This is a genomic window from uncultured Sphingomonas sp. (assembly GCF_964237155.1).
GTDB lineage: Bacteria > Pseudomonadota > Alphaproteobacteria > Sphingomonadales > Sphingomonadaceae > Sphingomonas.
The window spans coordinates 1-44,731 of sequence record NZ_CAXSHH010000017.1 but is presented as its reverse complement, the minus strand read 5'-3'; the positions used below and the strand labels follow the sequence as shown (position 1 = coordinate 44,731).

Sequence of the window (44,731 nt, the reverse complement as noted above, 5' to 3'; positions counted from 1 at the left end):
TCCGTCCGCCCGCCCGCGCCCGTCCCGGGCCGGCCCGCGCGCTGCACCCCGACCTGCCAGTCGCGCGCGGGGTCGTGATGCGCGACCGTCACCACGCGCGCGGCCGTGTCGGCGGGCGCCAGCGTCCGCCGCCGCCGCGCGACCCGGCCCTCGGCGGCCACGCCCGCATCGTCCAGCTCGACCACCCGCGCCGGCCGGTCGCGAAGCTCCACCCTGGACCCCCTGGTCGCGACGTCGGCCCCGCCCGCGCGCGCCAGCACCTCCAGCACAGCGCGCACGCTCCCGCCCGTCGCCGCGAACCCGTCCAGCATCGGCGCGACATCGGCGTCGACCTCGCCCGCCAGCGACCGCGCGATCGCGCCGATCCCGACCGGCCCGGCATCCGCCGTCACCTCGAAGGTCAGCGACGGGATCCGGTTGCCGAAATCCGCCAACTCCAATCCCTCGAACACCGCATAGGCGTGCCCCCGCGCCGCCGGAGTCCCCGCCCGCGCCGCGCAGCAGCTTGCCGTCCGCCCAGATGCGTCCCACCCCCAGGATCGGCCTGGCCGACAGCAGCACCGCGAAGTTCGCGCTATAACCATGGTCGGTCGTCGCCGGCCGGCCCTTGCCCCCGCCCGTGCGCCCGCGCCGCTCGACCAGGTCGGTCGCCCAGAACACCGTCCCCGCCACCCGCATGGTCCCGAACAACAGCGGTATCCGCGTCCCGTAGGAGGACGTCTGCACCGCCAGCTCGGCCAGCCGCGGACCCTCGCGCCGCTTGGGGCCGAGCAGCCGCCGGTCGACCGCCCCGCCCAGGATCCCGCCCAGCGCCGCGCCGACCGGCCCGCCCACCAGCCCGCCGACCGTCGTCAACACCAACGTCGCCATCGCTCAGCCCCTCCACGCCCCCCTCGGCACCCCGCATCACCGCGACGAACGCGTTCCCATGCAGCAGCATCTGCGCCGCCACCCCCTCCAGGAACGGCCGCCCCCCGATCCGCGCGCCGACCAGCGCCGCCAGCTCGGGCGCGGAAGCCTCGATCGGCGCGGACGCCACCCCCTCCGCCACCAGCCTGACCGCCCGCTGCGCCACCGCGTTCAGGCAATACCCGTCGCGCACCTGCGCCTCGTAAGTGCGCGGCCACTCCCCCAGGGCCACCCCGTTCCCACGCGCCAACACCGGACGCGACTCATCGCGCCCGGCCTTCCGACCGAACTATTTCATCCCTGTTCCCCCAAAACTGTGTCGGACGCCCCATCGCAGTCCGTGACGGGCGAAGCGCCGATCGCGCCCGCCCTTGAATCCCGATCCTAGTCTTCTTCGCGCCCGCGTTCGGCGACCGCGTCGACTACGCGCCCGCTCACGAAGATGCCCACGACCCCGATCAACGTGCCGATCGCCACCTTGCCCGCCATGTCCGTATTGCCGGTAAAGGCGAGATACGCGGCGAACAGCAGGATCATGAACGCGGCCGCCAGCGCGAACTGCTGTCCGCGCGATTTCAGGCGGTGGTCCCGCTCGATCACCGTCATCTCAACCGCATGAAGATGATCCTGCTCCTTTTCCGCCATGCGGACGATCCGCTCGGCGAAACTGGCATCCACTTGCTTGTATTCGGCCAGATCGCGCGCTCGTGGCAAAGGCCCCGAATGATGCGTGGTTATTTCCGTGATCGTCTCGGCGACGATCGCGCCCACCTGCGACATGTTCTCGGCGGCCACCAGCGGCGTCAGCCGCTCCAGCGCCATATCGGTAGTCCGGTCGTTGTCGGTCTGGGTCGTGCCTACCTGCCTGGTTTCGATCTCACCGGCGGTGCCCGATCCGCTCCTGGATCGGTTCCGGTCGGGCGGCGTCGGCTCAGGCAGTATCGATCTCGCGCACGCCTTGTGTGGTCGCGCCGCGGAGGTAGCGTCCGACCGTCGTCCACGCGTCGGCTACCCCGTCCTGGGTGGATCCACGAGCCGGCTTGCGCCGCATGCGCTGATCGAAAGTGATGGTCGCCGCGCCCGAGAGCATCAGCCCGAACGCCGATCGGCGACGAACCCGTCCGTTCAGCTTGGCCATCGCACGTTCCTCCTCTTCCGATCTGTCCGTCGCATCGACATACAACCAACCCGTGTGTTCCAGCAAGACCCAGCAAGTCTCACCACCGCACCCTAACGCCCATCCATTGCCCCTGTTTCACATGCGCCCGGTAAAGGCCGGGTGAACCGACGCTCCCCTCACAACACCCGCACCCCCACCACCGGCACCGGCTTGCCCAGCAGCTCCGTCAGCGCCCACACGCACGCGTCCGCCCGGTCGGGCGAGCGCCCCGGCCCTTCGTACCCGCCGCCGATGCGAAGCCCGCACAATTCGTCCTCCAACGCCGGGAACCGCCCCGCATGGAACGCGCGCCCGGCTTCGTAGAACGTCATCACCGGCTCCGCGCGCGCCACCTTGCCCTTGCTCGCATGGACCGTCTTGACCGGCAGCGCCTTGTCCGCCGCGCGCAACACGCTCGTCACCATATCGCCGCCCTGGTTCCGCTCGGCGACCACCCGGTCCGCGCCCCAGCGTTCGGCGCAGGCGACCACCGCCGCCGCCCAGCCCTCGGGCGTCAGCCCGCCCACGCTGGCGTCCTCCAGCACGTACCCGAACCCGTCATGCCCCAGCCCCGCGCACACGATCCCGCACAGGTCGCCCTCGGCGGTCGCGGGCGGGTCGACGCCCACCACGACCCGCGCCAGCTCGGGATGCGCGTCCACCCGGGCCCGCTCGATCAGGTCGCGCGACCACAGCGCGCCCTCGATCTCCTCTATCAGCTCGCCGTCGAGCTCCTGGCGACCCTTGGCCGTGCCACCGTAACTCTCCTCCATGGCCTCGACGAACATGGGTGGCAGGTGGATGTTATCCCGGGTCCGCCCCGTCGTCTCGACCACCCCCTTGGTCGTCATGATCTTGCGCATCAGGTTATTGGGCCGGGGCGTCGTCGTCACCACGACCCGGGGCTCGTCGCCCAACCTCAAACCCATCATCAGATTGTCCCACGCCGCCTCGCCATACCGCCATTTGGCGATCTCGTCGCACCAGGCGGCATGGTGCTGCGCCCCGCGCAGGCCGTCCGGCGTCTCGGCCGAAAAGACCTGCGCCTGCGCGCCCGACCCGAACACCAACAGGCCCTGCCCCCGCTTCCAGCATACCTCCCCGCCGTGCCGCCGGCACGCCAGCAGCCCGCTCTCGCCCTCCACCATCACCCGCCTGACCTCCCCCGCCGTTGCGCCGACCAGCGCGATGCGGGCATCGGGGGTAGTGCGCGCGATCTCGCTGATCCACTCGGCCCCCGCGCGCGTCTTGCCAAACCCGCGCCCCGCGCGGATCAGCCAGATGCGCCAGGGGCCCGGCGCGCGCTGGCCCGGCAGAGCCCAGGTCCTCCAATCCGCCTCCAGCACGCGCAGGTTCGCTTCGCCCGTCCGCCGCAGGGTGGGCAGCCAGTGGACCGCCGGATGTTCCGCCAGCCGCTCCATCAGCGCCAACGCGGTGAGCGACCTGACCGCCTGGCCCCTGCCGCAAACCCGCGCGGTCAAGCCCGCTTCCCCAACCGCTTCTCCAGCAGGACAAGCTGGCGCAGCAGCGCGGCCTCGACGTCGGCCATCGGTATGTGACGGGCGCGGCTGACCCGGCCGAACCCGCCGGGGTTCCCCGACCGCGCCTTGGCGTCGCGCCGCCCCAGCAGCGACAACGCCAGCGCCCGGTCGATCGCCGGAGGGGTTTCGCTCCCCGCCTCTCCGCTCCCCGCTTTCTCGCCCAGCGCGGCGGCCAGCAGTTCGGCCTCCAGCCGCGCATAGCCCGTCGCCATCGCCGCCTCCCACGCCGCCGCGAACGCCTCGTCGCGCTGGCGGCACCGATAAAATGCGTCCACGCACGCCCCCGCGACCCTGGCCGACCGCGTCGCGTTGCAGGTCGCGCCCAGCTCGTCCAGGAACAGCTTGCGCCGCTCCGCCGTCAACCGCCGCGGCCCGCCATCCGCACGCCGCTGCAGCGCCCGATTCACCCCGCCCGCGATGCCGCCCATCATCCATCCCCCACGCGCGAAAGGCCGGCGACCCGACCGGGGTGCCACCCCGCCCGCATCACCGGCCTTCCATGTTTCCGATCGTCGGACCCACCGACCGGACCCCCTAGCCCGAATCGGTAATTCTCGACGTTCCTGTTTTGTACCCAAACAGCGTGACGCTGTCAAGCGGGAATAACCGTCCAGGTTATTCCCGCTCGGCCGGCAGTGGCGCGCCCGCCCGCGCCCACTGGCCGACGGCGCGGCTTCGCCGCGACGCCCCTTCTTCAACCAGCGCGACCGGTGAAAGCGCCCCCCGACCCACGGCAAGGAAAAAAGCGGGACCCCGGGTCAAGCCCGGGGTGACGACGGGGGTAAGGGCTGTTCCATCGCCCGTCACCCCGGGCTCGACCCGGGGTCCCGCTTCTTCTCCGCGCGCAAACGAGCGTACCTCACCCGAACCCGGACCCTCGCCGTGATGCCCGGCGCGATCCGCCGAAAGCCGGCCTGGATCGCCGGTCCGCGATCACGCCGACAACTTGGATCATACAGTTTTTTCGGAACTTTGGACTTTGACGGCCGGTTTGCGACCCATCGAAGAAACAGGAGGACCACTCATGACAAGGGTGATTGCCGCATGCGCGGCCACGGCCTTGACGTTCATCGGACCAGCCGCGACGGCCCAACAGGTCTATAACGATACCGGCGTGACCACCGAAACCCAGGATCGGTCGGCACGGGGCGACGACGACGGTTTTCCCTGGGATCTTCTCGGCTTGCTCGGCCTTGCGGGATTGCTCGGTCTCAGGCGTCGGGACGATCATGTCGTCACCGACGACGCCCGTCGCTGACGTCCCGTCATGACCCCGCCCGACAAACCCAAGGATGATTCCATGCCCACCAAATCCCTCACCGCCGTCGCCGGCGCCGCCCTGCTCATCGCCCTGACCCCCGCCACGGCTTCGGCTCAGGCCACCGGCGACACCGCGACCACGACCACCTATCAGGACACCGAACGGGACGACGACCGCTTCCCGTGGGGTCTTCTCGGACTGCTCGGACTGGCGGGCCTTATCCCGCGCAAGCGCCAGGTGCATGTCGATGTCGATAAGCGGACCAACCGCTGATCCGGGTGCGGGCTGACGCGGGACGGCTGCTTCGGGTCGCCATCGGACGCGGCGGCGCCGGCCGCCGTCGCTGATCCCGCCCCGAAATGGAAACCCGGCGTGAAAACACCGACACCCCGGGATCGCGCCCGGGGTCCGGACCTATCGCGACTCCGCCGTACCGTTCAGCGCCGCCCGCGCCTTCGGTCCCACCGGCCCGGCATGCGTCTCGCGCTTCAGCGCGGCCATGTCGTCGATCCGCACGAACCCGCCCCCGACCTCCACGCACCCCACGTTCCGCAGCATATGCAGCACCCGGTTCAAATGCACCGCCGTCACCCCCGTCACCGCCGCCAGCTGGGTCTGCGTCAGTGGCAGCGGGAAACGCCTGGCGTCCGGCGACAACAGTCCCGCCCGCACCAACCGGTGGAACGTCTGGAGCAGGAACGTGGCCAGCCGCTCCCCGCTCGACAGCCGCCCCACCGCGAACAGCGCCTCGCGCAGGAACCCGGTCTCCGCCGCGAGCAGCCGGAGCAGCGAGGCCGCCACCGCCGGGTCGCGCGCCACCGCGTCACGCACGACGTCCGCGGGCAGCTTCCGGATCACGCCGCCGCTCAGCGTGAACAGGTCGTCATCGACCCGCTCGTTCACCAGCCCGTCCGCGCCGACGATGTCGCCCCCGATATGGACGGCCGTGAACGCCGCGTCGCCCGCCTCGGTCGACCGCGACCGCCCGACCCAGCCCTTCACCAGCAGATGGACATACGCCGACGGTTCTCCCGCGAGGTGGAGCCGCTCGCCGCGAAGCACCGTCCGCGCCTCGCCCCCGTCCAGGAATAGCTGGCGCAGCGGGTCATGCCGCTCCAATCCGTTCCCGTCCTCGTTCCCGACCATGAAACCGTTCCCCCCGCGTAACAGATGATCGGTCGGTCGGTGGAACACAACAACTTGTTTTACCCCGCCGGGCATTCTCCTTCGGCGATCCGCTCCCTAGAACCGCCGGCTGACCGTCAAGCCGTAGGTGCGTGGATCGCCTGGCTGGCCGACGATCAGCCCCGTGCTCCCCGCCTGCGTCGCCAGCACGTCGAAATACTCCTCGTCGAACGCGTTGCGCAGCCAGCCGAACACGTTCCATCCCCCGCTATTCCCGGATGCGTCCGCCTCGCGGAACCCCACCCGGAAATTCGCGATCGAATAGCCGCCGATCTCGGTATAGGCCGATCGCGACGGGTTGCTCGAGAAGCGCGAGCGATAACTCCCGTCGAACCCGGCATAGGCGAACCCCGCCGCCCCGAACGGCCTGACCGGCAGGTTGTACTCCGCCCCGTACGAGAACGCCCATTTCGATATGCCGGGCAGCACCTGTCCCGATATGTCGCAGAATGGCGGGCTCGCCCCGCCGGGCTGTCCGGCCGCGCCGGGCGTCCCCACCACCGCGCCATTCGCGTCGACGCCCAGCGCCGGGCCGCCCGACAATTCGGGCGGGCACGGCGCGTTGGGAAACCGGCGGTACTTCGCGTCGGTGAACGCCCCGTTGGCATATAGCGACAGCCGGTCGGTCGGCCGCAACGCCGTATCCGCCTCCAGCCCCTGCGTGCGCACCTTGCCCGCGTTCGCCAGGTAGCCGCGGATCACGTTCACCTGCTGGTTGTTGACCGTCGCCTGATAGTTGGCGATCTCCGTCCGGAACGCCGCCAGGTTCACCGTCACGCGCCGGTCCAGGAACTGCGTCTTCAGCCCCAGCTCGAAATGGTCGACCTTCTCCGGCCGGACGGTCGCGGTCGCGAGGATCGGGTCGTTGGCGGCGTCGAGCGGCAGCCCCGACAGGTTGATCCCCCCCGACTTGTAGCTCCGGGCATAGGTCGCATACGCGTTCACGTCGTCGGTGGCGGCGTAGGCGACCGTGAAGTCGCCCGACAGGTTCCATTGGTCGAACTTCGGCCGGTAGCTTTGCGGCGCCAGGACGCCGCACCGGTCGCGCGTGACCGTGCTCGCCCCTTGCGCGGCTTGGCTGCAATTCAGCAAGCCGCCCGCGCCCGTGGTCACGACCGACACGTACGACCCGTCCTTCTTGTCGTAATTCAGCCGGAGCCCCGGCGACACCGACAGCCGGTCCGTGACGCGCCAGGTCAGCTTCCCGAACAGCGCCGCGCTGGTGTTGGTGAACCCGATCGTGTTGGTCGAGGTCAGGCCGTCCAGGACCGCCGGATCGCAGGCGTTGGCGGTGCTCGTGGGCGTGCAGCCCGCCGCCGGCGGACCTAGCAGGTAACGGCTCGCCGCGGGCCCCTGGACCTGCACCCCTTGCGTGTCGATCTGCTGATCGAAATAGAACAGCCCGGCGACGTAATCGAGCGCCCCGGCGCCGTTGGAGGCGAGGCGAAGCTCCTGCGTGAACTGCTCTTGCTGCGACGGGTTGTTGACCTTGGGCGTGATCGGCAACCCGATGAAATCGCGGTCGTTCGACGGCAGCCAATCCCAATATCGCCAGGCGGTCACCGACGTCAGCGTCGCGGGGCCGACATCCCAATTCGCCACCAGCGATACGCCCCCCAATTCCTGCTTGGCGCGCAGCGGCGAGTCGATGTCGGTCACCCGGTCGAACGGGTCGGTCGACGGTACCGCGTACCCCTGCGCCGCCGCGAGCGCGGCATATTGCCGGTTCAACGGCCGCTGCGTCGCCCCCGTCCGCACGTAATACTGCACGCAGCATTCCGGATCCTGCCGGTTGTAATCGGCATAGAGGGTAAGATCGACGCCTTCCCTCGGCCGCCACAGCAACTGCCCCCGGACGCTCCGGTTATCCTGTGCGTTCTGGTGTTTGTCGGTCCGCGCATTGTAGATCGTGCCGCGTCGCGAGGTGATCGACGTCGACAGCCTGACCGCGAGCTTGTCGTCGACGATCGGCCCCGACACCGACGCCTTTCCCTGAAAGAAGTCGAGATCGCCCCCCGTCAGCTCGACGCGCCCTTCCGGCTCGAAGCTCGGCGGGCGCGAGGTCACGTTGATCGCCCCCGCCGTGGTGTTCTTCCCGTACAAAGTCCCCTGCGGCCCGCGCAGCACCTCGATCCGCTGCGTGTCGGTGAAATCGAACGTCGCCGCCGCGATCCGCGCATTATAAACCTGATCGACATAGATGCCGACGCCCTGTTCGATCCCGTCGTTGGTCAGCCCGAACGGCGCGCCCAGCCCGCGGATGTTCGCCGCCGAATTGCGCGGATTGGTCGAATAGAACTGCAGGGACGGCTGGATCTGCGTCAACCGCGACACGTTGTAGGAGCCCGTGGCGATCAGCGCGGACTCGCCGATCACCGACACCGCGATCGGCACCTTTTGCACCGACTCCGTCCGCCGCCGCGCGGTGACGACGACATCACCCGCCGTCACCGCCGCGACCGGCCCGAGCGTCTCCACCTCCGCCTTCGCATCCTGGCGCGGATCGGCCGGAGGCGGCACGTTGGGCACGGCCGTCGCCTGGGCGATCAATAACGCGGTGAAAAACGGCATGGGCACCTCCGGACGCGTCGCAATCTCCACTGATTTGCTAGGCGATCAACCCATGCAAACTAGATGCGTCCCAAGCACAACTTGCGCGGCCGCTCACCGCGCCATCGCCCACCTGAGCACGCCGCCGACCCCGAGCGCCCCGGCCCGGACCGCGGGTGCGCCGGGAAACGGTACGCGCAGCCCGTGCATCCGCCGCGCCCAGCCCGGCAGCAGGTCCACGCCCGCCCTCAGCATCAGCGCGTTGGCGGGCGCGGTCGCCAGGCTGGGGGATGGCTGCGCGAGCATCAGTCGCGACACCTCGCGCGTTCGCTCGTCGGCCCTGAGTTCGGGGCGCACCCGCCTGAAATACGCCTGGAGCTCCCCGCGCGTCTCCGGCACGTCGCCCGCGCCCAGCATCCGCGCGAGCCGCGCCTGCTCGGCCAGATACGCGTCCTGCCGCTCGGGCGGGAACCACGGGTCGCGGTAGCGCAGGTGCGCGCGCAGGAACGCGTCCACCTCCGCCACGTGCACCCAGGTGAGCAGCGCGGGATCGTCCGCGCTATAGGGCGTACCGTCGGGCAGCGCGCCGCGCACGGACCCATGCACCCGCCTGACCCGCGCGACCGCCGCCTCGACCTGGGGTGTCGAGCCATAGGTCGCGACCCCGACGAACTGCGCCGTCCGCCGCAGCCGCCCGACCATGTTCCGGCGGAATCCGGAATGGTCCCAGATTCCGGCCAGGGCGCGGGGATGGAGCATCTGCACGAGCAGCGCGCTCACGCCGCCGATCAACATGCTCGAGAAATCGCCATGCACCACCCAGCTCGCCGATCCCGGCCCGAACAGCCCGACATCGCCGTCGGCCCGCGCGAGGTCGACTTCGCCCGACCCCAGCAACGCCTCCACGCGCCGCGCGATCCCCTGCTTCACCGACACCATATCCATCCGATGTAAGCGCTTGGCCAGAAAGCGGCTTCATGGGCCGCCCGGACTATTCGTGCCCGCCATGGCCGGCGTTCTGATTATTGTCCTTGCTGCGGGTGTTGTCCGAATTATCCTGTTTCTTGTTCCCGCCGACGCCGTTCTTGGCGAAATCGCCCTTCTTCTTGTGGTCGCCCATAAACCCCTTCCACAAATCAGAAGGTCTTGAACGCCCATACGCCGCCGCCGGGTCCAGCCGCGCCGCGTCCCAGGCCGCGATCTCCGCCTCGAACCGGGCCGTGACGACCAGCCCGACCACGCGCCCGACCGCCAGGTCGACCTCCGCCTCGCCCGTCCATTCGAACGTTGCGTTTCCCGACAGCGTTACCAACCCGTCCGCCTCCGCCCGCGCGCGCACCGGCCCGCCCGGGCTGCTGACCGTGATCGCCGTTCCGAACGCCGCCCGCCCCGTCAGCCCCGCCGCGACCGCCGTCGACGCCATCGCGCTACCGCACGCGTCGGTCAGCCCGGCCCCTCGCTCATGCGTTCGCACGAACAACCCCCCCTCGCGCGTCTCCACGAATGAGACATTGGCCCGGTTCGGCAACCAGTCCGGCGCCGCCTCGCAGAGCAGCCCCATCCTTACCAGCGCGACGTCGTTGACCGCCTCGACGAACGCGATCAGGTGCGGATTTGGCATTGCTACAGCCGTGAAGCGCAGGCTCGGTGACAATGGCCCCACGACCGCATCGACCACTCGATCGATTCCTATGGACATCGGCCACGCGAGCACATCGAGCCTCGCCGGCCCCGCCCTTTCCTCGACGGTGTAGACGCCGGGCGCAAGTTCGTGATCCACCGCCACCTCGGCTTCGCTCGTCGCCAGCCTGACGAAAGCCCGCCTAAGGTCGAACGCCTCGAACCCCGCCCGTGCGACGCAGCGCAGACCGTTCAGGCACGTTTCCGCCTCTGTCCCGTCCGGGTTGAACATACGCATCCCGAATGCGTGGGCGCCCCCCCCGTCCGTCAGCAGCAATAGCCCGTCGCTCCCGACCGGCCCCGACCGGTCAGAAAGCGCACGCGCCGCGCCCGCCCAAACCTCGTCCGCGAGCACCGACCCCCGCGCATCGACGAGCGCGAAGTCGTTCCCCGCCCCGTGGCATTTGGTAAAGGCGATCCTCACGCCTCCATCATGCCCCTGACGATCGCCCGGTCGCGCTCCACCAGATCGGCGAGCGACGGCCGCGCCAGTATGGCCTCGACATACGAGGCGGTCCGCGGATAGAGTGTCCCGTCGATCGCCGCCCCTACCCAGGACGCATTGGCCAGCGGCGCCGCGACCGCTAGGTCCGCCAGCGTAAACCGGTCCTCGACCAGGTACCCGCTGTTGGGGATGACACTCTCGAGATAGGCCAGGATCGGCGGCAGCTCGTCGCGCTCGGCGGCATCGGCGATCCCTGCGTCGAACCCGCCTTTCAGGACCTTCGGACCCACGAAGCGGTTGAAGAACAGCTTGCCGCCTGCCGCCATAACGATCGTGTCGCCGAACTCCTCGTACCAGATCGTCCTGGCGCGCGCGATCGGCTCCAGCGGGATCAGGTTCGGCTCGGGATGCTTGGCGTCGATATAATGCACGATCGCGGTCGAGTCGGAGATGGTGAAGTCGCGTCCGCCATCCGCTCCCGGATCACGCAGCGCGGGCATCTTGCGGAACGGCGACGCCTCCTCGAAATCGGGCCCGCCGCGGCCCATACCCGCCGCACGAACCTCGATCTCGACATTTTTTTCGCGTGCGAATGCTACGCATTTGCGCACGAACGGCGAAATCGTCGAACCATAGATGATCATCGGCGCATGCTCCCGTATCTCAACCGCGCCGCTATTCCCCGCCCGACGCCCGGCGGCAAGCATCCGCGCCTCGCGCCGGAAAGAACTAGGCGAAGTTCGCGCCCAACGGCTCTCCGTCCTCCTCGATGCGCTCGGTTTCCGAAGCGGGCTCGTGCTCGGCGGGCGCATCGTCCGGCACAGTCTCGGTCGGGTCGGGGTCATGGGTGTTCATGGCAAGTCTCCGCCCGGATAACGCACGTCTTACGCGTCCGCCGCATTGTCCGGCACCGCCCCGAAAGATAAAGCGTCCGTTGATGCGGACCGCCCTCGACCACGCGTACCGGCATCGCCCGGGCTGGCGAGGGCGGTTCCCCGCCCTCCTGCTCGCGCTGGCGGCCGCCGCCTTCATCTTGCTCGCGCTCATGCGGCTCGGCTTGATGCCCTCGCCGATGCGCGCGCCCAAATCCGACCTGAATACCTTCGACGTGTCGGCCCCGACCCCGACGACAGGCGCGGTGAAGAACCTCACCGCCACTTCCGAACGCGCCACTACTGGCCGGCCGCCGCCCACCCCGCGTCCCCCGCCGCCGATCCCTAGCCCGCCCGACACCCCCGCGCCGCTCTTCCCCGACATTCTGACCCTGCGCGGTGACCAGTTCGCCCGCAGCGACATCGGTCGGCTTTCCACCGAAGGCCGCAGTAGCGCGGACGAAGCGGGCGAGTCCGCGGCCGGTACGGACACCGCGTCCGCCTATGGTCCGGGCGAGGGCCCGGGCGGCGAGCGGTTATTTAATGCGGAATGGCAGGTCCGGCCCTCGAACGCGCAGCTGACCGGCTACCTCCCTGCCATCGGCGCGCCGCCCGGAAGCTGGGCCACCATCGCCTGCCGCACGACCGAACGCTTCCAGGTGGAGAACTGCCGCGCCCTGTCCGAATCCCCCGTCGGCTCCGGTCTGGCGCGCGCGATGCGCCGGGCCGCCTGGCAATTCCGCGTCCGTCCGCCCCGCATCGGTGGCCGTCCCCTGATCGGCGCCTGGGTCCGCATCCGCATCACCTTCGACCGGTCGGAGTAGAAGAAGCTGGCGTGTGATCAACTTGCGGCGTTTGTTCGTCGCTGATCGGTAGCCGGACACTTGTTCTTTGTATTCGGGCCGGCGTCGGACGCTTCCGAGAGCCGCCTTCAGTTCACGTTCCGCAACAACGTCCGCGCTAGGCCGACATCGGATACCCAAGCCGAATAATCAGCGCGGGCCAAGGTTGTGGGTCTGATGATCGACGTGAGCAGAAGGTGCTAGGCGAGCGTTTGAACTGGTTCGCTTACGGGACTCGGCCAGTTTAGGAAGTCTGGCCGGACATCGGCCGCTCGCCGATAATCAATAATACCGATCTCGGCGCAGAGGGGCAGGAATTTCGGAGCAGAGCGCAGCCGCGTCAGCCCCCTCAGGAACAGCATCATGGTCTTGCGGTGCCTCTGGTCGTTGATCGATGGCTGGTCGAGCGTCCGCTCCAGCTTGACCGTGAGCGGTCCGCGGCGGAGGAGATAATCCTCGGTTACCTTGTATGCGATCCATCGCGCGCCATGCTAACATCATTGTCCCGTCCGCCGCCGTAAGTGCACGTCCGCAGGGGTGGGAGGCCCGAATAGCCGGAAAGCGCCTGTCATCTCCCTTGGTCGGAGTCGTCCGGAGCCGCGTCCCGCAACCCTCCCCTCATTTCATTCCGTAATGGTCCGCCACCCGGTCCAGCGCCAGCAGCAACACCAGGCGTCCGGCGCGCGCGGGCCAACCCAGCGCCTTTTCGGCGGCGGGCAGTCCCTCGCCGGCGCAGGCCACGCGCCATGCTACGTCCTTCAAGCCCGGTCCGGCTGCCGCCATCGCGGCGTCGAAGCGGCGCTTGGCCGCGATCCGCGCCGCCGTCGGATCCGCTCCGTCGCTCCCCCCATCCACGCGCTCGCTCCAACGCATCGTCACGCTCGGGGCAACACCCGCCCGCTCGTAATCGACGCGCAGGCGCTCGCCCGCCGCCAGCTGCCGTGGGCTTGCCAGCCCGCGCGACGCTAGCCAGCCGAGCGGCGACTCGCCCAGGTTCACCATGACGCGCCGCCGCTCGACCGTCCTTTCCGCCAGTTCCCGCTTCATCCGCCGTCCTCCATCCGAGTCGCAGGCCGGCTTGCCACGGCATCGATCTTGTAGGACAGCGAAGAAACCACCTTGGTTAGGAGCATCGTCACGATCACCACCATCCGCGAAGTCCGCCGCGCCAAGGGCCTCACGCTCGAACAAGTCGCCGCCGCCTGCTTGCCCCCCACCACGCCCCAGACGATCGGCCGGCTCGAGTGCGGCACCCGCACCGTGTCGCTCCCCTGGCTCCGTCGCATCGCATCGGCGCTGGATGTCGCACCCGCCGATCTGGTTCGCTTGCCCGCCCGCGCCGACCTGCCCGTCGCCGCGCTCCTGGACGGCGACGGCGCGCGCGCGCCGCGTCGCGCCCGGCTGGTCGTCCCGCCGACGCCCGCGCCCGGTCTCGTCGCGGTGATCGCGACCACGGGCGTCGGCGCTCATTTTGCCGGTGACGAGATCTGGTGCGAGATGCTGAGCCCCGCCCGCTTCGCCGCCGCGCTCAGCCGCGACGTCCTCGTCCCCCGCCCCGTCGGCCGCTTCCTGTTCGGCCGCCTCATCGCCCGCGAGGACGGCCCCGACGGCTCGACGCGGCTCCTGGTCCTGCCACCCGGCCACGGCGCTCGTCAGCAGGTCGTGATCGACCCGCCCTGGATCGCCTGCGCCGTCCGGCTGGTGAGAACCCTAAGCTGACCGGGGAACTCGTTACGCTTGCCGATGTTTTGCTTATCATGCGTCAATATCTCCCGCTCGCCCTGCTACTTTCCACTCCCGCTTTCGCCCAGTCGGACGCGCTGCAATCGGGCCGCGTCGCGCCGATCACCGCGCAGGAACGCCAGCAGGGCGCGACCACCAACGCGTCGCTCACCGCCGAGTACGGTGGCGCGCTCACCGGCCGTCAGGCGACCTATGTCGAACAGGTCGGCCGCCGCGTCGCCACCCGCTCGGGCCTCAGCGCCAGCCCGACCGCGTTCAACGTCACCCTGCTCGACAGCCCGCTCGACAATGCTTTCGCCATCCCCGGCGGCTATGTCTATGTCACCCGCAACCTCGTCACGCTGATGAACGACGAGGCCGAGCTCGCCGCCATCCTGGGCCACGAGGTCGCGCACGTCGCCGCGCGCCACAGCCAGCGCCGCCAGAGCACCGCTCAGCGCAACTCGGTCCTGGGCGCGCTCGGCCAGGCGATCGTCGGCGCGGTGACAGGCAACTCGACGGTCGGCGGGCTGCTCGGGCGCGGGATCGGCGCGGGTGCGCAGCTCGCGACGCTCGGCTTTTCGCGCGGGCAGGAGACGGAGTCGGACAATCTCGGCGTTCGTTATCTCGCGAGCGCGGGCTACGACCCGCTCGCGCTGTCGACCATGCTGGAATCGCTCGCCGACCAGACCGCGCTCCAGGGTGAGCTCACCGGCCGGGCGCAGTCGGCGACGCCGCGCTGGGCGAGCACCCATCCCGATCCCGGCTCGCGCGTCCGCAACGCCGAGGCGCAAGCGGCTCGGGTCGCGCCCGCCGGAGCCACTCCCGCCGCTGCCCGCAACCGCGACGTGTTCCTGTCCGCGATCGACGGCATGATGTACGGTGAGAACCCCCGCCAGGGCGTCGTCGAGGGCCGCCGGTTCCTACACCCCGACCTCGGCCTAGCCTTCGAGGTGCCGCAGGGCTTTACCCTCTCCAACACCACCCGCTCGGTCCGGATCGCGGGCCAGGGCGCACAAGCCGAGTTTTCGGCCGCGCCGTTCTCGGGCGACCTGAACGCGTATGTGGCGAGCGTCGTCCGCACGCTCGGCGCGAACGCCTCGGCCCCCGCCGAACGGATGACCGTGAATGGCATCCCCGTCGCCTATACCCAATTCCGCGCGGCGAGCGGCCAAACCCAGGTCGGCATCGTCGTCTTTGCCTACCAGCTCTCGGCCACCCAGGCCGTCCATTTCACCGCGATCGGCCAGTCCGCCGCCCTGGAGCCCGCTTTCGGATCCCTCCGCCGCCTCCCGCGCGCCGAGTCCGCTGCGATCAGGCCCCGCTTCGTCCGTGTGACGACCGTCCGCGCGGGCGATACGCCTGATACCTTGAGCCGCCGAATGGCCTATCCCGACGCGCAGCTAGACCGTTTCCTCGTCCTCAACCGCCTTGCCCCGAACGAGCCGCTACGTCCCGGCGAGAAGGTCAAGCTCGTCACCTACTAAGGAATGGTGGGCGCTGACGGGCTCGAACCGCCGACATCTTCCGTGTAAAGGAAACGCTCTACCAACTGAGCTAAGCGCCCGCGTCATCACCTTGCCCAAGCGGGCGTCTGCACGCAACTACCCGATCGACAACCCAGCGCGTTTGAGGCTCACCAGATAGCGCCGCATCCCGATCCGCGCGACCTCAGTCAGCGCCATGAACGCGCGCCTGCGATCCGTGGCGTCCGGTCGGCGGTCGAGTAGTCCGTCCTCGGTCAACCGTGCGATCCAGCGCAGCGCGGTGGTGGGCGCGACCGCCGATGCGATGCACAGGCTGGACACTGACACCGGCATGTCCTCCGCCTCGGCGGCATACAAGTCGAGCAGCATGTCCCATGCGGGATCGGAGAACAGCCCCGGCGCGAAGAAACCACCCCGCATCCGCCGCGCCCTTATCGCGCGCCGGATCGCCGCCGCATTCAGATCATCGTCGTCGCCTTCCCCGTGCGACGGCGGCTCCGCCTCGAAGGCGGGTCCGTCTTCCGCCTCGTCGCCTTCGCGAACCCCGGCGGGCGGCTCGGGCTCCGAAGTCGCGCGCGAGAGCGCCGCGGCGCGCTCGGCGAGCCCCGGCTGGCAGAGAAGCTCGACCCGCGGCCCCCACAGGTTCGCCGCGACCACGTCGATCGACAGCGCGTCGAACGCGGCCACCACCGCGCATCGGAACGCCTCCGCCGCCCCGGCGATCGCGGGCAGCGCCTGCGCGAGCGTCGCCTCGTCCGCGCCTTCGGCTTCGACCACCAGCACCGGACGCCGCTCGCCGGGATCGTCGGCGTCCAGGTCCAGGGCGTCACCCCACCGCAGCCGCGCCACCACGCGGCCGCCGGCGGCGGTCACGGCCGCCTCGCCGCGCGACAGGTCGCCCCCGATCAGCGCGGCGTCGAAGCGGGCGGGGTCGGGGTCGCGCGGATCGGTCATCCCCGACACCTCTCCGCTCCCCCACGCCCGTTCCACCTGAACCCGCTCCGCTTCGGATCAATCCCGCTCCGGCCTCACCACCTAGCCCCCGGTCAGCCCAGCGCCTTCACGATCTCCTCGACCATCTTCTTGGCGTCGGCCAGCAGCATCATCGTGTTGTCGCGGTAGAACAATTCGTTATCGACGCCCGCATAGCCCACGCCACCCATCGACCGCTTGATGAACAGCACCGTCCGCGCGCGCTCGACGTCCAGCACGGGCATGCCGTAGATCGGCGAGCTCTTGTCGGTCTTGGCCGCCGGATTGGTCACGTCATTCGCCCCGATCACGAACGCGATATCGGTCTGCGCGAACTCCGAGTTGATGTCCTCCAGCTCGAACACCTCGTCATACGGCACGTTGGCCTCGGCGAGCAGCACGTTCATGTGCCCCGGCATCCGCCCCGCGACCGGATGGATCGCGTATTTCACGCGCACGCCCTCCGCCTTCAACCGGTCGCCCATCTCGCGCAGCGCATGCTGCGCCTGCGCCACCGCCATCCCGTATCCGGGCACGATCACCACCTGCTCGGCTTGGCTCATCAGGAACGCCGCGTCCTCGGCGCTCCCGCGCTTCCACGGCCGGTCGACGGCTCCGCCTGACGCGCCCGCATCCGCCACCGTCCCGAAACCGCCCGCGATGACCGACACGAAGCTCCGGTTCATCGCCCGGCACATGATATAGGACAGGATCGCCCCCGACGCCCCGACCAGCGCGCCCGTGATGATCATCGCGGTGTTGCCCAGCGTGAATCCCATCGCCGCCGCGGCCCAGCCCGAATAGCTGTTCAGCATCGACACCACGACCGGCATGTCCGCCCCGCCGATCGGCACGATCAGCAGGAACCCGATCACGAACGAGAGCGCGACGATCATCCAGAAGTCGATCGGCGACTGCGACGCAAAAAAGCCGAATAGGAAGAACGCGATCGCCAGCAGCAGGGCCAGGTTGATCCAATGCCGACCGGGCAGCAGGATCGGCTTGCCGCCCATGTTGCCGTTCAGTTTAAGGAACGCGATCACCGACCCCGAAAAGGTCAGCGCGCCGATCGCGACGCCCAGCCCCAGCTCGACCCGACTCACCCGCTCGATCACCGTGAGCGCGCCCGCACCCGGCGCGATCCCGCGCACCAGGTCCGCGATCCCGAACGCCACCGGGTTCAGGTAGGCGGCCGCCCCGACCAGCACCGCCGCCAGCCCGACCAGCGAATGGAATGCCGCCACCAGCTGCGGCATCGCCGTCATCGCGATCCGCCGGGCGGTGACCAGCCCGATCGCGGCACCGATACCAATCGCGACGAGGATCTCGGGCAACGACGCGACCTCGTGCGTCACGAGCGTCGTTACGACCGCGATCGCCATCCCGATCATCCCCAGCCGGTTCCCCCGCTGGCTCGATGTGGGCGACGACAATCCCCGAAGCGACAGGATGAAGCACACCCCCGCGACCAGATAGGCCAGCGCTACCCAGGCGTTCCCCGCGACTTCGTGCATCTACCGTCCCCCCGCCGGACCGCTCACTTCGCGACCGGCCGTTCCTTCTTCTTGTACATCGCCAGCATCCGCGCCGTGACGGCGAACCCCCCGAAGATGTTGACGCTCGCCAGCACCACAGCCAGCAGCCCCAATCCCTTCGCGACCAGCGACCCCTGCGCCGCTGACGCGACCAGCGCGCCCACGATGATCACCGACGAGATCGCGTTCGTCACCGCCATCAACGGCGTATGCAGCGCAGGCGTCACCGCCCACACCACGAAATATCCGACGAAACACGCCAGCACGAAGATCGACAGGATCGCGATGAACGTCATATGTTCAACCCTGAGTTGGTCAGGCGCGCATTCACCACGGCCCCGCCCTTGGTCAGCCGGATCGCATCGCCGATCTCGGCATCCAGCACCGGCCGTCCCGCATCCTTGTCCCAGAACGCGCTCAGAAAATTGAGCAGGTTGCGCGCGTACAGCGCGCTCGCATCCGCCGCTAACCGGCTCGGCACGTTGCGGTGCCCAACCACACGCACGCCGTGCCGCTCCACCACCTCGCCCGCGACCGATCCCTCGACGTTCCCGCCCTGCTCCACCGCCAGGTCGACCACGACCGAACCGCTCCGCATCGTCGCCAACTGCGCGTCCGACACCAGCCTGGGCGCGGCACGTCCGGGGATCAGCGCGGTGGTAATCACGATGTCCTGCTTGGCGATATGCCCCGACACCAGCGCCGCCTGCGCCGCCTGGTACTCGGGGCTGGTCTCGCCGGCATATCCGCCCGCGCCCTCCCGCTCGATCCCGGCCACCCCCTCGACGAACACCGGCTTCGCGCCCAGGCTCATGATCTGCTCGCGCGTGACCGATCGCACGTCCGTCGCCGACACCTGGGCGCCCAGCCTGCGCGCCGTCGCGATCGCCTGGAGCCCGGCCACGCCAACCCCCATCACGAACACCCGCGCCGCCGACACCGTCCCCGCCGCCGTCATCATCATCGGGAACGCGCGGCCATACTCCGCCGCCGCGTCGAGCACCGCCTTGTACCCCGACAGGTTTGACTGCGAGCTCAGCACGTCCATCGATTGCGCCCGCGTGATACGCGGCATCAGCTCCATCGCCAGCGCCTCGAGCCCGGCGGACGCATAGCCGTCGACCCGTGCCCGCCCGCCGTCGCCGAACGGGTTCATCGTCGCCACCACCCAAGCCCCCGGGGCGACGCCCGCCAGCCCAGCCGAATCCGGCCCCTGGACGCCCAGGACCACCTCCGCCCCGGCCAGCACCGTCGGCCGATCGCCGATCTCGGCCCCGGCCGCGGCATAGCCGGCATCGTCGAACGACGCGGCCATTCCCGCCTCCGCCTCTACCGCCACCGTCGCTCCCAACGCCAGGAGCTTGCGCACGGTCTCCGGCGTCGCGGCGACGCGGCGCTCGCCGTCCGCACGCTCGGTAAGGACGGCGATCCTCATGCGGCTACGAGATCAGCCAAACCACGAGTGCCGCGATGATCACCACCGCGATCGTGCCGTATTTAAACATGGTCATCATGCGCGAATAGGTGTGCTCGTGGCTCTTCAGGTCGTTGTCTTGCGCCATGCGTCCGGTTCCAGAAAAAATCGATCACGTCACCCTAGGGAGTACCCGCCCCAGTCTCAACCCCGTGCCTCCCGGCTTAAGCCGCCCTTTACCGCCCCATGCGTAAGACCTCGCCCGACCAATAGGGTGAGAAGAATGACGCGCAACGGCCAGCGCCTGCTGCTCCTGATCGACGACGAGCCCGCCCAGCGTCGCCTGGTCGCCGCCCTCGCCGCGCGCGCCGGGTGGCGCGCCATTTTCGCGGCCGAGGGTGAACAGGCGATCGCCGCTCTCGGCACCCAAGACGGGATGCAGCTCGACGCGGTCCTGCTCGACCATTGGGCCGCCGAGGACGACGAGGCCGTCGCGGAGGGCGCGATGACCGCTCCCGGTCTCATCGCGGAACTCCGCGCGCGCCGCCCGTCGCTCCCCATCCTAATGCTCACCGCCAACGGCTCGGTCGCCGCCGCCGTGTCGGCAATGCGCGCCGGGGCCACGGATTTCCTGGTCAAACCGCTCGCCCCCGACCGCCTGCTCGCCGCGCTCGAGGCAGCCGTCGCGGGCACCGCCGCGGGCGAACTGCGCCCCCTGACCGAGAAAATTCCCGCCCTCCTGGCGTTCGACGAGATCGTCGGCTCCGCCCCCCAGTTCCGCGCCGCGCTCGCCATCGCCGCCAAGGCCGCGCGCGCCCGCATTCCCGTTCTGGTCGAAGGCGAAAGCGGCGTCGGCAAGGAAGTCGTGGCCGAGGCGATCCACGCCGCCTCCCCCCGCGCCAAGAAGCCCATGGTCGCCGTCAATTGCGGCGCGCTCCCCCCCAACCTTGTTGAGTCGGAGTTGTTTGGGCATGAGAGGGGGGCGTTTACCGGCGCTTTCGAGCGGAAGGTCGGGCGGTTCGCGGACGCGGACGGGGGCACGCTGTTCCTGGACGAGATCGGCGAGATGCCGCCCGACGCGCAGCTGAAGCTGCTCCGCGTGCTGCAGTCGGGCGAGGTCCACCCCGTGGGCGCGCGCCACCCGCGCGCCGTCGACGTCCGCGTGATCGCCGCCACCGACAAGAAGCTGGCCGACGAGGTCGAGGCCGGCCGCTTCCGCGAGGACCTTTATTACCGCCTGAACGTCGTCCAGGTGGCGATCCCGCCGCTTCGCGACCGCACCGGCGACATCCCGGCGCTGACCCGCCACCTGCTCGCGCGGATCGCGCAGCAGCCGGGGCTGCGACCGCTGGGCATCACCGACGACGCGCTCCAGCTGCTCGCGGCCTATGGCTGGCCCGGCAACGTCCGCCAGCTCCAGAACGTGCTCTTCCGCGCCGCCGTCCTGTGCGAGGGCGACGCGCTCACCCGCGCCGATTTCCCCCAGATCGCCGCCGCGTCCGGCCGCGGACCGGCCGGCGTCGGCGCAGCGGCCCCCGCCGGCCCCGTCGCGCCCCCCGGCGGCGGCGGCGTTACCCTGTTCCGCCCGGACGGCAACATGCGCCAGCTCGACGAGATCGAGGCCGACGTCATCCGCCTGGCCATCGGCCATTACCGGGGCCGCATGACCGAGGTGGCGCGCAGGCTGGGGATCGGGCGGTCGACCCTGTACCGCAAGCTCGGCGAGCTGGGGATCGACAACGCGGCCTAGCGGCGTGGGCGGGGGTGGGAAGGCCGACCTACCCCCTCGCCGGCAGGGGGGTATCGAGCACCTCGCGGACCTTGGCCGCCAGCTCCTCGATCGTGAACGGCTTGCCGATCAGCTCGACGCCGGGGTCGAGCACGCCGTTATGCACCACGGCGTTCCGGGTATAGCCCGTCGTGAACAGCACCCTGAGGTCCGGCCTGCGCCGCCGCGCCTCGTCGGCCAGCTTGGCGCCGTTCACGTCGGGCATCACCACGTCGGTGAACATCAACGCGATCTCGGGATGCGCGTCCAGCAACCTGAGCGCCGCCGCCGCCCCGTCGGCCTCGATCACCCGGTAGCCGAGCTCGCCCAGCGCATCGACGCTGAACCGCCACACCGCCGGCTCGTCCTCGACGACCAGCACCAGCTCCTCGCGCTCGCCGAGCGGCAGGTCGGGCGCGGCCTCCGCCGCCGCCGCGTCGTGTTCCGCCCCGACCAACCGCGGCAGGTACACCTTCACCGTCGTCCCCTGGCCGGGTTCCGAATAAATCTTCAGGTGCCCGCCCGACTGCTTCACGAAACCATAGGCCTGGCTGAGCCCCAGCCCCGTTCCCTTGCCGACGGCCTTGGTCGTGAAGAACGGGTCGAACGCCTTGGCGATCACGTCCTCGGGCATCCCCGATCCGGTGTCGGTCACCGCGACCAGCACATACTGGCCCGCCGGCACGCCCGGATGCGCCGCCGCATACCGGTCGTCGAGATGCGCGTTCTGCGTCTCGATCGTCAGCCGTCCGCCGTCCGGCATCGCGTCGCGCGCGTTCACCGCCAGGTTCAGGAGCACGTTCTCGAGCTGGTTCGGGTCGGCGTACGTGCGCCAGCCGCCGCCCGTCACCACGGTCTCGAAGCGGATGTCGCCGCCGATCGACCCCCGGATCAGATCGGACATCCCCGTCACCAGCCGCCCCATATCGACCGCCTCGGGCCGGAGCGGCTGCTGCCGCGAAAAGGCCAGGAGCCGCTGCGTCAGGAGCGCCGCGCGCCGCGCGCCGTCGGTCGCCGCGTCGACATAGCGCCGGGCGCGCGCGTCGTCGGACCCCAGCCGCCGCCCGAGCAGGTCGAGCGATCCGATCACAACCGCGAGCATGTTGTTGAAATCGTGCGCGATGCCCCCCGTCAGCTGCCCCACCGCCTCCATCTTCTGCGCCTGGCGCAGCGCGTCCTGCGCCTGCGCGAGCGCCTCCGCCTGCTCGCGCTCGTGGGTGGTATGGCGTCCGCTGGCATAGACGCTGCCGCGCTCGAACGCCCCCGTCCAGGCGAACCAGCGATAGCCGCCGTCCCTGTGACGCAGCCGGTATTCGTACGGCGTGGTCAGCGGCGCGTCGAAGATGCCCGCGAACGCCGCCAACGTCGCCTCGAGATCGTCCGGATGCGTGAACTCGGCGAAGGGCCTGCCGACGAGTTCGTCCGGTTCCCACCCCAGCAACACGCTCCAGGCCCCGTTGACGGCCGCCAACGCGCCGTCCTTGCCGGCGACGGCCAGGAGATCCTGCGACAGCCGCCACGCCCCGTCGCGCTCCGCGGTGCGTTCGGATACGCGCTCCTCCAGCTGCGCGTTCAGCGCGCGCAGGGATCCTTCCGCCTTCTTGCGCGCCGTGATGTCGTTGAACAAAACCGCGACGCGCCGTTCGGCCTCAGGCCCCGTCCGGAACGCATGGACGTCGAACCAGCGCCCGAGCGGCACCGCCTCCTCCTCGAAACGGGCCGGCTCGCCCGTCAGTGCGACCCGGCCGTACAGGTCGAACCAATGCCGCTCCAGACCGGGCGCGGCCTCCGTCGCCCATCGGCCCACGGCGTCGCGGATCCCGGTCTGCCGCTCGAACGCCGGGTTGACCTCGGCGAAGCGATAGTCGACCGCGCGCCCGTCCACGTCGAACCGCAACTCGATGATGCAGAAACCCGCCTCGATCGCCTCGAACAGCGTGCGGTAGCGCGCCTCGCTTTCGCGCATCGCCGCTTCCGCCCGCGACCGCTCGGTGTCGTCGCGCAGCGTCAGCACCGCGCCCACCTGCGTTCCCGCCGCGTCCAGCACGGGCCGCGCGCCGCCGATCGCCAGCACCTCGCCACCGCAGGGTCGCCGGATGCGCCACCGCTCGTCGTAAACCACCTCGCCGTCCCGCACCGCGCGCGCGAGCGGCAACCGCTCGGGCGGGTATGGATCGCCGTCCGGCGTCAGCAGGTGATAGGTCTCGCTATAGGCGTCCGGCACGACGTCGAGCCGCGCCACGCCGTGCAGCCGCTCGGCCGCCGCATTAACGAAGGTGATCCGCCCCGACCGGTCGGTGACGATCACCCCCTCGGCCAGCTGCCCCAGGATCGCGGCCCGCTCGGCAGCCAGGTCCTCCGCGCGCGCGGTGGACAGGCGCAGCGCCTCCTCCGCCTCGCGCCGCTCATCAATGTCGATGAGCGATCCGACATAGCCCAGGTAAGCGCCGTCGCCGTCGAAGCGCGCCGCCGCGGCGTCGATCGCCCAGCGATACGCGCCGTCGGCCCGCCGGATGCGGAACTCGACCCGGTAGTCGCGCCGCGCCGCATTGGCGGAGACGAACGCCTCTTCCGCCACGGGACGGTCATCGGGGTGGACCGCGTCGAGCCAGCCATACGCCTCGCCCGCGCCCTCGGTTTGGCCCGTGAACGCGTACCAGCGCCGGTTCAGGTAGGTGCAACGGCCGCTGGGATCGGTGACCCAGATCATCACGGGCGCGCCGTCGGCCATGGTGCGGAAGCGCAGCTCGCTCTCGCGCACCGCCACCTGTTCGCGCCCGCGCTCGTCGGCCAGCGCGACCGCGGCGGTTTCCGCATCCCGCGACTCGCCCAACCGCTCGAGGGCACGACGCAGTTCGGCCTCCAGTTCCCGCCGCGCGCCGACATCCTCCGCCCGGTGGTATGCGCCGACGACCGCGCCCGCCGCATCGCGGATCGGCGTGTAGCGGATCGCCCAATGCGGCACGCCCAATGCGGCCCGGCCGAACTCCTCCACGGCCGTGAACGTCTCCCCGGCCAGCGCCCGCGCCATCAGCGCGCGCATGACGGGGCGCTGTTCGGGGACGAACAGGTCGGGGAACACGTCGCCCAGCTTACTGTCGAAGCCGTTGACGCGCCGGAACTCGTCATTGTGCGCCCGGTTGAACGCGACGAGGCGATATGCGGTGTCGAACGCGCAGATCGGCGCGGGGTCCGACTGGATCATGGCTTCCCAGACGGCGGTGGGTTCGGACTGCATCGGCACCTCGAAATCAACGTGGGTTCACATGCCGCATCAGACGGTGAAAATACAATGGCGCGGCGCGGCCCGACGCGCGGCGCGTTAGGACCCGCGTAAGCCCGGCCGGCGTAGCGCAGCCTACGACCGACCCCGGCCTTCGCCAGGGCAGGCTCGCGGCTCTGCCGCGCCGCGCACGGGTGAGAGGCACACCGCCACGCCGCGAAGCCGCCATGCCCCGCTTCACCGACCGCGCGGCCCCCACCGACGTCAAACCACGCTTGCATTGTTGGATTTGTTCCTGTTTCGTTCATATATCGACGCAAGCCGCGACGATGCCGGGAAAGGATCATCGATGGGGGATGTGGTACGGGGCGCGGCCAATCGCGGGCTGCAGAAGCGCGCGACGGGCGAATATCGATTGACCAAGACCAAGCGGCAGACGTTCCTCGACGAACTGGCGGGCAGCGCCAACGTCGATCGCGCGTGCCGGGCGGCGGGGGCAGCGCATTCGAGCTTCTATCGCCTGCGCAGCCGCGACGCCGAGTTCGCCCGCTCCTGGGAGGAGGCGATGGCGACGGGCTATGCGCTGCTCGAGGCGGGGTTGATGGCGGCGGCGTTCGGGTCGGGCGGGGGCGGAGCGGGGGAGGGGGGCGACCCGCTGATCGGCGATCCCACGTGCGCGACCAGGGAGCCGCTCGACCGCGATCTCGCGCTGGCGCTGCTGAAGCGGCGCGACACGGCGGCAAACAGACCGCCGGGCGAACGGCGGCCGGGCGGAACGAGGACCAAGCACGTGCCGATGGCGGACGTCGAGGCCGCGCTTCTCCGGCAGCTCAAGCTGCTGGAGAAGCGGTTGGGCGGTAAGCGTTGCGAGGCGTGCGGGCGCAGCGCGGCCTGACGCGCGCCGCATCAGGACTCGCGCAAGCCCGGCCGGCGTAGCGCCAGCGTACGACCGACGGCGCGGCTTCGCTGCGGCGTGGCCTCGGGGTGGGGATTGCCGGTTCGTCCGCGCCCGATCGGCGGGCGGACGCGGGAGTGAAACCCGCGTCGTCGGTCGTACGCTTCGCTACGCCGGTCGGTCTTGCGCGTGCCTTCGGCACCGGCGCGCTGGCTTCGCCTGCGCGCCTCGCTTCAGGCCGGGCTTGGGCGTCTCGCTTCGAGCTACGCTCGGCGCGTGCGCTCTGGCGCCTACCAAAGAACCCCCCTCTCCGCCTGAAGCGGCTCCGGCGCCTCGTCGCCGATCGCTTCCAGCAGGTCGATCTCGATCGTGCGGCACATGGCCGACATCGGCACGTCGTGGACCGTGTTCGCGAACGGGTCGACCAGGTCGTCGCCGATCTGGAGCACCGCCAGGAACATTAGCCCCGCGATCGTCGATCCCACCGGCGTCGCGACCCCGAGCGTCTCGACCAGCCCGAACGGCAGCAGGATGCAGAACAACCGCGTGAACAGCTGCGGGAAGAAGCGGTACTGGTTGGGCAACGGCGTGTTCTTCAGCCGCTCCATGCCGCCTTGCGCGTTGGCGATGTCGACCAGCACGCCCTCCATCGATGCCTGCTGGACCGTGTCGATCCATCCCTTCCGGCGCGCGTCGTCGATCCGCCTGGACGTGCCGTCGAGCAAGCCGTTGGGCACGTTCGACCGCTTCAGCGCCGGCTCCGCCTCGCCCCTGGACAAGAAGCGAAGCAACTCGCCCGCGCGGAAATCGGGGTGCCGGCGCAGCTGACAGCGGAGCGCGTTTACATAGGCGATCTGGCGGAGCACGATCGACCGCTTCAGGTCGCGCGCCTCCGGATCGGGCAGGAAGTTGCGCGTCTGCCGCGCCAGGCTGCGCGACGAATTGATCATCGCCCCCCACAGCGTCCGCCCCTCCCACCAGCGCTGGTACGCCGAGCTGTCGCGGAATCCCAGGAACAGCGCGAGCGCGGTGCCGAACAGCGTCAGCGGCAGCTCGGGCCCCTTGAACGGCGAAATCATGTAGAAGGCCGTGACCGCGCAGTCCCACAGGAACAGCGCGGTCAACGGTCTCCAGACGTCCGCCACGATCTTGGTCAGGCGCGGCCTGGCATCGATTATCACGGTCGCCCCCTCACATCCCCGCCCGACGAGCGCGCGGGCGGTCGGATGCGCCTAGCCCACCAGCGCGCGGTCGCGTAAGCCCCGCCAGACCCGGACCGCCTGCACCGTCTCCGCCACGTCATGGACGCGGAGCAGCTGCACCCCCGCCTGCGCGCCCAGCAGCGCCAGCGCGACCGATCCGCCCAGCCGCGCCTCGACCGGCGCCTCGTTCGACAGCGCGCCGATCAGCCGCTTGCGGCTCGCCCCCAGCATCACCGGACGGCCGAGCCCCTGGAACATGGCCAGCCCGTTCAGCAGCGCGAGGTTGTCGGCCAGCGACTTGCCAAAGCCGATCCCCGGATCGACGACGATGCGGGCGCGGTCGACCCCGCCCGCGACGACCGCCGCGATCCGCGCCTCCAGCCAGTCGAACACCTCGGTCAGCACGTCGCGGTACCCGCCGCCGCCGTGCGGACCTTTGGCAGGATCGGGCGAGTGCATCAGCACCACCGGGCACCCCGCGCGCGCGACCACCTCCAGCGCTCGGGGTTCCCACAGGAGCGCGGACACGTCGTTGACGATCGCCGCGCCCGCGCCGAGCGCCGCCTCCATCACCGCCGCTTTCCGGGTATCGACCGACACCAGCGTTCCCGCCGCCGCCAATCGCTCGATCGCGGGCACGACGCGGCGCGCCTCGTCCTCCTCCCACACAGTCGCCGCGCCGGGCCGTGTCGACTCGCCCCCGACATCGACCAGGGCCGCCCCCGCCGCCGCCATCGCCACCCCCGCGGATGCCGCGCCCGCCGGATCGCTCCCGTGCGCGCCGTCGTCGGAGAAGCTGTCGGGGGTGACGTTCAGGATGCCCGCCACCTGCGGTTGGTCGAACCGCAGCGTCCGGTCACCCAGCGTCAGCGCGGGCCGCGCGGCCGTGACGGCTCGGTGCAGCGCCGCCGCGCGGTCGTCCTGCGCGCCCAGCGTCCGCTCGAACTCGGCGACCGGGATCGTGCGGGTCGCGCCGTCCCGCGTCACCTCATACGCGGCGAACCACTGCATCCCGCCCGCCAGCCGCGCGACCTCGCCGTCGCGCCCGACCGGCGTATCGACGAATTGGACGGGGCGAAGATACAGGCCCGCGCGCGTCAAGGCTGGGTCGCGAGCAGATAGGTTTGGCGCAGTTCGTCGATCGGCTTCAGGCCGCCCTCGGCCTCGTAATGCCAGAACGTCCAGCCATTGCAGGCGGGCGCGCCCTGGAGCGTGCTGCCGAGCTTGTGGATCGAACCCACGACCCCGCAGCCGCTGAGCAACGATCCGTCCGCGCGCACGCTCGCCGACCAGCGGCGCTTGGCGTCGTGGATGACCGATCCGGGCCGGAGCATCCCCGTCTCCACCAGCTTGCCGAACGCCACCTTGGGCGCGGCGCGGGGCGACCGCATCGTCGCCAGCGCCGATTCGTCGAGCGGGAGCGCCGCGTCGATCCGCGCCACCGCCGCCGCGCAGTAATCCGCCTCGCGCTCGATCCCGATCCAGCGCCGCCCGAGCCGCTTGGCCACCGCCCCCGTCGTCCCCGTCCCGAAGAACGGGTCGAGCACGACGTCGCCGGGCTCCGTGCAGGCCAGCAGCACGCGGTACAGCAGCGCCTCGGGCTTTTGCGTGGGGTGGACCTTCACCCCATCCCGCTTCAACCGCTCGGCGCCGCCGCAGATCGGGAAATCCCAGTCCGACCGCATCTGCAGCTCGTCGTTCAGCGTCTTCATCGACCGGTAGTTGAAAGTGTATCTCGCCCCCGCGCCCTTGGACGCCCAGATCAGCGTCTCGTGCGCGTTGGTGAAGCGCGTGCCCCGGAAATTGGGCATCGGGTTGGCTTTCCGCCACACGATGTCGTTCAGGATCCAGAAGCCCAGATCCTGGATCGCCGCGCCGACGCGGAAGATGTTGTGGTACGACCCGATCGTCCAGATCGTACCGGTGTCCTTCAGCACCCGGTGCGCCTGCGCCAGCCACGCGCGCGTGAACGCGTCATAGGCCTGAAGGCTGTCGAACTTGTCCCAATCGTCGCTCACCGCATCGACATGGGACCCGTCGGGCCGGAACAGCTCGCCCCCCAGCTGGAGGTTATAGGGCGGGTCGGCGAAGACCATATCGACCGACCTGTCGGGTAGCGCGCGCATCGCCGCGATGCAGTCGCCCATCATGATCCGGTCGAGCGGAAGAGTGGACTCCTCCTCCGGCGCGCGAACCCGCGCGATCACGTCGATCGCCCCCATACCACCCCCGCCAGAACTCGAGGCCGATCATCCCAGCCGACCCGGGATTCCGTCAAGCGGACAATGGTCGACCGACAAGCCGACGATCCCATCGACCGAGCGGACCATGGTGCGGTCGCACCCAGATGTTGGGGCAGACGCGCCCGCGGGACTCAACAGCTTGCGGTGTGGCGGTGAAGCCTCAGCGGGCCAGATATGCGCGCGCGACCGGCGCGAAGCTGCGGCGGTGGAGCGGCGTCGGCCCGTGCTCGACCAGCGCGGCGAGGTGCCGGGGCGCCGGATACCCCTTGTTCGACGCCCAGTCATAGTGCGGATGCGCTTGCGCCGCTGCGACCATGATCCGGTCCCGCGCGACCTTGGCGACGATCGACGCGGCGGCGATCGACAGGCTCCTGGCGTCGCCCCCGATCACCGCCGTCGCGGGATAATCGAGCGCGGGCAGGAACTTGCCGTCGACCAGCACATGCCCTGGCCGGACCGTCAGCGCCGCCACCGCGCGCGCCATCGCGACCAGCGTCGCGCCATGGATGTTCAGCCGGTCGATCTCGTCCGCCTCGACGATCGCCAGCCCGACGGCGGCCGTCGCGGTGATTCGCGCCGCCGCCCGCTCGCGCACGGCTGGCGACAGCTTTTTCGAATCATCGATCCCCGCCGGATCGAATCCGGCGGGAAGGATCACCGCCGCCGCGACCACGGGTCCGGCCAGCGGTCCGCGCCCGACCTCGTCCACGCCCGCCACCGGGCCGGGAAAGCCGCGGTCGAATCCGGCGAGCGTCCCGCTCACCCTTCCAGCCGCTCGTAAGGGTTGTGGCCCAGATTATGCCCGACCGGTCCGTGCCCCTCACCAAGCCCCGGCGCGGACAGGATCGCGAGGCGCACGAACCGCACCGCCTGTTCGAACGCGGTCGCAACCGGCATCCCGGCCGCCAGCCCACAGGCCAGCGCGCTCGCCAGCGTGCAGCCGGTGCCGTGCGTGTCCTCGACGTCGAGGCGCTTTCCCTCCAGCCGCGCGACCTCCTCCCCGTTCGGTGCCAGCAACCGGTCGACCACATACCGTCCCCGCGCATGCCCGCCCTTGGCGAGCAGGTGGCACCCATGCGCCAGCACCGCCGCCTCGCCGCCCAATGCCTCCAGCTCGGGCAGGTTCGGCGTCGTCACCGACGCCGACCGCATCAGCCGCTCGAAAGCCGCGATCGTATCCGCGCCCGCCAGCACCGACCCGCTCGTCGCGACCATCACGGGATCGAACACGACCGGCACGTCCAGCCGCTCCAACTCGTCCGCAACCGCATGCGCGGTCTCCGCCGACCCGATCATGCCGATCTTGACCGAGTCCGCGCCGATGTCGTCCAGCACGCTGCGCATCTGCCGCACCACGAACTCGGTGGGCACGGCATGGACGCCCTGCACGCCCAGCGTATTCTGCGCGGTGAGCGCGGTGATTGCGGTCGTCGCGTACCCGCCCAGCATGGTGATCGTCTTGATGTCGGCCTGGATTCCCGCGCCCCCGCCGGAGTCCGATCCGGCGATGACGAGAATGCGGGGGACAGGGACGCGCGGGATCACGCCGCCGCCCGCACCGCGTCGCAGATGCGCGTCACCACCCGCTCGACCTGGCCGGGGTCCTCTCCCTCGGCCATGACACGGATCACCGGTTCGGTGCCCGAGGGCCGGATCACCAGCCGCCCCGTCGTCGCCAGCTCCGCCTCCGCCTCGGCGATGCAGGCCCGCACCGCCGCGTGCTCCAGCGGCTTGCCGCCCGCGAAACGCACGTTCCGAAGCAGCTGCGGCAACGGGTCGAACCGGTGGAGCACCTCGCTCGCGGGCGCGCCCGCGCGGCGCAGGGCGGCCAGTACCTGCAGCGCCGCGACCAGCCCGTCGCCCGTCGTCGCGTAATCCGACAGGATAATGTGCCCCGACTGCTCGCCGCCGACATTGTATCCCCGCGTGCGCATCGCCTCCAGCACGTGCCGGTCGCCGACCTTGGTCCTGACCAGCCCAAGTCCCTGCGCCGCCAGATGCCGCTCCAGCCCAAGGTTGGACATGACGGTCGCGACCAGTCCGCCCCCCACCAGGCGTCCCGCGCGCGCCCAGGCGGCGGCAATCGTCGCCATCAGCTGGTCGCCATCGACGATCTTCCCCTGCTCGTCGACCACGATCAGCCGGTCGGCGTCGCCGTCCAGCGCGATGCCGATCGCCGCGCCGCTCGCCACCACCGTCTCCGACAGCAGTCGCGGCGCGGTCGATCCCACGCGGTCGTTGATGTTCTTGCCGTTCGGCTCGACGCCGATCGAGACCACGTCCGCGCCGAGTTCCCACAGCGCCGACGGCGCGACCTTGTACGCCGCCCCGTTCGCGCAATCGATCACCACCTTCATCCCGTCGAGCCGCTGAGCCTCGGGAAAGGTCGATTTGGCGAAGTGGATGTAGCGCCCCTGCGCGTCGTCGATCCGGCGTGCGCGCCCGATCTCGGCCGCCGAAACCAGCGGAACGTTCCCGTCGATCAACGCCTCGATCGCCGCCTCCGCTTCGTCGGACAGCTTGTATCCATCGGGCCCGAACAGCTTCAAACCGTTGTCCTGGTAGGGGTTGTGGCTGGCCGAGATCATCACGCCCAGGTCCGCGCGCATCGAATGCGTCAGCATCGCGACCGCCGGGGTCGGCATCGGCCCCAGCATCACCACGTCCATGCCGACCGAGGTGAACCCCGCCACCAGCGCCGATTCGAGCATGTAACCCGACAAACGCGTGTCCTTGCCGATGACGACGCGGTGCTTGTGGTCGCCGCGCAGGAAATACGCACCCGCCGCCATGCCGACGCGCATCGCCATCTCGGCGGTCATCGGCCGGGTGTTGGTCAGCCCGCGAATGCCGTCGGTGCCGAAATATCTTCTTGCCATTCCCGCCCCGAACGCCTCGCTATGGTCGGACACGACCCGAACCGGCGTCCCTAGCGGCGCGCGCAGCAAAGAGCGAGCATGTCCCGAGCCTCCCGCATCCTCCTCTCCCTCGTCGCCGGGCTGCTCGCGGGCGTCGCGGTCGCCGCGCTTTCCCCGCTTGCCGCCAGGCGCGCGGCGCTGGTCGCGGAGCCGATCGGCAATGCCTGGCTGTCCGCGCTGCAGATGACGGTGATCCCGCTGGTCACCGCGCTCCTCGTCACGGGCGTCGCGCAGACCGCCGAGGCGGCGAGCGCGGGCCGCGTCGCCGCCCGCGCGATCGCGCTGTTCATCACGAGCGTGTTCGTCACCGGGGCGATCGCCGCGCTCGTCACACCGCTCCTGCTCAGGCTGGTCCCCGTGCCCGCCGAGGCGGCCGCCTCGCTCCGCGCGGCGCTGACCGGCGCGGTCCCGGTCGCCCCGCCGCCGCCGATCGCCGAGTTCTTCGCCACGATCGTTCCCACCAACGTCGTCGCGGCGGCGGCGAACAACGCGCTCCTGTCGCTGATCGTGTTCTTCCTCGCCTTCGCCTTCGCGGTCACGCGGCTGGAGCCTGCCGGGCGCGAGCGGATCGTGGGGCTGTTCGCCGCCATCCGCGACGCGATGCTCGTGCTGGTCGGCTGGATCCTGGTGCTGGCGCCGATCGGCGTGTTCGCGCTGGCGTTCGTGGTTGGCGCGCGGGCGGGCGGGGCGGCGTTCGGGGCGCTGCTCCATTATATCGCGATCGTGGCGAGCATCGGCGTCGTCGTGATCGCGCTGTCCTACCTCCTCGCGCTCGTCGGGGGCCGCATGTCGCCGCTCCGCTTCGCCCGCGCGATCCTGCCCGCCCAGGCGGTCGCCGCCAGCACCCAATCCTCGCTCGCGACGCTCCCCGCGATGATCGACGCCGCCGCCGCGCTCCGCGTGCCCACCGCCGTTTCGGGCGTGACCCTCCCCATCGGCGTCGCCATGTTCCGCGCGACGCAGCCCGCGATGAACGTCGCGGTCGCGCTCTACATCGCCGCCTGGTTCGGCGTGCCCGTCGAGCCCGGGAACCTCCTCGCCGCCGTCGCGGTCGGCGCGCTGGTGTCGCTTGGCAGCGTCAGCCTGCCCGCGCAGATCACCTATTTCGCCTCCATCGCGCCCGTCGCGGTCGCGCTCGGCGTCCCCATCGCGCCGCTCGGGCTGCTGATCGCGGTGGAGACGATCCCCGACATCTTTCGAACCCTGGGCAACGTCAGCATGAACCTCGCGGCCACCGCGACCGTTGCAGCCCGAACACCGGTCGAGGAATCCAACCCATGAAGTACCGCACGCTCGGCAATGTCCTGGAAGTCTCGGCGGTCGGCATCGGCTGCATGCCGATGATCCGGAACGGCAACATCACCTACGGCACCGCGACCGAGGACGAATCAACCCGCACCATCCACGAGGCGCTCGATCTCGGCGTCACCTTCCTCGACACCGCGCAGATCTACGGCCCTTTCCAGAATGAGGAGCTCGTCGGCCAGGCGATCCGCGGCCGCCGCGACGGCGTGGTCATCGCCACGAAGTTCGGCTTCAAATTCGAGGGCGATGAGATCGTCGGCGTGGACGGCAGCCCGGCGAACGCCCGCGCCTCCGTCGAGGGGTCGCTCCAGCGGCTCGGCGTCGAGACGATCGACCTGTTCTACCAGCACCGCGTCGACCCGAACGTCCCCATCGAGGAGACGGTCGGCGCGATGGGCGAGCTGGTGGCGGAGGGCAAGGTCGGTTTCCTGGGCCTCTCCGAAGCCGGCCCCGACACGCTCCGCCGCGCCGCCGCGACGCACCCCATCACCGCGCTCCAGAGCGAGTATTCGCTATGGGAACGCGACGTCGAGGACGAAATCCTGACTGTCTGCCGCGAGCACGACATCGGCTTCGTCCCCTACAGCCCGCTCGGCCGCGGCTTCCTGGCGGGCGGCATCCGCTCGCTGGACGACCTCGCCCCCGACGACTGGCGGCGCAACGACCCGCGCTACTCGCCCGAGAACATGCCCGCCAACCTCGCCATCGTCGACGTGGTGAAGGTGGTCGCCGACCGCCACGGCGTGAGCAACGCCCAGGTCGCGCTCGCCTGGCTCCTCGCGCAGGGCGACGACATCGTCCCCATCCCGGGCGTCAAGCGCCGCGAGACGATGCGCGACAGCGCGGGCGCGGCGGAGGTGACGCTAACTGCGGCGGACCTGGCCGAGCTGGACGCGGCCGCCCCGCGCGGAGGGACAGCCGGGCCGCGCTATGCGGAGCGGGGGATGCGGATGGTGCGCTTGTAACCTTGCCGATGGGTCATCGGGTTGCCCGATGCGCTCCGAACCGGAGCTGAAACATAGGGGCCGCCCCATACCGCTGTCCTAAATGGTCGATTTCTGATCCGAGCTTGCCGACGATACGTCCCGGCCCCGGAGAACACGTCTCTCGACCGGACCCGGCGCGCCGAATGTCAAACGGGCTTCGTCTCGGCCGCCGTATGCAGCCCCGCCGCTTTCGGTTCGGCCAGTTGCGCTTCGCCCGCCATCGCGTGATCGGGGTCGGCGCCGATCGTGTCCAGATGCATCAGCCGTACGACGAACGGCGCGATCAGCAGCACCACCGCCCCGACCCCGATCGCGAGCCAGCCGATCGTGGAATAGACCTCCATGACCCGCTCGGGCCCGACACCCTCGCCGCCGGTCGCCTGCGCGATCTGGCCGGCGATGAAATTGCCCGCCGCCGTGGCCAGGAACCAAGTGCCCATCATGAGCCCGACCAAGCTGGTCACCGACAGCCGCGTCATGTTCGACAGGCCGACCGGCGAGAAGCAGAGTTCGGCCATCGTGTGGAGCAGGTAGATCAGGAGGATGAAGATCACCGGCGTCAGGCTACCCGCGTTGGCGCCCGCGCCCGCGACGAGCACGAGGAACCCCGCGCCGATCAGAAGCAGTCCGATCCCGAACTTGAACGGCGCGCTCGGCTCCAGCCCGCGCTTGCCCAGCACCGTCCAAAGGGCCGCGAACATCGGCGCCAGGATGATGATGAACAGCGAGTTGACCGATTGGAAGACCGAGGCCGGAACCGTCCAGCCCAGCAGCGAACGGTCCACCGAACGGTCGGTATAGACGTTCAGCGACGATCCCGCCTGCTCGAACAGCGCCCAGAAAAGCGGACACAGCGCGATCAGGAACAGCGCCGCTAGGATGCGGTCGCGATCGACCTTCGGCAACGTGAACACCGCCCGATAGAGGATGAAGGAGAAGGTCACGACCGCGCACGCGACCAGCGCGACCCCGACCGCGTCTTGGTACCGGATCAGCCACCACGCCACGAGTACCGCGGCGAGCGCGCCCAGATAGATTATCCACTCGCGCGATACGCCCGCGAACACGGGCGCCGTGAGCAGCGCGGGCGAGGTGGGCTCGCCCGCGCCCAGCAGTTCGCGTCGGAAACCCACGAACACCGCCAGCCCAGCCAGCATCCCGATCCCGGCCGCGCCGAAACCGTACGACCAGCCGACCGTCTCGCCCAGCACGCCGCAGATGATGGGCCCGCCCCAACCGCCCAAATTGATGCCCATGTAGAAAATGGAGAAGGCCGGGTCCCGCCTGGCGTTGTCGCGCGGGTACAGGTGCCCCACCAACACGGAGATGTTGGCTTTCAGGAAGCCCGTGCCGACGATGATGGATGCGAGCCCGAGATAGAACCCGTCGAGATATCGGCCCTGCTGTCCGGCCGGACCCTCGACCAGCGCGATCAGCAGATGGCCAATCGCGATGAAGACGCCGCCCACGAGCACCGCCTTGCGAGCGCCGAGATACCGGTCGGCGAGATAGCCGCCGATCACCGGCGTAATGTACACCATCGACGTGTACGCGCCGTACACCGCATAGGCGGGCGCGTCGCCGAACAGGAAATGCTTGGTCAGGTAGAAGATCAGGATGGCGCGCATCCCGTAATAGGAGAACCGCTCCCACAACTCGGCGAAGAACAGCACGAACAGGCCGCGCGGGTGGCCCAGGAAGGTCTTGCCGCCCCCCGAAATAGTCGACGCACTCGCCATGTCGGCCTGTCACTCCCCTTCGCCGCGTTCCGCGCGGCCGCTCCGCCCGTCAGCCTAGCGGCAAAGCGCCGACTGTAAATATCGGGGTTCCGCGCTATGTCGCGCGCCATGCTCCCCACCACGCTCAACGATCGCGCCTCCTACCTGTCCGGCCTCGCTACCCGCCGCTCGGGCAAGCCGCGCGATCTCGTCGCGCCGGGCCCATCGGCGGGCGAGCTCCGCGCGATGCTGGCGGTCGCCGCGCGCACGCCCGATCACGGCAAGCTCGCCCCCTGGCGCTTCGTCACGATCGCCCCCGACCGCCGCGACGCGCTGGCCGAACTCCTCACGCAGGCGCGCCGCGCCGATCCCGCGCCGGTCAAGCCCGGCGATCTCGAGGGCCTCGACCAGTTCGCGCATTTTGCACCCACGCTCGTCGTCGTCCTCTCCGCCCCCAGCACCGAACGCCCCATCCCGCTCTGGGAGCAGGAGATGTCGGCGGGCGCGGCGGTCATGAACCTGCTCCACGCGGCGCACGCGCACGGCTACGCCGCGGGCTGGCTCACCGGTTGGGCGACCACCAGCGCCGCCGTCCGCGACGCCTTCGGACGCGACGGCGAACGCGTGGTCGGCTTCGTGTTCATCGGCACCCCCGTGCGTCCGCTAAAGGAGCGGCCACGGCCGGACCTCGACCGGGTCGTCTCCGAATGGTGACGGCGGGTCTCGACGGCGCCGGCGCGGTGCTGTATTAACTCAGCATGGCAGCACTGACCGAAGACGGCCCCGTCTATCTCCGCCTGCGCGGCCACATCGCGGCCGGCATCCTGCGCGGACGCTTCAAGACCGGCGACCAGCTTCCCTCGGTGCGCTCGCTCGCCGCCGAGCACGGCGCGAACCCGTTGACCGTCGCCAAGGCGTATCAGAGCTTCCAGGATGACGGCTATGTCGAGGTCCGCCGCGGCGTCGGCATGTTCGTCCTGCCCGGCGCCGCCGACCGCCTCCGCCTGGCGGAGCGCGAGAGCTTCGTGACCGGCCAATGGCCCCGTATCCGCGACCATATCGAACTGCTCGGGTTGGACGTGGACGACCTGCTCGAGCGCGCCTAGAACAGCCCGAGTTCGGCGACCTGCTCCACCGACAGGTCGATCCCGAACATCATGCCCAGCCGCATCCGGTACACGCGCGGATCGGTGATCGAACCCGCGGTCCCAGTGCCGGCGGCCCAGCGGCGATAGTCGGGGCCGGTCAGCGTCGCGAAACCATGGGGCAGGACGATGCTGACGATCGGGCGGCGGCGCATCGGGCTGGCCGGCGCGGTCGCGGCCCAGTGGCTGCCCATGGCCAGGTCGGCATCCCACACCGGACCTTCCGTGAAGCTGTATTGGGGCCGCCAGCCCGGCGCGGTGTCGCGCCCGTCGGTGGTGGCGGGATCGCCGTCGCGCAGCACCATCCAACCATGCCGCGCGTCGCGTATGAGGCGGAAACGCGCGCCGTCCGGGGCGATCGCCTCGGCGCCGTCGGCGAGCGGCAGCGGCGGGGCGTAGCTGCCGCCGAAACCGGCATCGGCGATTCGGTCGCCATCGTCCAGGGTGACCAACGCCAACGTGTGGGCGCGTGGCGGAACCTCGGTGACGCCCAACCAGACCCGCGCGAGAAGCGGGCGCGCGGTGAAGCCCAGCGCGGCGAGCGCGTCCAGGAACAATCGGTTATGCTCGAAGCAGAAGCCGCCACGCCGCGAGGTCACCAGCTTGGCGAACACGGCGGCGCCGTCGACCGCAATGGCGCGGCCAAGGATCACGTCGAGATTCTCGAACGGGATCGCCAGCCGATGCGCCCGCTGGAGCGCTTGCAGGCCGTACCCGTCGAGCGTCGGCCGCACGGGCAATCGCACCCGCTCCAAATAGGCGTCTAGGTCGAACACGGACGTCAGGCCGCGAACGCCTCGGCCTCCACCTCGTAAAGCCGCGACGCGCCCGCCATCGCCGCCGCGCGCAGCCCCAGCGCCTCGGGCACGACCTGCTCGACATGGAACCGCGCCACCGTCCGCTTCATCGCCCCGAACGCGTCGTCCGACGTGGCGCGCGCTTGACGCTCCATCAGCCACCCGCACACCGCCGTCGAGAGCATCGTCAGGAACGGATAGCTCGCCGCCAGCCGGTCGTCGTGATCGAGCCCCTGCATCCGCCGCCCGGTCTCGTCGCACAGCTCGACCAGCGCCTTGAGGTCCGTCCCCTCCGCATCGCGCCGCATATCCTCGACCAGCCGCGCGAACACGCCGCCGTTATCCAGCCCCAGCTTGCGCCCGACCAGATCGGCGGCCTGGATCCCGTTTGTCCCTTCATAGATCGGCGTGATCCGCGCATCGCGGAAGAACTGCGCCGCCCCCGTCTCCTCGACATAGCCCATGCCGCCATGGACCTGGATGCCGATCGACGACACCTCGCACCCGATATCGGTCGCATGCGCCTTGGCGAGCGGGGTCAGCAGCTCGAGCCGCGCCTTCGCCTCCGCGTCGCCCACACCCGCCCGGTCGACCATCCCCGCCGCATAATAGACCAGCGCCCGCGCGGCCTGCGTCTGCGCCTTCATCCGCAGCAGCATGCGGCGCACGTCGGGATGCTCGACGATCCTGACCGGCTTGCCGCCCGCGACGCCCGCGCGCGCCGACTGAACGCGGTCGAGCGCGTAATGCACCGCCTTCTGCGTCGCGGCCTCGGCCACCTGCACGCCCTGCAGCCCGACATTCAGGCGCGCGTTGTTCATCATGGTGAACATCGCGCGCATGCCCCCACCGACCGGCCCGATCAGCTCGCCCACGCACTCGCCGTTGTCGCCGAAGCTCAGGACGCAGGTCGGCGAGGCATGCAGCCCCATCTTATGCTCGATCGACACCGCCCGCACGTCGTTGAACGCGCCCGGCGTGCCGTCCTCGTTCAGCCGGTATTTCGGCACCAGGAACAACGATATGCCGCGCGTCCCCTCGGGCGCGTCCGGCGTCCGCGCGAGTACCAGATGGACGATATTCTCCGCCAGGTCGTGATCGCCGAACGAAATGTATATCTTGACGCCCGACACGCTCCACTTGCCGTCGCCGAGCGGCTCCGCCTTGGCCCGGAGCGCGCCGACATCGGAGCCCGCCTGTGGCTCGGTCAGGTTCATCGTCCCCGTCCACTCGCCGGTCACCAGCTTGGGGAGGTACAGCGCCTGCTGCTCGGGCGTGCCGTGATGCGCCAGCGCCTCGATCGCGCCCACCGTCAGCGTCGGGCACAGCGCGAAGCCCATGTTCGCGGTTCCCAGCGTCTCGAGCACCGCCGTCTGGATCGCGAAGGGCATCCCTTGCCCGCCATGAACCTCAGGTACCCCGATCGTGCCCCAACCACCCTCGACATAGGCACGGTAGGCCTGCGGGAACCCGTCGGGCATGACGACACCCTCCTCGGTCCACTTCGCGCCGACCACGTCGCCCACGCGCTTCAGCGGCGCCCATTCGCCCTCCGCGAACTGCCCCACGCCCTCCAGCACCGCGTCCACCATGTCGGTATCGGTCAGCTCGGCGATACCAACGACGTGATCGAGGACGAAACGCTGCTCGGCGGCGGCGGGAGTGAAGACCATCGCGGTTCCTCTGGCGGTTGACGGGAGTACGGTCGATATAGCGCCTGCCCATGCCCGCACCAGTCCCGACGCCCGCCCCCGAAATCCTGCGTTACAGCGACGAGGCGATCATGCGCGCGGCGCGCGTGATCGCGGGTGGCGGCATCGTCGCGATGCCGACGGAGACGGTCTATGGCCTCGCCGCCGACGCGGGCGATGGCGCGGCGGTGGCGCGGATTTATGGCGCGAAAGGCCGGCCAAGCTTCAACCCGCTGATCGTCCATGTCGCATCCCAAGTCGACGCCGAGGCGCTGGCCGAGTTCGACGACGACGCCCGCGCGCTCGCCGCCACTTTTTGGCCCGGCCCGCTCACGCTCATACTGCCGCTCCGCGCCGACGCGGCCGTGGCGGCGATCGTCACCGCCGGGTTGCCCACGATCGCGATCCGCGTCCCCGACCACCGCGCGATGCGGGCGCTGCTGCTCGCCACGGGCAAGCCGCTCGCCGCCCCCAGCGCCAACCGCTCCGGCGGCATCAGCCCCACCCGCGCCGAGCATGTAGTCGCCAGCCTGGGCGCGGCCGCTCCATTGATCCTCGATGACGGCCCGACCCGCGCCGGGCTGGAGTCCACGATCGTCCAGGGCCACACGATTCTTCGCCCCGGCCCGATCACGGCGGAGCGGGTGAACGCCGCTCTACCCGCAGAACGCCGCCCCGGCACAGGTCGGGGCGCAGCCCCGCCCGGGACGCCCGAGCGACCGACCGCACCCGGCCAGCAGCTGAGCCATTACGCCCCCAACAAGCCCCTGCGCCTCGACGCGACCAAGGCGACACCGGACGAATGGCTGGTCGGCTTCGGCCCGGTCGCGGGCGACGAAAACCTGTCCCCTACGAGCGACCTGATCGAAGCAGCCGCCCGCCTCTTCGACGCACTCCACCGCGCCGACGCGAATGCCAAACCCCGGATCGCCGTCGCCCCCATCCCGCGCACCGGCATCGGCGAGGCGATCGCCGACCGCCTTCGCCGCGCCGCGCATTGATGAACTCACCCAACCCCGTCACCCCGGGCTCGACCCGGGGTCCCGCTCCTTCGCGCGGCCGAAAGCAAAAAGCGTCACCCCGGCTCGAGGCCGGCGTGACGGGTGAGCTTACGCGCTGACGGCCGCCTTCGCCTTGGACCGCTCGGCGAAGCTCTTGCGCAGCTTTTGCAGCTTGGGCGGGATCACCGCCATGCAGTAAGGATTCGCCCGGCCCGACGTCTCCCAATAATCCTGGTGGTACCCTTCCGCCTCGTACCACTCGCCCATCGGCTCGATCGTCGTCACGATCGGCTTGCCCGCATCCACCCGCGCCCGCTCGATCGCCGCGCGCGCCTCGGTCTCCTGCATCTCGTCGGCCGGGAAGATGGCCGAGCGGTATTGCGTGCCCACGTCGTTTCCCTGCCGGTTCAGCTGCGTCCCGTCATGCGTGGCGAAGAAGATGTCGAACAGGTCGGCCAGCGCCAGCCGCTCGGGGTCATATCCCACACGGATCGCCTCGGCATGCCCCGTCCCCCCGTCGCACACCGCGCGATAGGTCGGGTTCGGGACGGAGCCGCCGATATAGCCGCTCTCGACCGACTCGACGCCGATCACGTCCTTGAACACCGCTTCCGTGCACCAGAAGCACCCGCCCGCAAGCGTCACATAATCGGTCATACCCGTGTCTCCGTTTGTTGGCCGGAAGATAGGAACCGGCTAGGGTCCCGGCAACGACGATGGGGGCGAGCGCGATGGCGGACTTGGGCGGCAAGGTGATGGTCACGGGCGGCGCGGGTTATATCGGCAGCCACGCCGTGCTCGCGCTGCTCGACGCGGGGCATGAGGTCGTCGTGCTCGACAACCTCGTCACCGGCTTCGACTGGGCGGTCGATCCCCGCGCCGCGCTGGTCGTGGGCGACGTGAGCGACGACGAAGCGGTCCGCGGCGCGCTCCAGGGTCACGGTGTCCGCGCGATCATGCATTTCGCCGGATCGGTCGTGGTGCCCGAGTCCGTCACCAACCCGCTCAAATACTACCGCAACAACACCGCCGCCTCCCGCGCGCTGATCGAGAGCGCGGTCGCGTGCGGCGTCCCGCACTTCATCTTCTCCTCGACCGCCGCGACTTACGGCACGCCCGACCGCGTGCCCGTGCGCGAGACCGACCCGACGGTCCCGATCAACCCTTACGGCACCTCCAAGCTGATGACGGAGGCGATGCTCCGCGACGTCGCCGCCGTCCACGCGCTGAATTATTGCGCGCTCCGCTATTTCAACGTCGCGGGCGCCGACCGCCAAGGCCGCGCCGGCCAGTCGACCGCGGGGGCCACCCACCTCCTCAAGATCGCCGCCGAGGCCGCGACCGGCAAGCGCGACAGCGTCGGCGTGTTCGGCACCGACTTCCCCACCCCCGACGGCACGGGCGTGCGCGACTATATCCATGTCAGCGACCTCGCCGCCGCGCATGTCGCCGCGCTCGACCTGCTCGTCGCCGAGCCGACCCGAAGCCATACGCTCAATTGCGGCTACGGCCGCGGCTTCTCCGTGCTCGAGGTCCTCGACGCCGTCGACCGCGTCACCAACATGCGCGTCGACCGCCGCCTCGAGGGCCGCCGCCCGGGCGATCCGGCCGAACTCGTCGCCGACAACGCCGCGATCCTGAACACCATCGATTGGAGGCCGCGGCACGACGACCTCGACCTCATCGTCCGCGACGCGCTCGCCTGGGAACGCAAGCTCGCCGAGATGGGGCGCTAGCGCCGGACGGCCGCGCGCGCTTCCGTCCCCAGGCGCCACCACCCCAGCGCCCACAGCGTCCCGAAGCCCCATCCCGCCAGCACGTCCGACGGCCAGTGGACGCCCAGATAGACCCGGCTGATCCCGATGGTCCCGACCAGCAGCACCGCGCAGAAAAGCAGATATGCCCGCACCCGCCGCTCGTGGACGACCCGACCGGCGAGCAAGGCGAGCGTCAGATACACGACCGCGCCGCTCGTCGCATGACCGCTCGGGAAACTGAGCTCGCGCACGTCGATCAGCCGGGGCACGATGTCGGGCCGGGCCCGCCCGACCTGCTGCTTGACCAGCGCGACGACCTGACCGCCGCTCCACGACGCGAGCACGGTCAGGAGTGCGGGGACATATAGCCGGCGCACGACCAGCAGCCCCGCCGCCGCGACCACGATCAGCGTGAGCAGCAGCCCACCGCCGAGCGCGGTCACGTCGCGCATGAAGGGGAGCAGCCACGCCGGTCCGATCGGGTCGCCAAGATCGCCCGGCGTCCTGAGCCTGAGCATGGCCGCGCGGTCCCACGCGAACGGCCCGCGATCGACCAGACGCGCGAACAGCAGGAGAAGCGCCACCGCGCCCGCGCCGACCCCCACGGCAAGCAGCGCGGGCGGGCGTTGGCGCAACCTTAGAGTCGCACTGCCGTCCGATCTGAATCGTTCACAGAATACCTGACAATTTGAGCGCATTGCGTGACCACATTCCATGTTCGCCAGGGATGCTCAAGCGCATCAGCTTGTAATGCGTCCCGATTACCGACTCACCGTTCCAGTGTCCGACTTCCGAATTGGAAGCGAGCCGGGCGGCCATCGCTAAGACTTCGGCGGCCGCGACGCAGTGCGCGGTGTCCCTGATCACTCGCGCGAGGCCCCCGTCGGCTATAATCTGATGCACGACCTTGGGCGCGACGTTTAGAATTTCGCCGATATCAACGCTCGTCGCTAGGGTGTCGAATAAGAAATCGGGGTAGTCGTGCGAGTCGAAGTGTACGTCATCGAACATTGCCAGGCTCTCGGGCCTGACAAGGATGGCGCGCAGCGGACTCCTGGCCTCTTTCCGGTGCCAGATCGGCAGATCGCCACTAAGCATGGCAACGTACATCGTGCCCCACGGCTTCAGCCGCCCTCCGATGCGATTTGCCGCAAGCTTCAGCGGCATCAAGCCGTGGGGAGGATCTTTCCGGTAGCAGGCGCGCAGCCGCTCGAGCGTTAGCTCGACGCTGGCACGTCGAACTCTCGGCCTATCGTGCAGCAGCAGAACCGCAGGGTGAACCTCCTGCTCGAGAACACCCATGCATACCATCTGCTCGATCGCGTAGGACGGCAGACCAACCGCTCCGGTGCACGAGGCGATCGAACAGCTCCCTCGAAGGGCGTTCGCGATCCGATCCACCTGATCAGCGTCGTAACGAATTCGAAGCCGCTCCTTTCTCGAGGGCAGCTCGGTGTAGTCCATGCAGCCAGCTTGTCGAAGCCGGGCGAGCCGGTTGACGGGTATGCCGAGCATCGGAGCGACCTGTGCGGTCAGATAGTAGCGTTCGGATCCGGCGAAGCCGTGCCCGAAGCTCTTAAAGAGGTCGGGAAACGTCTCCGCCATAAGTTCGCGCTGCTGCCCCGCGACAGAGTTTCCGTTTCCGATACGCTTGAGGCAGTATCGGAGCTTGGTGTAGCCATCGATGTCGTCCGCATACCGTTGCGATTGTGCCATCGCCCAGCCGCGGATGCCGTCCGGCCAATCCTTCAGTAGGTCCGTGCCCGTGGTGATGATGGATGCGCGCAGTTCGGGAGCGAAGCGCACGAACTCTTTCTGCATGGTGCGCCCGAGCGGCTCGTCGCGGCAGATCCATCCGACGCGAAGAACGAGCCTGATCAGTTCCGCCGGTGCGAGCTGCCGAAGCCTCGTCGGCAGCCGCGCCACGGCACCCGCACGGTGCTCCGGGTCCGTGGACGCCAGGGATGCGAAAAAGCGATACTCCTCGGCAAGTTCAGAAGGCAGGGCGGCTTCACACGACGGTGGCAGCTCGCGCTCGCAGTGCTCGCACCATCCGATCCCGAACGTCGTTCGCCAGCCCAGGCGTTCATGGCAGCGCGGGCAGCTGTCCATCAACCGTTCGAGCGACTCCGGGCAATACGGCAGCATCACGTTCAGCCACGCCATGCGATGATAGTCGCTCCGTTGGAGAGTGATGGGCGAAACGCGCCTGCGATCCAGTTCCAGGTCGGAGCGCAACAGGACGAGGTCGCCGAACGCCACCTGCCGAGGCCCAACGCCGGCAGCGCTCATCGTACTTCCCACACCGGCCCGGGACGCCAGCGCGTCCGGATCGCACCTCAAGACGTGGGCAAGATCGCGCAGCTCAGCGCGTGGCAGTAACTGAGTCCTACCAGGCCTATCCAGTTTGATTCCGGCGCTTCGTACCGGCAGGAGCGTCCTAACTAGATGATGGTTGCAGCGCGACAATCAGGATGCGAGCGCAGCGACAATCAAGATGAGAATCGC

At 69.8% G+C, this 44,731-nt stretch carries 45 protein-coding genes and 1 tRNA gene; 13 read left to right on the top strand and 33 right to left on the bottom strand.

The annotated features are described in order from the left end of the window. From ACFE71_RS06145 to ACFE71_RS06120, 6 genes are all read right to left on the bottom strand, one after another. Positions 1–452, bottom strand: a 452-nt coding sequence (locus tag ACFE71_RS06145) for a phage tail protein (RefSeq protein ID WP_375427925.1), incomplete at its 3' end; no start/stop codon positions are given. Between the two features lie 122 nt (positions 453–574). Then, positions 575–1,162, bottom strand: a complete 588-nt coding sequence (locus tag ACFE71_RS06140) for a hypothetical protein (RefSeq protein ID WP_375427924.1) — start codon at positions 1,160–1,162, stop codon at positions 575–577. A gap of 131 nt (positions 1,163–1,293) precedes the next feature. Next, entirely contained in the window at positions 1,294–1,731 is a 438-nt protein-coding gene (locus ACFE71_RS06135; protein WP_375427923.1) for a DUF2335 domain-containing protein, read from the bottom strand. A 109-nt stretch (positions 1,732–1,840) separates the two neighbouring features. After that, positions 1,841–2,047, bottom strand: a complete 207-nt coding sequence (locus ACFE71_RS06130; RefSeq protein WP_375427922.1) for a hypothetical protein — start codon at positions 2,045–2,047, stop codon at positions 1,841–1,843. 158 nt (positions 2,048–2,205) lie between these two features. Next, positions 2,206–3,489 (bottom strand): DNA-packaging protein, encoded by a 1,284-nt coding sequence (locus ACFE71_RS06125; RefSeq protein ID WP_375427928.1) that lies wholly within the window; start codon positions 3,487–3,489, stop codon positions 2,206–2,208. Between the two features lie 56 nt (positions 3,490–3,545). Beyond that, entirely contained in the window at positions 3,546–4,037 is a 492-nt protein-coding gene (locus tag ACFE71_RS06120) for a hypothetical protein (RefSeq protein ID WP_375427921.1), read from the bottom strand. A gap of 596 nt (positions 4,038–4,633) precedes the next feature. Between ACFE71_RS06120 and ACFE71_RS06115 the strand changes: the two genes are divergently transcribed. Together ACFE71_RS06115 and ACFE71_RS06110 are read left to right on the top strand one after the other, a co-directional pair. Continuing rightward, on the top strand, positions 4,634–4,867 hold the full coding sequence (locus ACFE71_RS06115) for a WGxxGxxG family protein (RefSeq protein WP_375427920.1): 234 nt from the start codon (positions 4,634–4,636) through the stop codon (positions 4,865–4,867). Between the two features lie 42 nt (positions 4,868–4,909). Next, positions 4,910–5,143 carry a WGxxGxxG family protein gene (locus ACFE71_RS06110; protein ID WP_375427919.1) on the top strand — a complete coding sequence of 78 codons (234 nt, stop codon included), beginning with the start codon at positions 4,910–4,912 and terminating at the stop codon, positions 5,141–5,143. A gap of 141 nt (positions 5,144–5,284) precedes the next feature. Here the strand turns inward: ACFE71_RS06110 and ACFE71_RS06105 are convergent, their stop codons facing one another. The 6 genes from ACFE71_RS06105 to ACFE71_RS06080 all read right to left on the bottom strand — a co-directional run bounded on the left by ACFE71_RS06105 (position 5,285) and on the right by ACFE71_RS06080 (position 11,585). Beyond that, positions 5,285–6,016, bottom strand: coding sequence for a Crp/Fnr family transcriptional regulator (locus ACFE71_RS06105; RefSeq protein WP_375427918.1), 732 nt, complete (start codon positions 6,014–6,016; stop codon positions 5,285–5,287). Between the two features lie 96 nt (positions 6,017–6,112). Next, positions 6,113–8,626: a TonB-dependent receptor gene (locus ACFE71_RS06100; protein WP_375427917.1), complete on the bottom strand. Its 2,514-nt coding sequence runs from the start codon at positions 8,624–8,626 to the stop codon at positions 6,113–6,115. 93 nt (positions 8,627–8,719) lie between these two features. Continuing rightward, positions 8,720–9,544 carry an oxygenase MpaB family protein gene (locus tag ACFE71_RS06095; RefSeq protein ID WP_375427916.1) on the bottom strand — a complete coding sequence of 275 codons (825 nt, stop codon included), beginning with the start codon at positions 9,542–9,544 and terminating at the stop codon, positions 8,720–8,722. Positions 9,545–9,596: 52 nt separating this feature from the next. Next, complete coding sequence (gene dapF / locus ACFE71_RS06090; RefSeq protein ID WP_375427915.1) at positions 9,597–10,709, bottom strand: diaminopimelate epimerase; 1,113 nt, start codon at positions 10,707–10,709, stop codon at positions 9,597–9,599. Beyond that, on the bottom strand, positions 10,706–11,374 hold the full coding sequence (locus ACFE71_RS06085) for a glutathione S-transferase family protein (protein ID WP_375427914.1): 669 nt from the start codon (positions 11,372–11,374) through the stop codon (positions 10,706–10,708). The genes dapF and ACFE71_RS06085 overlap by 4 nt, the downstream gene beginning before the upstream one ends. 85 nt (positions 11,375–11,459) lie before the next feature. Then, a complete protein-coding gene (locus tag ACFE71_RS06080) occupies positions 11,460–11,585 on the bottom strand; it encodes a hypothetical protein (protein ID WP_375427913.1) in 126 nt (41 codons plus the stop codon). 82 nt (positions 11,586–11,667) lie between these two features. Between ACFE71_RS06080 and ACFE71_RS06075 the strand changes: the two genes are divergently transcribed. Continuing rightward, complete coding sequence (locus ACFE71_RS06075) at positions 11,668–12,426, top strand: hypothetical protein (RefSeq protein ID WP_375427912.1); 759 nt, start codon at positions 11,668–11,670, stop codon at positions 12,424–12,426. Positions 12,427–12,644: 218 nt separating this feature from the next. On the opposite strand, the gene ACFE71_RS06070 is transcribed toward ACFE71_RS06075, so the two are convergent. Next, positions 12,645–12,809, bottom strand: coding sequence for a hypothetical protein (locus tag ACFE71_RS06070; RefSeq protein ID WP_375427911.1), 165 nt, complete (start codon positions 12,807–12,809; stop codon positions 12,645–12,647). A 253-nt stretch (positions 12,810–13,062) separates the two neighbouring features. Beyond that, positions 13,063–13,491, bottom strand: a complete 429-nt coding sequence (locus tag ACFE71_RS06065; protein WP_375427910.1) for a DUF6456 domain-containing protein — start codon at positions 13,489–13,491, stop codon at positions 13,063–13,065. A 72-nt stretch (positions 13,492–13,563) separates the two neighbouring features. On the opposite strand from ACFE71_RS06065, the gene ACFE71_RS06060 reads away from it, so the two are divergent. Continuing rightward, on the top strand, positions 13,564–14,163 hold the full coding sequence (locus ACFE71_RS06060) for a helix-turn-helix domain-containing protein (RefSeq protein WP_375427909.1): 600 nt from the start codon (positions 13,564–13,566) through the stop codon (positions 14,161–14,163). 38 nt (positions 14,164–14,201) lie between these two features. After that, entirely contained in the window at positions 14,202–15,653 is a 1,452-nt protein-coding gene (locus ACFE71_RS06055; protein WP_375427908.1) for a M48 family metalloprotease, read from the top strand. 4 nt (positions 15,654–15,657) lie between these two features. Here the strand turns inward: ACFE71_RS06055 and ACFE71_RS06050 are convergent. From ACFE71_RS06050 to ACFE71_RS06025, 6 genes are all read right to left on the bottom strand, one after another. Further along, positions 15,658–15,733: transfer RNA gene (locus ACFE71_RS06050), tRNA-Val, on the bottom strand. Positions 15,734–15,770: 37 nt separating this feature from the next. Further along, a complete protein-coding gene (locus tag ACFE71_RS06045; RefSeq protein WP_375427907.1) occupies positions 15,771–16,607 on the bottom strand; it encodes a winged helix DNA-binding protein in 837 nt (278 codons plus the stop codon). Between the two features lie 92 nt (positions 16,608–16,699). Next, a complete protein-coding gene (locus tag ACFE71_RS06040; RefSeq protein ID WP_375427906.1) occupies positions 16,700–18,139 on the bottom strand; it encodes an NAD(P)(+) transhydrogenase (Re/Si-specific) subunit beta in 1,440 nt (479 codons plus the stop codon). Between the two features lie 23 nt (positions 18,140–18,162). Then, on the bottom strand, positions 18,163–18,456 hold the full coding sequence (locus tag ACFE71_RS06035) for a proton-translocating transhydrogenase family protein (protein WP_375427905.1): 294 nt from the start codon (positions 18,454–18,456) through the stop codon (positions 18,163–18,165). Continuing rightward, the gene (locus ACFE71_RS06030; RefSeq protein ID WP_375427904.1) at positions 18,453–19,595 is read right to left on the bottom strand and encodes an NAD(P) transhydrogenase subunit alpha; all 1,143 of its coding nucleotides are present in this window, start codon (positions 19,593–19,595) and stop codon (positions 18,453–18,455) included. The genes ACFE71_RS06035 and ACFE71_RS06030 overlap by 4 nt, the downstream gene beginning before the upstream one ends. A 4-nt stretch (positions 19,596–19,599) precedes the next feature. After that, positions 19,600–19,722 carry an aa3-type cytochrome c oxidase subunit IV gene (locus ACFE71_RS06025; protein ID WP_375427903.1) on the bottom strand — a complete coding sequence of 41 codons (123 nt, stop codon included), beginning with the start codon at positions 19,720–19,722 and terminating at the stop codon, positions 19,600–19,602. 135 nt (positions 19,723–19,857) lie between these two features. On the opposite strand from ACFE71_RS06025, the gene ACFE71_RS06020 reads away from it, so the two are divergent. Beyond that, positions 19,858–21,324, top strand: coding sequence for a sigma-54-dependent transcriptional regulator (locus ACFE71_RS06020; protein WP_375427902.1), 1,467 nt, complete (start codon positions 19,858–19,860; stop codon positions 21,322–21,324). A gap of 28 nt (positions 21,325–21,352) precedes the next feature. On the opposite strand, the gene ACFE71_RS06015 is transcribed toward ACFE71_RS06020, so the two are convergent. Then, a complete protein-coding gene (locus ACFE71_RS06015; RefSeq protein WP_375427901.1) occupies positions 21,353–24,580 on the bottom strand; it encodes a PAS domain S-box protein in 3,228 nt (1,075 codons plus the stop codon). Between the two features lie 334 nt (positions 24,581–24,914). On the opposite strand from ACFE71_RS06015, the gene ACFE71_RS06010 reads away from it, so the two are divergent. Beyond that, positions 24,915–25,460, top strand: coding sequence for a hypothetical protein (locus ACFE71_RS06010; protein WP_375427900.1), 546 nt, complete (start codon positions 24,915–24,917; stop codon positions 25,458–25,460). 290 nt (positions 25,461–25,750) lie between these two features. Here ACFE71_RS06010 and ACFE71_RS06005 read toward each other — a convergent pair whose 3' ends face one another. The 6 genes from ACFE71_RS06005 to glmM all read right to left on the bottom strand — a co-directional run bounded on the left by ACFE71_RS06005 (position 25,751) and on the right by glmM (position 31,784). Further along, a complete protein-coding gene (locus tag ACFE71_RS06005) occupies positions 25,751–26,641 on the bottom strand; it encodes a bestrophin family protein (RefSeq protein WP_375427899.1) in 891 nt (296 codons plus the stop codon). A gap of 51 nt (positions 26,642–26,692) precedes the next feature. Beyond that, a complete protein-coding gene (gene folP, locus ACFE71_RS06000) occupies positions 26,693–27,748 on the bottom strand; it encodes a dihydropteroate synthase (RefSeq protein ID WP_375427927.1) in 1,056 nt (351 codons plus the stop codon). A gap of 11 nt (positions 27,749–27,759) precedes the next feature. Continuing rightward, entirely contained in the window at positions 27,760–28,884 is a 1,125-nt protein-coding gene (locus ACFE71_RS05995) for a site-specific DNA-methyltransferase (protein ID WP_375427898.1), read from the bottom strand. A gap of 181 nt (positions 28,885–29,065) precedes the next feature. Then, positions 29,066–29,668 carry a ribonuclease HII gene (locus ACFE71_RS05990; RefSeq protein ID WP_375427897.1) on the bottom strand — a complete coding sequence of 201 codons (603 nt, stop codon included), beginning with the start codon at positions 29,666–29,668 and terminating at the stop codon, positions 29,066–29,068. Continuing rightward, entirely contained in the window at positions 29,665–30,450 is a 786-nt protein-coding gene (thiD, locus tag ACFE71_RS05985) for a bifunctional hydroxymethylpyrimidine kinase/phosphomethylpyrimidine kinase (protein ID WP_375427896.1), read from the bottom strand. The genes ACFE71_RS05990 and thiD overlap by 4 nt, the downstream gene beginning before the upstream one ends. Then, entirely contained in the window at positions 30,447–31,784 is a 1,338-nt protein-coding gene (gene glmM, locus ACFE71_RS05980; RefSeq protein WP_375427926.1) for a phosphoglucosamine mutase, read from the bottom strand. The genes thiD and glmM overlap by 4 nt, the downstream gene beginning before the upstream one ends. 78 nt (positions 31,785–31,862) lie before the next feature. Between glmM and ACFE71_RS05975 the strand changes: the two genes are divergently transcribed. Together ACFE71_RS05975 and ACFE71_RS05970 are read left to right on the top strand one after the other, a co-directional pair. Next, positions 31,863–33,104, top strand: a complete 1,242-nt coding sequence (locus ACFE71_RS05975; RefSeq protein ID WP_375427895.1) for a dicarboxylate/amino acid:cation symporter — start codon at positions 31,863–31,865, stop codon at positions 33,102–33,104. After that, positions 33,101–34,093 carry an aldo/keto reductase gene (locus ACFE71_RS05970; RefSeq protein WP_375427894.1) on the top strand — a complete coding sequence of 331 codons (993 nt, stop codon included), beginning with the start codon at positions 33,101–33,103 and terminating at the stop codon, positions 34,091–34,093. Before ACFE71_RS05975 ends, ACFE71_RS05970 begins: the two co-directional genes overlap by 4 nt. Positions 34,094–34,260: 167 nt before the next feature. Here ACFE71_RS05970 and ACFE71_RS05965 read toward each other — a convergent pair whose 3' ends face one another. Then, a complete protein-coding gene (locus tag ACFE71_RS05965; RefSeq protein WP_375427893.1) occupies positions 34,261–35,853 on the bottom strand; it encodes a peptide MFS transporter in 1,593 nt (530 codons plus the stop codon). A gap of 96 nt (positions 35,854–35,949) precedes the next feature. Between ACFE71_RS05965 and ACFE71_RS05960 the strand changes: the two genes are divergently transcribed. Continuing rightward, positions 35,950–36,546, top strand: a complete 597-nt coding sequence (locus ACFE71_RS05960) for a nitroreductase (RefSeq protein ID WP_375427892.1) — start codon at positions 35,950–35,952, stop codon at positions 36,544–36,546. A 44-nt stretch (positions 36,547–36,590) separates the two neighbouring features. Next, positions 36,591–36,938 carry a GntR family transcriptional regulator gene (locus ACFE71_RS05955; protein ID WP_375427891.1) on the top strand — a complete coding sequence of 116 codons (348 nt, stop codon included), beginning with the start codon at positions 36,591–36,593 and terminating at the stop codon, positions 36,936–36,938. On the opposite strand, the gene ACFE71_RS05950 is transcribed toward ACFE71_RS05955, so the two are convergent. Then, positions 36,935–37,753 carry an arylamine N-acetyltransferase gene (locus ACFE71_RS05950; protein ID WP_375427890.1) on the bottom strand — a complete coding sequence of 273 codons (819 nt, stop codon included), beginning with the start codon at positions 37,751–37,753 and terminating at the stop codon, positions 36,935–36,937. The two genes, ACFE71_RS05955 and ACFE71_RS05950, sit on opposite strands and share 4 nt — an antisense overlap. 5 nt (positions 37,754–37,758) lie before the next feature. Continuing rightward, positions 37,759–39,447: an acyl-CoA dehydrogenase gene (locus ACFE71_RS05945; protein ID WP_375427889.1), complete on the bottom strand. Its 1,689-nt coding sequence runs from the start codon at positions 39,445–39,447 to the stop codon at positions 37,759–37,761. 50 nt (positions 39,448–39,497) lie between these two features. On the opposite strand from ACFE71_RS05945, the gene ACFE71_RS05940 reads away from it, so the two are divergent. Next, on the top strand, positions 39,498–40,466 hold the full coding sequence (locus tag ACFE71_RS05940) for an L-threonylcarbamoyladenylate synthase (protein ID WP_375427888.1): 969 nt from the start codon (positions 39,498–39,500) through the stop codon (positions 40,464–40,466). A gap of 108 nt (positions 40,467–40,574) precedes the next feature. Here the strand turns inward: ACFE71_RS05940 and msrA are convergent, their stop codons facing one another. After that, positions 40,575–41,123 carry a peptide-methionine (S)-S-oxide reductase MsrA gene (msrA, locus tag ACFE71_RS05935; protein ID WP_375427887.1) on the bottom strand — a complete coding sequence of 183 codons (549 nt, stop codon included), beginning with the start codon at positions 41,121–41,123 and terminating at the stop codon, positions 40,575–40,577. Between the two features lie 74 nt (positions 41,124–41,197). On the opposite strand from msrA, the gene galE reads away from it, so the two are divergent. Further along, a complete protein-coding gene (gene galE / locus ACFE71_RS05930) occupies positions 41,198–42,202 on the top strand; it encodes a UDP-glucose 4-epimerase GalE (RefSeq protein WP_375427886.1) in 1,005 nt (334 codons plus the stop codon). Here the strand turns inward: galE and ACFE71_RS05925 are convergent. Together ACFE71_RS05925 and ACFE71_RS05920 are read right to left on the bottom strand one after the other, a co-directional pair. Next, complete coding sequence (locus ACFE71_RS05925) at positions 42,199–42,858, bottom strand: phosphatase PAP2 family protein (RefSeq protein WP_375427885.1); 660 nt, start codon at positions 42,856–42,858, stop codon at positions 42,199–42,201. The two genes, galE and ACFE71_RS05925, sit on opposite strands and share 4 nt — an antisense overlap. Before the next feature lie 34 nt (positions 42,859–42,892). Beyond that, positions 42,893–44,485, bottom strand: a complete 1,593-nt coding sequence (locus ACFE71_RS05920; RefSeq protein ID WP_375427884.1) for a hypothetical protein — start codon at positions 44,483–44,485, stop codon at positions 42,893–42,895. Positions 44,486–44,731 lie beyond the last annotated feature (246 nt).

Bases quoted from the DNA above. Each gene is read 5' to 3' on its own strand.
- ACFE71_RS06120 (WP_375427921.1), bottom strand. From the start codon at position 4,037: ATGGGCGGCATCGCGGGCGGGGTGAATCGGGCGCTGCAGCGGCGTGCG.
- ACFE71_RS05975 (WP_375427895.1), top strand. From the start codon at position 31,863: ATGTCCCGAGCCTCCCGCATCCTCCTCTCCCTCGTCGCCGGGCTGCTC.
- ACFE71_RS06135 (WP_375427923.1), bottom strand. From the start codon at position 1,731: ATGGCGCTGGAGCGGCTGACGCCGCTGGTGGCCGCCGAGAACATGTCG.
- ACFE71_RS06020 (WP_375427902.1), top strand. From the start codon at position 19,858: ATGACGCGCAACGGCCAGCGCCTGCTGCTCCTGATCGACGACGAGCCC.
- ACFE71_RS06115 (WP_375427920.1), top strand. From the start codon at position 4,634: ATGACAAGGGTGATTGCCGCATGCGCGGCCACGGCCTTGACGTTCATC.
- ACFE71_RS06015 (WP_375427901.1), bottom strand. From the start codon at position 24,580: ATGCAGTCCGAACCCACCGCCGTCTGGGAAGCCATGATCCAGTCGGAC.
- ACFE71_RS05960 (WP_375427892.1), top strand. From the start codon at position 35,950: ATGTCGCGCGCCATGCTCCCCACCACGCTCAACGATCGCGCCTCCTAC.
- ACFE71_RS06065 (WP_375427910.1), bottom strand. From the start codon at position 13,491: ATGAAGCGGGAACTGGCGGAAAGGACGGTCGAGCGGCGGCGCGTCATG.
- ACFE71_RS06035 (WP_375427905.1), bottom strand. From the start codon at position 18,456: ATGACGTTCATCGCGATCCTGTCGATCTTCGTGCTGGCGTGTTTCGTC.
- ACFE71_RS06105 (WP_375427918.1), bottom strand. From the start codon at position 6,016: ATGGTCGGGAACGAGGACGGGAACGGATTGGAGCGGCATGACCCGCTG.
- ACFE71_RS06045 (WP_375427907.1), bottom strand. From the start codon at position 16,607: ATGACCGATCCGCGCGACCCCGACCCCGCCCGCTTCGACGCCGCGCTG.
- ACFE71_RS05970 (WP_375427894.1), top strand. From the start codon at position 33,101: ATGAAGTACCGCACGCTCGGCAATGTCCTGGAAGTCTCGGCGGTCGGC.
- ACFE71_RS05940 (WP_375427888.1), top strand. From the start codon at position 39,498: ATGCCCGCACCAGTCCCGACGCCCGCCCCCGAAATCCTGCGTTACAGC.
- ACFE71_RS05955 (WP_375427891.1), top strand. From the start codon at position 36,591: ATGGCAGCACTGACCGAAGACGGCCCCGTCTATCTCCGCCTGCGCGGC.
- ACFE71_RS06055 (WP_375427908.1), top strand. From the start codon at position 14,202: ATGCGTCAATATCTCCCGCTCGCCCTGCTACTTTCCACTCCCGCTTTC.
- ACFE71_RS05995 (WP_375427898.1), bottom strand. From the start codon at position 28,884: ATGGGGGCGATCGACGTGATCGCGCGGGTTCGCGCGCCGGAGGAGGAG.
- glmM (WP_375427926.1), bottom strand. From the start codon at position 31,784: ATGGCAAGAAGATATTTCGGCACCGACGGCATTCGCGGGCTGACCAAC.
- ACFE71_RS06080 (WP_375427913.1), bottom strand. From the start codon at position 11,585: ATGAACACCCATGACCCCGACCCGACCGAGACTGTGCCGGACGATGCG.
- ACFE71_RS06110 (WP_375427919.1), top strand. From the start codon at position 4,910: ATGCCCACCAAATCCCTCACCGCCGTCGCCGGCGCCGCCCTGCTCATC.
- ACFE71_RS05945 (WP_375427889.1), bottom strand. From the start codon at position 39,447: ATGGTCTTCACTCCCGCCGCCGCCGAGCAGCGTTTCGTCCTCGATCAC.
- ACFE71_RS06100 (WP_375427917.1), bottom strand. From the start codon at position 8,626: ATGCCGTTTTTCACCGCGTTATTGATCGCCCAGGCGACGGCCGTGCCC.
- ACFE71_RS06010 (WP_375427900.1), top strand. From the start codon at position 24,915: ATGGGGGATGTGGTACGGGGCGCGGCCAATCGCGGGCTGCAGAAGCGC.
- ACFE71_RS06130 (WP_375427922.1), bottom strand. From the start codon at position 2,047: ATGGCCAAGCTGAACGGACGGGTTCGTCGCCGATCGGCGTTCGGGCTG.
- ACFE71_RS06075 (WP_375427912.1), top strand. From the start codon at position 11,668: ATGCGGACCGCCCTCGACCACGCGTACCGGCATCGCCCGGGCTGGCGA.
- ACFE71_RS06025 (WP_375427903.1), bottom strand. From the start codon at position 19,722: ATGGCGCAAGACAACGACCTGAAGAGCCACGAGCACACCTATTCGCGC.
- ACFE71_RS06125 (WP_375427928.1), bottom strand. From the start codon at position 3,489: ATGGAGCGGCTGGCGGAACATCCGGCGGTCCACTGGCTGCCCACCCTG.
- msrA (WP_375427887.1), bottom strand. From the start codon at position 41,123: ATGACCGATTATGTGACGCTTGCGGGCGGGTGCTTCTGGTGCACGGAA.
- ACFE71_RS06070 (WP_375427911.1), bottom strand. From the start codon at position 12,809: ATGATGCTGTTCCTGAGGGGGCTGACGCGGCTGCGCTCTGCTCCGAAA.
- ACFE71_RS06085 (WP_375427914.1), bottom strand. From the start codon at position 11,374: ATGATCATCTATGGTTCGACGATTTCGCCGTTCGTGCGCAAATGCGTA.
- ACFE71_RS06095 (WP_375427916.1), bottom strand. From the start codon at position 9,544: ATGGTGTCGGTGAAGCAGGGGATCGCGCGGCGCGTGGAGGCGTTGCTG.
- ACFE71_RS05965 (WP_375427893.1), bottom strand. From the start codon at position 35,853: ATGGCGAGTGCGTCGACTATTTCGGGGGGCGGCAAGACCTTCCTGGGC.
- ACFE71_RS06040 (WP_375427906.1), bottom strand. From the start codon at position 18,139: ATGCACGAAGTCGCGGGGAACGCCTGGGTAGCGCTGGCCTATCTGGTC.
- ACFE71_RS06030 (WP_375427904.1), bottom strand. From the start codon at position 19,595: ATGAGGATCGCCGTCCTTACCGAGCGTGCGGACGGCGAGCGCCGCGTC.
- galE (WP_375427886.1), top strand. From the start codon at position 41,198: ATGGCGGACTTGGGCGGCAAGGTGATGGTCACGGGCGGCGCGGGTTAT.